This is a genomic window from Hyphomicrobium sp., assembly GCF_019753045.1.
GTDB lineage: Bacteria > Pseudomonadota > Alphaproteobacteria > Rhizobiales > Hyphomicrobiaceae > Hyphomicrobium_B.
Map to the genome: position 1 here is coordinate 172,074 of NZ_JAIELN010000012.1, position 56,162 is coordinate 228,235.

Consider the following 56,162-nt stretch of genomic DNA (forward strand, 5'->3'; position numbering starts at 1 on the left):
TATGCGCGCCGAACTCCAATTGGCGCTCCTGCAAGAGACCCCGGCCCAATGCGAATCGCGGTTTGCCAGACAAGCTCCAATCCTGGAGACAAAGCGAAAAACATCGAGACCATTCGCGCGACTGCCCGGACGGCTGCGTCATGGAAGGCCGATCTCCTGGTCCTGCCGGAATTGTTTTTGACCGGGTACAACGTCGGCTCGCGTCTACGCGATCTTGCGGAAACGGCTGACGGCCCGTCGCTCAAATCGATCGGAGAGATCGCACGCAACGAAGCATGCGCTATTGTCGTGGGCTTTCCCGAGATAAGCGGCGACGAACTTTTCAACTCGTCGGCGTTATTCGATGCGCAAGGGAATCTCGCTGCCGTCTATCGAAAAATCCATTTGTTCGGCCCTGACGAAAGGGAGCTCTTCGCTCCCGGCAAAGAACTTGTCGTGGCTCGCCTTGGAGATCGCGTTCTCGGTATGGCTATCTGCTACGATATCGAATTCCCCGAGATGGCGCGCGAACTGAAGCGACGCGGGGCAGACATCATCATCGTTCCGACGGCGAACATGGCTCCGTATTTTGAGGTTCCAACCACCTTCATTCGCGCCCGCGCACTCGAGAATGGCGTGTTTGTGGTTTACGCAAACCTCTGTGGGAGTGAAGGAGATCTCGTGTACACCGGATTAAGCGGGATCGCCGGGCCTGATGGGATCGATTTGGCGAGAGCGGGCCCCCGTGCGGAGACATTGCTGCTTGCAGAACTGCCAGACAAAAGCCCGGACGACCTGTTCTCAACGCAGATCGAGGACTTACAGCTTCCCTTCTCCCGGTAGAACCGGCTTGTCTTTTGGGACGTTCACCGTTTCCGCATCGCTCCACAACCGTAAGCCATCATTCAGAAGCGCGTCGACGCGGACGTTCTGCAATTGTTGCTGCCTCGATAGAGACTCCGAGCTCACCCTCGGTGTCTACTTTCATCAATGCGCCATCGCAATGACCTGTCGCCAACTTGCAAAGGCCGGCCTGTTCCTTGCCAATGGAGGACGGATGCGAAGCGGACACTCCGTAATCCCAAGGGAACGAGCACGGCGCATTTGCGCATTGATGCTTACGTGTGGACATTATGATGCTTCAGGCGATTTCGCATTTCGTGTGGGTTTACCAGCGAAAAGCGGGGTTGGAGGCGGCATCCTGGCCGTTGCTCCAGGCCATGCCTCCATCGCCGTTTGGTCGCCCGGCTTGGATCGACACGGCAACTCCCAACTCGGAACCCGGGCGCTCCAAGCAATCGCGGAACGTGCCGGCTGGTCTATCTTTGACTAATTCCTTTGCGGGCCGGCGGCTGCTTCCTACGCTCGGCCGATTTCGATGCGGCGCTATTTCTTGTGTGGTTGGCAGACAGCGCCGTTGGCCTTGGCAATTTTGATGAGATCGGGTGCGGCAGTGACGATCGCGCTTATCTTCCCGCGCGCCAACGCGAACGGCGCGCTTTCCGTGTCGTAATCGCGGATGCCTTCGGCGCCGAATGATTCTGCTATCGCGCATCCTGTATCGGAATAGCACGCAACGGTGCTGTCAGGTCCGGGTGGGTCATCCTTGGGGTTGATGCAGACGATTTCGTCTTGCCCGGCATGCACTGAAGGACAAGTGAAGCAAGCGAAGACGAGGAGAAGAAGGGGCAACGTCCGCATGGAAACCTCGCAGATGTGAAAGATCCATTATGCCTCTTGCGCGCCGAAAGCCCATGCAGATTCGTTGCAGATCGAAGCTTCGAGGCGGCGCGAAGGCTTATGAGCCTCATCCGCTTGACTGAGCCGATTCACGGCCTGGCGCTTGCGCCATACCGGCCATACTGCAGTCATGGACCGGGAGGAACGTGGATTTGTCCAAGTTATTGAGTTTTGCGGCGGCTGATCCCCGGTCGGCCGCCGCCATTCGTTGTCATCGCGAAGCCCCGCATTGTGCTCGATGTCTGTTTTCGAGCCGATAAAGTCGCAAATGTGTTCCCTGACTTAACGGAAGGCAATGTAATGCGTTAGGTCTACGTTCAGGCGAAAACTGCTCTGCTGGGCTGGTCGATTTCATCACCTTGGGGAGGTCCAATGATCGCCAACGAAAACAGCCTAGCCGTAGCCAAGCGCGCCTACGACGAATACTTGGAAGACCTATTCGGCAAGGCTGTTCCGCGTCCGCATTTCCGCCAGAGTCTCGCGAGCGCGTTCCTCTATATGGCCGGCGCAGAGCAACAGGAATGGGAGCGCATGGCCCAACACACTGGTTCTTCCCCGTCCAATCTTCTTCGTGAGCGAAGCGTCCTGGTGCGTCAGCATCAATCAGACGCCGCTAAGCGGTTTCAATGAGCCCGGCTTTCGACAACGAAGTTTTGCTTGAAGAAGCGGCCACGCTATTTGTGTGACTCTCGTCAATCGGGATGGATGTAAGATTGCGGTCCCAAGCTGGATAGCCGCCTTTCCCCCGGGCTCCAGTGAACAGGGCGTCTGCCTCTTCCGGCTGGCGCCCTTTCCATTTCTCCGCGCGCAGAAAAGAAAACGACATCGAGGCTGGATCACGTTTCGGCTTTCGGTTTAGGAGCCGACATCGCCTACACTTGAGTCAGGTCTCTTACTGACCCTTGACGGGGCGTGGGTGGCGTGGGCTGGGGCGGTTAGAACCGATCCCAGCGAAGCATCAAGGTGGATCGCGCAGTTAGGTTTTCTGCAACCGCACTTGGTCTGACGCTCGACTCCAAGTCGGTCTTCGTCGCCTCTATTCAGCAATATAGTTCTCAGCTTCTTCCAACGAGAACGAATAGGGGTGTGCGCGGCTGTGGGAACGAATTGGCCCGCCAAAGTCAGGATCGATAAGCAAGTATCGACCACGATCCTGGCCGAGGCTCGCTTTACGAATTGCGAGACCCTTGTGCGCCGCTCTGCGACGCAGGCGGCGCTCACGAGCTGAGAGCATATCCTTCTGAGCCATACACCTTCACTTTCTCTCTGGTCCCAGCGAAGTCTATAGGCGCGTCTTTGCCATGCGCCGCTCGACGACAAGAAGGATGTAAGCACTGTGCGTAAGGAGTTAAGTTCAGCGACGAAGGGGGAGATTGGAGACTTGCCATGTCAAAGCCGATTAAAGTTCAGATCCTGGAAAGGGCCCGAGCCCTGATTGATGACCGACGGCGTTGGTGCCGGGGCGAGCTCGCGCGGGACGCAATGGATGTTTCGGTCGGCCCAACAGACAGCAACGCTGAGCGACGTTGTGCCTTGGGCGCTCTTGTGGCAGCGGCTTGCGAATTGACGAACGATCTTCATCTGGCGCACGAGCTTGCCATGACAGCAATGAGGCCGTTAGTCGGAGCCACTGCGCTGACGCATATAAACGACACTGAAGGTCACGCTGCCGTACTGACTCTTCTCGACATCGCCATCGAGCGAAATCAGGAAGGTCGGACTAGTGCCTGAACTTTTCCAAGCTCGCAGAAGAGTTGGAGCACCCCTCCGCTGATATTTAAAATCTGAATATATGAATCCTTACACTGAAGGATTTCTTATCTATTAGGGGTTCATCCTCTCCTTAAGAGAGCGCCGGTCAAGGTGGTGCATGTCGACTGACCGTCCAACACCAACGTTGCCAAGTGATAACGGCGCTCCCGAGCAACCCGGCGCTGAAGAACTCGAGCGCGTACTCAAGACGGTGCCGAGTGGCGCATTTGCGCTTGCGGGAACAACAGTGGGTCTTCTCGTCATGGCGTACCTCGCGCTTTACTTTCTCGTTTTCATTCCGCGAGGTCCGATCGAATGATGGCGTATTATGAGCGAAGAGGACATACATCGATCTGAGCTCAGGTGGGGCGCTATCGCCGCATTTGCGGTAGGAATCATGATTGCGGTGATCGTCGTATCAAGCTTCGCGATGGCGATCCATCCGCCGAGTCACGTCGAAGCAATAGATCCGACCACGCTCAATACAAATGTCGAGTTCGCAGAATGCAATCTCGGCACCCGTGTCAATCCGGACGGCTCCGTAACCGTACGTATCATCGCGACGCAATTCGAATTCCTGCCACGATGCATTCCAGTTCCGAAGGGCCAGCAAGTGACGTTCCGCGTCACGAGTCCGGACGTGATCCATGGATTTTTCATCGCGGGCAGCAATGCCAACACCATGGTCGTGCCCGGGTATGTCGCCCAACTCCGTACCGTCTTCAGCACAGCCGGCAACTATCTCATGCCCTGTCATGAATTCTGTGGGCTGGGACACAGCGAGATGTGGGCACTGGTGAAGGTTCTGGAGGGGGCGCAGTGGAAGACGGACGCGAGCGGAAAGGCAAGCTGTGAAATACCGCGTTGAAAATCTGATCTTGGCCCATATCGGCGTCTCATTCGCGACGCTTGCCGCAGCGGCCGTACTTGGCGCCTGGCAGATGACCGTTCGGAGCGGTATTGATCCACCGTTCGCTACGCCCGAGACTTATTTCGCGTCCGTCTCCGCTCACGGAACGATTATGGGCTACGTGATGCCGACGCTCTTCACGATGGGCTTCGGATACTTTGTGGCGGTGACGGCGCTCGATCAGCCACTGCCGAGCATGCGCCTCGCATGGGCTGGCTTCTGGCTCGCGGCGGTCGGCACCGTGGCCGCGATCGTTCCCATCGTCATGGGAAAGGCGACAGTCCTCTACACCTTCTATCCGCCGCTGACGGGCAGCGTCTTCTATTATCTCGGCGTGCTTCTCATTGTTGTCGGATCATGGGCCTGGGTCGCGCTCATGATCTGGGCGATGGCGATTTGGAAGCGAGACAATCCTGGCCGCCCCGTGCCGCTTGCTATGTTCGGCACGGTTACAAATGCCTACCTTTGGCTTTGGACGACCGGCGGTGTGGCGGTCGAGATTATTTTTCAGCTCATTCCGGCGTCTCTCGGATGGACGCAGATGATCGACGTCGGCCTCGCGCGCACGCTCTTTGCGTGGACACTCCATCCGATCGTCTATTTCTGGCTGCTGCCTGCCTACATCGCGTTTTACACGATGGCGCCGCAGGCCGCGGGCGCACCGCTCTACAGTGACGTGATGGGACGCCTCAGCTTCATTCTGCTGCTTCTCTTTTCGCTTCCGGTTGGAATGCACCATTTGTTTATGGATCCCGAGCACGGCACCGCATTCAAGTTTTTGCAGGCGATGCTGACCGCGCTCGTCGTACTGCCGACGTTGCTGACGATCTTCACAATCAGTGCATCCATGGAAATCGCTGGCCGGCTGCGCGGCGGTAAGGGGCTCTTCGGCTGGATCGCCGCGCTTCCGTGGGATCGCCCTATGGTCTTGGCCACGTGCCTATCGTTCGTCCTTCTTGGATTTGGTGGCTTCGGCGGCGTTGTGAACATGGCGTACGGCATGAACGCGATGATCCATAACACGTCATGGGTGACCGCGCATTTTCATCTCATCTTCGGCGGCGCGGTCGTGATCATGTATTATGCGATCACCTATCAGATCTGGCCCATCCTGCTCGGACGAGAAGCAGCTGACGTTCGACCGCTCCGGCTTCAGCTTTGGCTTTGGTTCATCGGCATCATCATCACGACGTTCCCGTGGCACGTACTCGGACTCTTGGGCCAACCACGGCGTATCGCGACGTTCGACTACGCCAATCCCGCCATCGCACCTTGGCAGCCCTGGGTTTTTGTTTCTATGTTCGGCGGCTATCTGATGCTCGCCTCAGCGCTGCTCTTCGTCTGGAATATCGCGACGCTCTATCGAGCGCGTCCGGTTGGCGATAACCGCATGCACTATGCGGTTGCTGTGTATCCGCCGGCCCGACTGCCGAACGCGCTCAATGGTTTCGCGCTCTGGAATTGGCTGGTCCTTTTCTTAATGGTCGTCGCGTACGGTTATCCCCTTGGCCAGTTCTTCCTGATGGACGTGTACCCAGGCCTCGTCCACCGCGTTGACATTGGAAGCTAACCCATGTCCACGGATCAGGATAAAGGACCGCCTGACCGCCGAGCAGAGGATCGGCTTTGGCGTTTTTGGGTCAGCATCGCAGCCGGCACTTTCGTCGTCGCAAGTTTGTTAGTCGGGCTCGTCGTTCTCCCACTCCGGGAAGAAGCTCGGTTCGATCCGTGGGGCGCGATCTGTAGAGCAATTGGAATCCGGAAAGATGCGCCGACGGCAACGGGAAAGTCTTCAGATCCCCCCGCTTCGAGCGTGACGTGGTCCGAGGGAACGAGGCTCGGCCTCTTGGCGGCCAATCCCGCAAGCGGCGGTACCATCGTGAAGGATACCTGTGCGGCCTGTCATGGCGAAGCGGGCGTTTCGGTCGACCCTCAGCAATTCCCTAATCTCGCGGGCCAAACCCAAGAGGCCATTTTCAAGCAGCTGCGCGATTTTCAAACGGGGGCGCGGACATCTGACATCATGGCGCCGATTGCGCAGGCACTTACCGAAGCCCAGACGAAAGACGTTGCTGCTTACTTCGCGGCGCAGAAGCCTGTTGAAGCGGTCGGCAGTTCACCTTCTGTGTCGGCGAATATCGTCGAACTCGCTCACATCGGAGCCCCTGCTCGCGGCATACCCTCTTGCTATTCCTGTCACGGTCAGAGCCGCAGTGGCCCCGAAGAAGCGCCGGTACTCTTTGGACAATCTGCGAGCTATCTGGAAGATCAACTCAAGAAATTTGCGAGCGCCGAACGGCGGAACGATATGTTCGCGCGCATGCGGACGATCGCAAAGCAGCTCAGCCCCGAAGAGATGCACGGGATGGCCATGTACTACGGCAACAGCCGTCCGGCCAAACCATAACGGCACCTCGATCTCGACATCGAACCTGACATGACGGTTTGGATCGAGGCTCCGCGCTCTTCATCGACGCAACGCAACGGGCAAGGATGAGATCGAAATACCCAAAGCTCGATCGCGGAGAACGTTATGGATGCTTCATTCATCTCCGCTCTGGCAGCCTTGGCGGGAGCTGCCATCGGCGGTCTTAGGCTTGGCCGCCGCGTGCACCGCGCTGGCATTGGAAAATGATGTCGGCGTCGGCGGGGAATACGCTGATGAGGTCCGGCCCAACTGTTGCGGGGGGGAATCGAGGTCGCACAGCCGATGTGTTCGCTGGCGAATTACGAGGGTTCGCGCACATCGATCATGATGACGTTGCCTTCCTTGACGAGATCATGGGCATTTTGCGTGGTGATGGTTTGGAGGGCCGAGGTCATGGATGTTTCTTTCGTGGTTTGCAGTAGTGGTCGCTGAGTAGGACCATTATCGCCGAGGCCAGTGGATTGACGATGGCGTAGAGGAGTGTCCGGTGCTCGCGGCGAAAAACGACGATGCCTTCCTTCTTGAGCTTGGCAAGGTGTTGGGACATTGAGGTTTGCGGAATGCCGGTCGCGGCGATGAGGTCGCTGACGCATTTCTCTCCATCCGAAAGTTGGCAAAGGATTTTCATGCGGTGCGGACTCGCCAGCGCAGCGAGGAAGGCAGCAGCCTGCTCGGCGTGCCTTTCCATCTGGATGGTGGTTGCCATGCGGCACTCCTTGACAATTCATATTTTGATAATATCATAAATATATAAAATAAGGAAGACAAGACATGGATAAGGACTATAAGGCTATTACCGGCGGCATTTCGAAGTACGCGGGGGAGCTGAGGAAAGCTGCGCCTGAGGGCATGGCGGCGTTTTACGCACTGGCTAAGGCAGCGGGTGCGGAAGGCGCGCTCGACAAAAAAAGCAAGGAGTTGGTGGCGCTGGCCATCGGCGTTACGCAACGGTGCGACGGCTGCATCGGGTTTCATGTCAAGGCGCTGAAGGGACTTGGGACGACGCGTGCCGAGATCGTGGAATTGCTAATGATGTGCGTCTACATGGGCGGCGGCCCGGCTCTGATGTATGCGGCCGATGCGTTACGCGCCTACGATCAATTTGCCGAGGAGCAAAGCGCGTGAGTAATCCTGTTATGTTTGGCGGGCCGTGGATCTAGTGTTTTTTATGGCCTTCATCGTCATGCCCGAGCCGTCGATGGTGTGGACACTTGGAACGATTTGGCTACGTTTGTCCTAACAGCGTGTCCTAACGACAACCTTGTTTCCGCAGGAGCGGAACACTCGACCAAACGCAATTTATCCTGGAATTTCGCGGTGGTGCGGACGGAGGGACTCGAACCCTCACGACGTTACCGTCTCAGGATTTTAAGTCCTGTGTGTCTACCGGTTCCACCACGTCCGCGCCGGTCGGACTTATGGCGAGTCGGACGGCTAAGTGCAACATCTCGAATGCAAACATTCGTCGCGGGTATCAGATTGGTTCCTTGTTGGCCGGTGGCGCCGCCGCAGGGGCCATGTCGAAGACGCTGCGAGCCTTCTTCATCAGAGCCAGGAGCTCATCGGGCTTTTCGACGTCCAACGAATGGGGGTACTCCCGGTCCGAGCCGACAAGCTTATTGGAAACGTTGCCGTCCGGATCGATGAAGAGCGTGCGCGGCACATACGAACCGTCGGTCGCGAATTCGCTGTTGAGCTCTTTCTCGCGATCGACATCGGCCAGGATCATGACGAAATCGCGCGAGGCTTCGACGACCCTCGGGTCTTTGAAGACCCGCCGGAACTGCTTGCACACCGAGCACCACGTCGCGTGGAAGACCAGCAAAACGGGACGTCGGGTCTTCGACGCTTCGTAGATGCCCGAGCGGGCGTCGCGCCAGTTGATCTCGGCGCCATTCCAATCGCGCGCATGCTCCGGCGTTCGCGCAAGGGCTGCGAACGGCAACGCCGCCAATAAGAGCGCGACGCAGACAAGTGAACGGATCATCCTTCAATCTCCAACGCTTGTGCTCTTTTGCTGCTTTTGCCGGCGGGGCGCAAGGCAGCTCGAATTTAACGACTGGTTATCTGCCCATTCAATGACTTAGCTAGACGCTTTTCGGGATTTGGTTTTCGTAAGCTTGCAAATGAATGAAGGCCGTATCGAGAAGGGGCGTTGCGACGTTCCTCGCCCGGCCGCGGCGAACTATGTCTCCGACGATCTGATCGGCCTCGATCCGCCCGCCACGTTGGATATCGCGCAGCATCGACGCGGAAATTTTCGAATGCCGGTCGCCCATCAGGGTGCGCGCGAAATCGAGCATCGCCTGCTTCGGGGGGTATCCGTTGGCGGAGGCAACGGCTATGCATTCGTTCACCAGGCTGCTCATGAACTCGGGGCCTCCATCGGTGCAATTGATTTCACCGACGCTTGCGCGCATCAGGCATGTGGACGACGCAAGAGCTGCGATGAAAAACCACTTCTCCCACATCGAGGCGATGATGTCGGCTGAGTGACGCGCGTCGAAGCCCTGCGCGAAAACATCGTGAAGCTTCGCTGATCCATCCTTCTGTTCGGGAAGTCGCGGTCCCTGCGTGAGCGTTGCGAACGGACCGAAGTGGTGGATCGTGCCGTCGTCGTCCAGCGTGACGCTGATCTGGCACATCCCTCCGAGTACGCGTGCGGCACCGAATGCATCATCGAGAGCAGCAAGATGTTGCATGCCGTTGAGCAACGGCAAGACCAGACTGCTTTCGCCGACGGCGGGCCTGATCGTTTCGATCGCTTCAATCAGATCATATGACTTGGCACTTAGTACAACAGCATCGAATGGAGCGCCGATCTCGTCGCGCGTGATCGCCTTCACGGGCGTCACCAAATTGCCGACGGGGCTTTCGATCTTGATGCCGTCGCGCAGAAGCTGATCGCGGCGTTTCGGTCGAATGAGGAACGTCACATCGGCACCGGCCTTCGCCAGCCGGCCGCCGAAATATCCGCCGGTTGCCCCGGCGCCGAGGAAGAGAATTCGCATCGATCGCTAAGCTCGCTTTCTGTCTAGACGGTAATGTCCCGAGAAGTCCGGCGTGGCGGGATGGCTAACGCCATGATCACATCATTTCACGATTGGCAAGTTTTCAAGCACGGTGAGTTGTTTGGCGGAGAGGAGGGAAGCTCCCTATTTGAAAGATGGACGCGGAGAGAGAGTTCCGCAGCGAAACATAATGGAGTTTATATGATCCGCATAATCTCAATTGGACTGGCAACCGCCTGCTTTGCGCTTCCGGCCCTTGCGGAAGAGGCTTCCTCGATCGACGCCGGGAAATCGGCGGCATTTAGCGCCGAACTTGCAAGCGCCGCCAATTCCCAGCAGGCGCGTCTGCAGCTGGCTCACCAGGGCTATACGGCAATTTCACCGCTTCACCGTGATGCATCCGGCCGCTGGGTTGGCACAGCGATAAAGGACGGAAAGACCGTTTACGTCGCAGTCGTCGCGCCCCGTGCCGCAACCGTGACGACGGAATAATCGTCCGTCCACACTCAAAAAATCGGCGCCTTCCCATGAGTGGAATGGCGCCGATTTTTTTGTTTCGATCAGTATCGGGCTCGAGACGTCAGCTCTTCTTCTCCGGCGCGACGACGCGGATGGAGAGTTCGCGAAGCTGCTTGGGGGCTGCTTCGCTCGGTGCGCCCATCAAGAGATCGGCGGCTTGCTGGTTCATCGGGAACAGCGCGACCTCACGCACCGTTTTGCCGCCCGTCAGCAGCATGACGATGCGCTCGATGCCGGCCGCCATGCCGCCGTGCGGAGGCGCGCCGTACTGGAAGGCACGGAAGAGACCGCCGAAGCGCTGCTCGACAACCTCCGGACCGAGCCCCGCAATGCCGAACGCCTTGATCATATCGTTCGGCTTGTGATTGCGGATGCCGCCCGACGCGATCTCATAGCCGTTGCAGACGATGTCGTACTGATAGGCTTTGAGCTTCAGGCGATCTTCGGTCGTCGTCGCCGCATCGAGAGCCTCGCCGCCGCCTTGGGGCATCGAGAACGGGTTGTGCGAGAAGTCGATCTTCTTTTCTTCCTCGTTCCACTCGTAGAACGGGAAGTCGACGATCCATGCGAGTGCGAACTGGTTCTCGTCGACGAGCTTCAGCTCTTGGCCGACGCGGTCGCGTGCGAGACCTGCGAACTTGTAGAAGTTCGCCGGGTTGCCGGCGACGAAGAACGCAGCGTCTCCTTCCTTCAAGCCGAGCTGCGATTTGATCGCGGTTGCGCGTTCCGGACCGATGTTTTTCGCGATGGGGCCGGCGCCGCCTTCCTCGCCTTCACGCCAGAAGATGTAGCCGAGGCCCGGCTGGCCCTCGCTCTGCGCCCATGAGTTCATGCGATCGCAGAACGCGCGGCTGCCCCCCGTCGGCGCGGGGACGGCCCAGACGCGCACTTTCGGGTCTTTCTCGATCATGCCCGCGAAGACCTTGAAGCCCGAACCGCGGAAGTGCTCGGTGACGTCTGCCATCTCGATCGGGTTGCGCAGATCCGGCTTGTCGGAGCCGTACTTGGCGATGGCTGTGTCGTAGGGAATGCGCGGCCAGCCCTTCGTCACGGGCTTTCCTTCCGCAAATTCTTCGAAGAGGCCGGTGATGACCGGTTCCATCGTCGCGAAGACGTCTTCCTGCTCGACGAAGCTCATCTCGACGTCGAGCTGATAGAATTCGCCCGGCAGCCGGTCGGCGCGCGGGTCTTCATCGCGGAAGCACGGTGCGATCTGGAAATAGCGGTCGAAGCCCGACACCATCAAAAGTTGCTTATACTGCTGAGGAGCCTGCGGCAGTGCGTAGAATTTGCCGGCATGGATGCGGCTCGGCACCAGGAAGTCGCGTGCGCCTTCGGGGCTCGACGCCGTCAAAATCGGCGTCGGGAATTCGTTGAAGCCTTCGTCGTGCATGCGCCGGCGGATCGATCGCGTGATCTCGAGCCGCTTCATGATGATGGCGTGCAGCGTCTCGCGGCGAAGATCGAGGAAGCGATATTGCAGGCGCAGATCCTCGGGATACTCAGGCTCGCCGAAGACCGGAACCGGCAATTCCTTCGCTGCCGAGAGGACTTCGATCTCGGTTGCGTAAAGCTCGATTTCTCCCGTCGGGAGCTCCGAATTTACTGTGCCTTCGGGCCGGTCGCGCACCTTGCCGTCGATGCGCACGACCCATTCCGACCGCAACGTTTCCGCGACCTTGAAGGCGGGGCTGTCGGGGTCTGCGACGACCTGCGTCAATCCGTAATGGTCGCGGAGATCGATGAAGAGGACGCCGCCGTGGTCGCGGACGCGATGCACCCAGCCGGAAAGCCGCACGTGCGAGCCGACGTCGGTTTTCCTCAGAGCGCCGCATGTGTGCGAGCGATAACGATGCAGCTTAGCCTCGGCCATGGCCGGAAACCCTTTGATCGATGTGGGTGAAAATCGCCGCGGAAAAGCGCATGCGGCCGTTCGAAAGTCAAGGTTAGCACCCTACACGTTAACTGAGGAATGTCCCGGGGGCCTCCCTCGGGGCCCAGACCTTCGGTACAGCGGGCCGTCGCGGCGGCTACCGGAAACCCCTTGCGAAAAAACGCCCTACCTCCAGCACCGAACTAATGGCGACAACTTCCGGACCATGCGCTATAGGGCTGCCCTGATGCGAATGATCACGACCACGTCAGAGCTGGCGGCACTTTGTGAAGTGCTGGCCAAAAGCGAATATGTTGCTGTTGACACCGAATTTCTGCGTGAGCAGACGTTCTGGCCATTGCTGTGCCTCATCCAGCTCGCGGGCCCCGAGGCCGAAGCCGTCGTCGACCCGCTCAGCCCAGGTCTGGACCTGACGCCATTCTATCAGCTGATGGCTGACGCCTCGGTCGTCAAGGTGTTCCACGCCGCCCGCCAGGATATCGAAATTATCTTCCTGAAGGCGGAGATCGTGCCGACGCCGGTGTTCGACACGCAGGTCGCGGCGATGGTCTGCGGTTATGGCGACAGCATCAGCTATGTGAACCTCGTCAAGAAGACGACGTCCATCGATCTCGACAAAAGCTCGCGCTTCACCGATTGGAGCCGCCGGCCGCTTTCGGACAAGCAGCTCGACTATGCGCTCGCGGATGTGACGCATCTCAGAGACGTCTATCGGCGCCTGAAACAGACGCTCGAAAAGACCGGCCGTACGCCGTGGCTGCAGGAAGAGATGGAAGTTCTCACGAGCCCCGCCACGTACGATGCGAAGCCCGAAAATGCCTGGCAACGCCTCAAGCTTCGGGTCAAAGGGCGGAAATCGCTTGCGGTGCTTATTGAACTTGCGGCTTGGCGGGAGCGCCTGGCGCAATCGCTCGATGTGCCGCGCGGGCGCGTGCTCCGGGACGACGCGTTGTACGACATCGCCAACCAGCTTCCGGCGAGCGCGGATTCACTCGGTCAACTCCGGACGCTTTCGGACGGGTTCGCACGATCGCAGCGGGCGAAAGAAATCGTCGACGTCGTCAAGGCCGGTCTCGCGCGCGATCCCAAGACGTTGCCGCAAATCGAACGGAACGAGGCGCTGTCGGCTGAAGCCAGCGCAACACTCGAACTGCTGAAAGTGCTTCTCAAGGCCGCCGCCGCTGAACACGGCGTCGCGCCTCGCATCATCGCCGACAGCGACGATCTCGAACAGCTTGCTACGTCCGATGAGGCGAACATCCTGGCGCTTCAAGGCTGGCGACGGACGCTGTTCGGCGATGCCGCGCTGAAGCTCAAGCGTGGCGAGCTGGCGTTGACGCTGGTCGATGGCGAAGTTCGCGCGGTGCCTGCCGCAAGATAGATTTTTCGGGCGCGCGGTCTTTCGTCATTCTCGGTCGAGTACGCCGGAGGCGTACCGAAGACCGAGAATCCAGCGCAAAACTTGTTGAAGACGCTATATCGAGCCTTCGGCCCTTCTTACGCTGGATCCCCGAACAAGCTCGCGAGCTCGCATGTTCGAGGATGACGTGAGGGTGTTTCTACTTTCTACCCGGGTCATAGGCGTGCTTCTGACGCCATTCGGAAAAGAAGTATGAGAGACTGTCGTCGATGTCCTGCGGCAGGACGATCTTGACCGTCACGCGCTGATCGCCGTGTACGCCGTTTTTGCCGCGAACGCCCTTGCCTTTGAGGCGGAAGGTCTTTCCCGAGCTTGTGCCCTTCGGAACGTTGAGCTGGACCCGGCCCGTCGGGGTCGGGACTTCGACCCGGCCGCCGAGGACCGCTTCGTCAATGGTAATCGGCAGATCGAGCAGAATGTCGTCGCCGTCGCGCTTGAAGTCCGGATGCTGGCGTATCTTTATTTCGACAAGAGCATCTCCGGGCTCCGAGCCCGGCCCTCCGGGTGTGCCCTTGCCCTTCAGCCGCAGCGTTTGGCCGTCAGTCACACCTTCCGGCACGGCGAGGTCGAGCACACCGCCGTCCGGCAGCGTCACGCGCTTTTTGGCGCCGAGTACGGCTTCGAGAAAATCGACCTCCAGCGAGTAGCGCAGATCCTGCCCGCGGTGCCCATGGCTGGTCCGCCGACCGCCTCCACCCGCGCCGAAGACATCAGAAAAGATGTCGGAAAAGCTGAAATCATCAAATCCGGTGGCTCCGGGGCGGCCCTCGAACCCCCTCGCTGAGAACGGACCTCGCTGGGCGCCTCCCGCCCGGTTCCACTGTGGCCGGCGCGGGTCGCCCTTGGCATCTATCTCGCCGGCGTCGTACTGGCGGCGCTTTTCGGGGTCGCTCAAGATATCGTTGGCGGCGTTGATTTTCTTAAATCGTTCAGCGGCCCCGGCGTTGGGGTTGACGTCCGGATGATTTGCTTTGGCCGCCTTACGAAACGCGCTGCGTATTTCATCCTCTGTGGCTCCCCGCGAGACGCCGAGAATGTCGTAAAGATCTTCCGCCATGGAGGCTGTCTTCATCCTGGGAACTTTTGTTACAGACTATCAGAAAATGCTGCGTTGCAAGCGAGGCTTACTGCCTCTCAACCGGTAATACGGATTTCCGGCCTTTTGCCGACCAAAGCCGCAAGTGTCTCGAATCGGCGTCGCAGCCTTTCCCCGTCCAGTGCTGCGTAGGCCGCCGGTATCGTCAAGACAAGCGTGCCGTTTTCGTAGCTGAGCGACGTTTGGTCGATAACGCCGGCCATGCCGATTGAAAGCATATGGGCAGTCCTGATCGCTGCGCCAACGATCCGCGCCCGCCGCTGAACGCGTTTGGAGACCAGGCTGCGGAGCCGGTCGGAGAGCTGGCCGCCGCCCTCCTCCTCTGACGTCTCATGGCGGTGGAAAACGGAGAGGGCGAGAAAGATGCGGCCCGGGTGATCGACGCCGCCCAGACCCGCATGGGCGATCGTGTTGACGCTTTGCTCGCCGCGATAGTCGGGATGGGCTCGCCAGCCGACATCGGACAGAAGGCATGCGGCGTGCCGGAGGCGGCGCTCATCTGCCGTTTCTTCTTGCGCCGGGTCGGCGAAGAGCTGGTCGGTCCAGTCGCAGAGTTCAAAGGCATGGGCGACGGATCGCGACCGCAGGGCGGCGTAATCTTCGCAGAAGCTGATCAACGGATCGCGCGCTTTCTCGATGGGCGGCAGGAGACCGTAAATCAGTCCTTCGCGAATTCCGAAGACGGAGAAGACAATCTGGCGCGGCTCCATCTGGCGCAACAGCCGCTCCAAGACGAGCGCGCCGAACGGCAGGACTTCGCGACGCGCTTTGGCGACTCCGGCGATGCCTGGAATATCGAGAGGCTTTTTGGCTTTGCGAAACTGCTCGCAGAGGTCGAGCGCTTCCCGCGTCGTCAACTTGTATCCCTGCATCACCCGCAGCGGATAATCGACGCGATCCATTTGAAGCTTGGCAAGCGAACGCCACGTGCCGCCGACGGCATAGAACGTGCGGCCAGCGCCGTTTCGAACCCAGGGAAGGCTTGCGATGGCGGCATCGATGACGTCAGTCGCACGCTCGATCTTGTTGCCGGTCGTGTCGATCAGGCGCAAACCGCCGAGAGGCAGTGTTGCAGCCTCCTTCAAGCGCTCCTGCGCGAGATCGATCAGTTCGAGGCTGCCGCCTCCGAGGTCGCCGACGACGCCGTCCGGATCGACGAAGCCCATCATGATGCCTTGGGCTGCGAGGCGCGCTTCCACATCGCCGGACAGAACTTCGATCCTGGTGCCGATGGCCCGCTCGCCCTGCTCGATGAAGTCGCGGCCGTTCTGCGCATCGCGAACCGCGGCCGTGGCGATGACCTTGAGATTCTTGACGCTCAGAATCTTCGCAATGATCCTGAAACGCGAGAGCGCCGCCAGCGCCCGGTCAACGGCCTCAACGCCAAGGCTGCCGGTGGATGCGACCGAGCGGCCGAGACCGCACAGAATTTTTTCATTGAAGACAGGCGTCGGCGCACGAACCGCACCTTCATAGACGACGAGACGAACCGAGTTGGAACCGATATCGACAACGCCGATAGGTTCCATTTCCGCGGTACGCTCGTTTGCGCCCGAGAGTTCTTTCCAACGTGTCAAAATTGAACTCCCGGCTCAACCGGGCTGGCGGAAACGTTGCGGGAAGCTCTCCTTGAGAGATTGCCCGCGTCCCGAAAGCGAAGGATTGGTCATGAAGTACTTGTGCGCATTGAAGGCTTCCTCACCGGGACCCGGTTGAATCCGAGTCGAGCTACCGTCGGAATTGATCCGCCAGCTCTGTTGATTGTCTTTCAAGTTCGCAACCATGATCTGAGCGAGCACTTGTTCGTGCACAGTCGGGTTCTTGACGGGCGCCAGTGCCTCGACGCGGCGGTCGAGATTGCGTGGCATCATGTCGGCGGAGCTGATGTAGACGGCGGCCTTGGCCGAAGGCAAGGCCTCACCATTGGCGAAACAGTAAATGCGGGCATGCTCGAGGAAGCGCCCGATAATGCTTTTCACCCTAATGTTGCTCGAAAGCCCCGGAATCCCCGGGCGCAGACAGCAGATGCCGCGCACGACGAGATCGATCGGCACGCCGGCATTGCTTGCGTCATAGAGCGCCGAAATGATCTGAGCGTCGACGAGCGAGTTCATCTTCCACCAGATGCCGGACGGCTTTCCGGCCTTGGCGTTTCTGATCTCCTCGGCGATGTGCGTCATGATCCGGTTGCGGATGCCGTGCGGGCTTGCCGCCATGCACTCGAGTTCAACCGGTTCGCCGTAGCCCGTCACGAAATTCAGAATTCGGGTGATGTCGCGCGCCATCGCCGGATCGGTGGTGAAGAGCGACAGGTCCGTGTAAACGCGCGCGGTTTGCGGATGATAGTTGCCGGTGCCGATGTGACAGTACGTTGTCAGCTCGGTGCCTTCGCGGCGGACGATCAGGCCGAGCTTGGCGTGCGTCTTCAGTTCGGTGAACCCGTAGACGACGTGAACGCCCGCGCTTTCAAGGTCGCGCGCCCAGCGGATGTTTGCTGCTTCATCGAAGCGGGCTTTGAGCTCGACGACGGCGGTAACGGACTTACCCGCTTCGACCGCCTCCTTCAGCGCCTGAATGATCGGGCTATCGCGCGAAGTTCGATAGAGCGTCCATTTGATCGCCATCACGTTCGGATCAGCGACGGCCTGGCGCAAGTATTGAACGACGACGTCGAAGCTCTCGTAGGGATGGTGGACGACGATGTCTTTGTTACGGACAGCTGCGAAGCAGTCACCGCTGAATTCGCGAATGCGCTCGGGGAAGCGGATCGTGAAGGGCTTGAAGAGAAGATCCGGCCGGTCCGGCACGATCAGCTGCGAGGTATCGGCGAGGGCCAGGATGCCTTCTTTGACGAAAACGCTTTCTTCGCGCACCTCGAGTTCGTCGATGACGAACTTGCGCAAGCGTTCGTGCATCTTGGCTTCGATTTCGAGCCTGATGACATTGCCGCGACGGCGCCGCTTCAGCTGGCTTTCATAGGAGCGAACGAGGTCTTCCGCCTCTTCCTGCAATTCGATGTCGCTGTCACGGAGGACGCGGAACGTACCTTTGCTCTTGATTTCGAAGCCCGAGAACAGCTCGGTCAAAAACATGCCGATGACGTATTCGAGCTGGATGAACCGAATTTCCTTCGGTTTGTCGGGCTCCGCTTCAAGGCGAATGAACCGCTCCAGCTGAGCGGGAATGGGTATAAGCCCGTTCATCGCTTTGCCATCGATCGGGCGGACCATCTCGACGACGATCGTCATCGCCTTGTTGGGAATGAACGGAAACGGATGTGCGGGATCGGCTGCGATCGGCGTGAGGATCGGGAAGATGTGCGTCATGAACAGACGCTCGAGCCAATCGCGCTGCGCGTCCGTCAGCTCGTCGGGCTGCAACACAAAAAGACCGGCGCCTGCGAGTTCGGTTTTGATCGTACGCCAGCTCGCCTGCTTATCGGCGACAAGGCCCGTCGCGAACTTGTTGATCGCTGCGAGCTGCTGCATCGGCGTCGAGCCGTCTTGCGACAGCGTCGTGATGCCGGCACGGATCTGGCCATAAACACCGGCTGCGCGAACCATGTAGAATTCGTCGAGGTTGTCCGCCGCTATCGATAGGAAGCGCAGACGCTCAAGAAGCGGATGATGTTCGTTGCCCGCTTCCTCAAGGACGCGCCGGTTGAACTGAAGCCAAGACAGCTCGCGGTTGTAGAAACGCTCCGGCCCTTGCGGAACGAGATCGACATCGGTTTTGCTTCTGCTTTTCGCGGTGGCCATCTTAGGGGGATTGCTCCGAAATACGGTCGAGACATGTGGGTGTTAGATTACACCCAAATGACGCGTGGGTGTCTTAATCCTCAGTATAAGACGATTAGTAGCCGAGTACGTCGAGCGTTGCAGCGGCAATGGGGCGCGTTACCCGGCGCTGCAGCACGAGTGCACGGCGATCTGCCTCTGCGACGAACCGTTCGGCTGCAAGCATAGACCGCTCCATCCGCACGAGAACGTAATCCACCAATTGCGGCTCGACGCTCAACTGACGGTCGGCAAATAACTTCACCAGGACAGCGCGAAGCAGGGCGTCATCGGGCGGCTCTATGGTCGCGAGCGGCAGGGCTTTCAACCGCGAGCGCAGATCGGGAAGCGCAATCGCCAAATCCCCCGGCACGGTTTCGGTCGTCAGGAGAATTTGCAGCCGCTGCTCACGGACGAGGTTCAAAAGATGGAACAGCGCCGCCTCATCGGTGATCTTCTGGACGTCCTCGATCAGAAGGGCGCCCGCTGAAGCCATCGCCGGGACAGCCTCACGCGAGATCGCGGATGCCTCGAACGGGGTAGCCCCGGCCCGCCTCAGCCAAACGTTGGCGAGATGGGTTTTTCCGCTTCCGCGCGGGCCAGCGATCACGGCGGCGCCGATGGGCCAATCCGGCCAGCGATCAACGAGCGCAACAGCGGCGGCGTTCGATTCTGAAACAAGGAAGTCCTCGAGGCCCATCGCCGTTCTGTGCGGAAGTTCAAAGACAAGCTGCTCAGGGATCGTGGTCATGGGGCTATTCAAGGCTTATCCTTCAGGGTCAGCTCAACCTCGCCTTGATACACGGATGACTCGAGATAGGCGCGGAGCGCAAAGCGTACGAGCACGCCGATTGCGGCAGAAACCGGCACGGCGACGAGGAGGCCGAGAAATCCGAACAGATAGCTGAAGGTCAGCAGCGCGAAGATCAACCAGACGGGATGCAAGCCGATTTCGGAGCCGATGATGTAGGGGCTCAGCACCCCGGACTCGAGCGCCTGTCCGCCGAGCATGATACCCGCGATAACCAGTATCGGTGTGAGATCCGGCCAGTGCTGGATGAAGGCGATGATCATGGCTGCCAGGGCGCCGAGCGACCATCCGAAAATTGGAATGAATGAGGCGAGGCCGGTCAGCATGCCAACGAGCAAGCCGTAGTCCAGTCCGGCCAAACTGAGCGCGATCGCGTAGTAGAGTGCGAGAAGGATGCACACCACGCCCTGTCCGCGGATGAACGCGGAGATGCGGCTGTCGATTTCGATGGCGAGGGCGCGGATCTGGTCCGCCTCGTGACGCGGGAGCCAGGCGTCGATCTTGGCCAGCATTTTCGGCCAGTCCTTGACGACGTAGAAAAAGACGACCGGCGTTATGAGGACGACGGTGAAGAAGTTCACCGCGGCGGTGCTTTGATTCCACAGCCCTTGCACGAAGGTCCCAAGCAGCGATGGCACCGAGGATGTGAAGGAATCCAGAGCAGATCGAACGGCGGCTTCGGCCTGCGGATAGCGCACTCCCAGGTTCTCGCGCGCGGCCGTCTCAAGCGTAACCTTGAGCCGTCCGATTTCTCGCGGGGCCGCCTCGACGAGGCCGGCCACCTGTTGGGCGAGGACCGGCAAGAGAAACACCAGCATCAAAGTGATGAGGCAGACCAACACCGCGAGAAGCAGAACGGCAGAAACCCAGCGCGGGATGCCGGTACGGCCTAATGCATCGACGACAGGATTGAGGAAATAGGCAAGCGCCAGCCCAATCACGAATGGGACGAGCGCCGGCGCAACCAGTTGAACGATGTAGGCGATCAGCAGCGCAGCCGCCGTCCAAAACAGCGCATGCCGCTCAAAATACATATCGTTCGATCCTCAAATCGCGGGGCCAGGCCGAAGCATGCGCCGGAACGCTCAGCTTTTCGAGCCGGTGGTTTCGTAAAACGTCATGTGTTTCAGCCACACGCGCAAATAGGCAACAAGTGAGATGATCGTCGTCGCAGCCGCAAGAAGCGTCAATAGCTGCACGGGACCCTTCAGCCGCAAGCCGAAGCCCTCGTCCGCCAGCACGGTGGCGGCAAGCACGATCTGGGCAACGGTGTTCATCTTGCTGACGGCAAGGGGTTTCATCGGCGTCGGGTGATCGAGCAGCCATGACAGGACGACCGCGATAACGATCAGCACGTCACGCGACACGACCAGGATGACCAACCAGGATGGCAGACGCGCCGTTACACCGAGCGCTATGAAGATGCAGACGATAAGAAGCTTGTCGGCAATGGGATCGAGATAGGCGCCGAGCTCGGTCTCCCAATTGAAGCGCTTGGCGAGGAACCCGTCGACGGCATCGGAGATGCCCGCCACGACGAAAGCCAGGAATGCCGCCTGGAGTTCGCCCGTCAGCAGAAGCCAGAAGACCACGGGTACGAGAATGACCCGGCCGAGCGTAATAAGATTTGGAATGCTCACGCCGAAACTGTCCCCGTCTTTCTATGCCTGGGTGAAGCTGAAACCGATTAGGCGGCGCGACCCTAACCTTTGGAAGTTTGTCTCGTCGAGAACATCCTCCTTTGCACTGCGGTAATGCAGCAGCAACGAAAGAGCGCGTCAAGCGCGCCGCGCCGCAACAGCCCTCGACGCGATCGAGATATATATAAATTATTTCAATAACTTGAACGAAGAACCCAGCCTTGGTTCGTGCCGGTAAGGCTGAGACCGCGAGCGCCCAGAGCGTTTGCCAAACTTCTTGCACCACCTGGATATTTCAGGGTGATGTCAGCTCTGCTTTCCGTGACGTCGGCGATGTTGAGGCCGTCGACGCCCGGAGTGTCGAGGAGTTGTCCGCGCATCTGATCCCATTGATCGGGGCTCGAGAACTCAACCAGAAGGGTCACGTCCTCGCCGTTGCCACCCGTCGAGGCAGCCCAGACGGGCATGTCCGCTCCGGGGGAGGCGGGCGCGGGAGGGGCGGACTTGATGGCCTTCCAGCGGCCCTCGATCACGCCCAGCGCCACGACGGCTGCGAGCTGCGAGGCGTAGTCGAGATCACCGTCCGAGATGCGGTAGGTCCGTTTCAACAGCAGCGGACCGGTGGCGTCCCGTCCGGCGAGCGTCACAGTCAGCTTTTTCGAGGCCATGTCCGGCTCGGCGACGGCCATTACGACGAGGCCCGTTCCATATTCGCCGGTGAGCGCACGCAAGCCGTTGTCGTCGCCGGCGAGCATCTGATTGACCGTATCGGGGCGGATCGTCGGCTTCAGATCCTTAATCGTTATCGGGGTGATCGTGTGTTTCAGGTCGAGGCCCGTCCAGGCGCGGCGCCATAGGCCAGCATCACTGCCCGCCGTTGGCGGATTGCCCTGCTGCAGGACGGTCAAGACCGTTACAGGCGGCGCCTGCTGGTCGACATAAGGAATGCCTTGGCGCGAGAGCGCGGAGCGCACTGCGTCGGCCTGGAACGAGAAGTCGAGGCTGGCGATGTAATCGGTTGCGGAATTGCGTTCCGAGCGCACGGAAACGCCCGAGACGAGATCTCCGGCTTTGAGATCTGCGACGGTCGACAGCCGCTTATAGGCCGTCACCGGCACGAGCCGCTTCAGAAGGGAGCGGAACGCGGCTTGCTGACCGTCGGCCATCGCCTGCTCCTTCGCCGCGACGGCGTTGGCCGCGGTCGCTTCGACCGGATAATTCGCGACGGTATAGGCAGCGTCTGCGCTCGCCGAGATTGCAGGGGCCGTGTCGAGCCCAACAGCCGCCGTCCAGCTGGCTATGGCAATGGCGAAGCAGCGACCAACGGACACCTTAATCCCCCGTTTCCCGTATTCAGGCGATGTATATGGCCGGCAAGGATACGCAACCGCGGAACCCCGCCAACGATCCCTTCGTTGCTCTCAGGGCCAGTCGCTGCTACGACCCCCATCACGGGTTGGCAATGGGGCAAAAGTGAGTTTAACCGATGCCCTCCCCACTGCGCCATTCATGGACGCGGCTTCCATCCAACACAATTTCCCCCACGAGGACGAATGCCGGCGGCTGACGAGAATTCGAATAAGAGCATCACGTATGCCGACGCTGGCGTCGATATCGATGCGGGTAACGCGCTGGTCGCGGCCATCAAGCCGCTTGCGCGCGCAACGAGCCGCCCTGGCGCGGATGTGGATCTCGGCGGCTTCGGCGGCCTGTTCGACCTGAAGCGCACGGGCTTTCGCGATCCGATCCTCGTTGCGGCGAACGACGGGGTCGGCACGAAGCTCAAAATCGCAATCGAGACCGGCCGTCATTCGACGATTGGAATCGACCTGGTCGCGATGTGCGTCAACGATCTCGTCGTGCAAGGTGCGGAGCCGTTGTTCTTTCTCGACTACTTTGCCGTCGGCAAGCTCGATGTCGCCGCCGCGCGCGACGTCATCGCGGGGATCGCGGATGGATGCCGGGATGCAGGATGCGCGCTCATCGGCGGAGAAACCGCCGAAATGCCGGGCCTCTACAAGAGCGGCGACTACGATCTCGCAGGGTTCTCTGTCGGCGCTGTCGAGCGCGATGAAATCTTGCCGCGTGCCGATATCGCCGTCGGCGACATTCTGATCGGGCTGAAGTCGTCGGGGGTTCATTCGAACGGCTACAGCCTCGTACGCAAACTCGTCGAACACGCGCACCTCGATTGGAATGCACCTGCCCCGTTTGCCGCGAACACATCAGTGGCGGAAGCGTTGCTCACGCCGACGCGCATTTACGTCAAACCGCTTCTCGCCGCTATCCGGGCGACGGGCGGGTCGGGCATGAACGGCGCGATCAAGGCGCTATCGCATATCACCGGCGGCGGACTCTCGGAGAACGTGCCTCGCGTGATGCCGAAAGACATGGCCGCTCGCATCGATCTTTCATCGTTCGATGTGCCGCGTGTTTTTGGGTGGCTCGCCAAGACCGGCAACATCGAGCCCGCCGAAATGCTCAGGACGTTCAACTGCGGCATCGGCATGATCGCGGTCGTTTCGAAAGCGAAAGTCGACGACGTGATCGCAAAGCTCAAAGCTGCCGGCGAAGAGCCGATGATCATCGGCGATGTCATCCCGCCAACGGGCGAAAAGTCAGAGGCAAAGGGCAAAGGCGAAGCCTGGGCCGTCAAGTACGAAGGAAAGCTTATGTTTTAGCTTGCCGCTTTCAATGCGCGTTCCGCGGGCCGGGCTTTTTGCTTGACGCTTCCGACACGCGTTCCGGGAGCCGGGCTTTTTGATTGACGCCTCCGACACGCGTTCCGCGCGCCGGCCGGAGGCGTTGTAGAGGTTTGTTCAGGGCAACGAAAAGACGGTCAGCGAACCGCCGACGCTCGTATAGTTGGCGAGGCTTGCGAAGCCGCCGACTGCGCCTGACCCGTCGTCCGGATTGGTGAGACCGGCTGCGAGACCGATGCCTGCCCAGCCGCCGACGCCGGAGAACACGGCAACGTACTGTTTGCCGCCGTGGGTATAGGTCATGGGATTACCGACGATCCCGGACGGCGTCTTGAACTTGAATAATTCCGTGCCGTCTTTCTGGTCGACAGCTTTGAAATAGCCTTCGAGCGTTCCGTAGAAAGCTATGCCGCCGGCCGTCGTCAGCACGCCCGACCAGACTGCAAAGCGTTCGGGCTTTGACCAGACGATCTTTCCTCTCGCGCCGTCCCAAGCGATGAGACCGCCGGTTGCGCCTTGACTGTCGGGCGCCGGATACATCGTGAGCGTTGCGCCGACGTAGGGCTGGCCAACCGTGTAGGAAACCTTGAACGGCTCGTAGTCCATGCACATCCGCGTCATCGGAACGTAGAAGAGCCCCGTCGCCCGAGAGTAGGAAGCAGGCTGCTGGTTTTTGGAGCCGAGGGACGACGGGCAGATGCCTTTCGTCGTTTCGTCCGTACCCGTTTCAAACGGCGCATATTTTTTCACGACGGCCGGGCGTCCGTAGTGGGGATCGTTTTTGTCCATCACGATCGACGTCGCCCAGTTCGCGGCGGGATCGAATTTCTCAGCGACGAGAAGGTCTCCTGTTGCGCGATCCCAGGTGTAGGCAAAGCCATTCCTGTCGAAGTGCGTCACGGTCTTGCGCGGAAAGCCATTGATTTCGAGATCCGCGAGGATCGGCTCATTGATGCCGTCGTAATCCCATTGGTCGAACGGCGTCATTTGATAGGCCCATCGCGCGATGCCTGTATCGACGTCACGGGCGAACATCGTCATCGCCCATTTCTGATCGATCGGCTTGCCATCGGGGCCCGCACGTTGGACCGGATTCCAGGTCGATGGATTGCCCGTTCCGTAGTAGATGAGGTTCATCTCGGGATCGTAGGCCATGTAGCCCCACGTCGGGCCGCCGCCGATCTTCCACTGATCGCCGTTCCAGGTGCTCAGCGAAGAATCCTTTCCTGCCGGCTTACCGAGGACGAGCGTTTTTTCCGGATCGACGAGAACGTCCTCGTCGGGGCCCATCGCGTATGCGCGCCACACCTTGTAGCCAGAGTTCAAGTCGTAGGCGGTGATGTAGCAGCGAACGCCGAATTCGCCGCCGGAGACGCCGACGATCACCTTGTCCTTGACGATGAGCGGAGCGCCAGTGCCCGTTGCACCTTTCTTCGGATCATCGTCAGTCACTTTCCACAGCTCCATGCCGGTTTTGGCATCGAGCGCGATCAGCGACGTGTCGGCGGTGTGAACGAGGATCTTCCCTTCTGCATATTGCACACCGCGATTGACGCTGTCGCAGCACATGACGCCGATGACGAAAGGGTCCTGCTTCGGTTGGTATTTCCAAAGAATTTTTTGATCGTGGGCCAGATCGAGCGCCATCACGGTGTTCGGGAATGGCGTCACGAGATACATCGTATCGCCGATGACAAGCGGGCCGCCTTCATGGCCGCGGAGGACGCCCGTCGAGAACGTCCACGCGACTTTGAGGTCTTTGACGTTGTCTTTGTTGATCTCTGCGAGCTTCGAATATCGCTGTCCGCTGTAGTCGCCGGACTGCACGGCCCAGTCGGCCGGATCGTTCGAATGCGCGATCACGTCCCGGTTGGCTTGCGCGGCCGTCGCGAAGCTCGCCAGGGCGGTGATCGCGAGGGTCCGCGTGACGCCTCGAATGGCGCTTGGCCAGTTCTTCATTCCATACCTCCGAGCGAGCTCTCTTTCCGGATTTCATCGAAATCCGGACTGCGAGCACATGACCTAACAAGAGCTGTGGAATGGAAAAATTTAAAAGGCGGCAAGCTGAAGCGCGCGCGAGCGGCGCTCGACGCCCGTAGAACGGGCTCATGCTCAATACACGCATTAACCGCTTGCATCGGACCGAGCAAAAGTACGCCACGGAACTGAAAAAATTCGGGGGTAGTTTGCGCCGGAATCAACGCGCCAATCGGAGGAATTACATGTCCGGTGACGTAGCTGACCTTGTGGTCGGAGAAATTATCGAAATCAAATATCGCGTTCCCCAGCGGTCGTACGAGGACAGCGGTGAGCCGCTGCTTTCGGACCGGTGGTTCGTTGCCGAGATCATTCACCAGGACTATGACGCGCCGCCCGTGGCCCGGCTCGCGGACGGGCAATTTACGGATATTCGCCCCTACATGACTTGGCGCCGGATCTCCGGAATTAACGGCCCACGCTTCACGGGCGCCCGCGGTTAACAGGAATATGATTAAGATAAGGCGTCTGCGGTATTTTTTCTCGTCTGTCACACAAACGAAAAGTGCAAGCGTCAGAAGCGGGAGGGACCGGACCAGATTCGGAACCGGCCTCTCGTTATGTGCTCCCTCGGTCCCGGCTGTCGCGTGCAATCCGCTGCCCTAGGGGATCACGGCCCAACATCGAGGTAGCGTCATGCGAATCCTCATCGCCACGGACGCCTGGAAGCCGCAGGTCAACGGTGTCGTGCGCACCTATGAGAACCTGAAGCGCGAACTCGAAGCGACGGGTCACACCGTCACCATCCTGTCGCCTCTCGATTTCGCGACGCTTCCGTGCCCCGGTTACCGCGAAATCAGGCTGGCTCTGGCTCGTCGGTCATCGATTGCCGTGCTCCTGCGCGACGGCGGCTACGACCACGTTCACATCGCGACCGAAGGGCCGATCGGGTGGGCGACGCGCGCGGTCTGTCTGCGCAACGGCATTCGCTTCACGACGTCGTTCCATACGCGGTTTGCCGAATACATCGAGACTTATACGGGGCTACCGGCGTGGATCAGCTACGCGTTTCAGCGGCGCTTCCATCGGACAAGCATCGGCACGCTCGTCGCTACTCCCTCTCTCAAAGCTGATCTGTCGCGGCGCGGCTTTCGCCGCCTGATGCTCTGGGGACGCGGCGTCGACACAAATCAATTCAAGCCACGCATTGAACTGCGTCCTGCTTGCGATAGCGGAGCCGCCGCGGACAAGACAGAGCCGACGTTCCTCTACGTCGGACGCGTGTCTCGCGAGAAGAATGTCGAAGCGTTTTTGAAGCTCGACTTGCCGGGGCGGAAAGTCGTGGTGGGGGACGGACCCATCCTTGAATCGCTACGCCGGCAATATTCAGACGTCATCTTCAAAGGCGCGAAGACCGGCGATGAACTTGCTCGAGAATATGCCGCCGCCGACGTATTCGTTTTTCCAAGCCGGACAGACACGTTCGGACTGGTCCTGCTCGAAGCGATGGCCTCGGGCCTCGGCATTGCCGCCTATCCCGTGACTGGGCCGATCGACGTCGTGACGCCCGGCGTCACCGGATATCTCGATGAGGACCTGAAGGCTGCGGCGCTCGGGGCGCTGAAACTCGACCGCGATCAGATCCGCGTTCAGGCGATGCAGCGCGACTGGGCACGTGTCGCGAACATTTTCCTGGCCAACGTTCATCAGGCGCGGCGTGCGACCGGCCTTGGCAGACGGCTGTTCAGGGCTCGAGACGGCGTTCCGCACATCAAGCCCAGCGCGCGGCCCGCCAGTTAGCTATTGATCAGCCAACGACTTCTTTGACCGGAATGTCTGCGATTTCGGGCTCACCGCTATCGCCGTACGGATCGCCGACGATACCCCTGATGATTTCGACGGCGTGAGCCGCGCCGTTTTCGTGCTGCATCGCGCGGGCAATTTCTCCGGCACGGACGGCATATTTGGGGTTCGTTGCGATGTCTCGGATTCTCTCCGTCAGTGTCTCCAGCGTCCAGTTCTGGATTTCGAGGAGGTCAGGTCCGGCTCCCAGTTGAGAGACGGTGTGTCCCCAATATTTTTGATCCAGCATGAATGGGCAGACGAAGCTCGGGCGACCGGCGCGCAGGGCGGAAGACGTCGTTCCCACACCACCGTGATGGACGACTGCGGCGACCTCGCGGAAAAGCTGTTCGTGAGGCGCGAACTCGTCGAGGAGATGGAAGTTCTTCGAAAGCGCAATCCGGTGGAATTCGCCGCGGCCATTGCCGATGATGGCGCGCTGACCCGCTGCCTCGCAGGCCTGCAAGATCAATTCCGAACGCTCGAGGCCGAGCGCCGGCATGCTGCCGAAGCCGATATAAATCGGGCGCGGCCCGGCCGACAGGAACTCCGCGAGTTCGCGTGACGGCCGCCAGTCCTTCGCTCGTTCGCGCGACCAGTAGCCGGTGAAATAGATTTCATCGCCCTCGGTATTCGGACGCGGTTGCAGAACCGGGCTCACCGGATAGAGCACCGGCACGCGCCGGCCATCGACCTTGTGGGGATGTTTCAGTCTGTATGTCCGGCGAAGCCCGAGTGACGTGCGGATTTCATTGATGACCGAGAAGTAGGCGAGCCTTTGCAAACCCAGAACCGAGTAGCCATGCCTGTTCCAGGCCGGTATGCCCGTTCCTGGGATGCACGAAAGCAGGGCTTCCGCCGACGGCGAAACGGAGCCGAGGCCGACCATGATTGCGGGAATACGTTTGGCCTCGGCGATTTCGCCGCCGACCGAAATCGCGGGGTGGAAAAGGATCGCATCGGCGTCGGCAGAGGCTGCGACGGCGTCCCGATAGATGCCCTCGAACAGGGCGCGCATATCGCGGCCCGGCCAAAGCCATTTCCTCATCATCACGAGGGTGTGGCGGCCGGCAACTTCGGCCATTTCCCCGTCTTTCATGAACTTGGAGAAGTCGCTCCCGCAGCGGCGCGATTCCAGCCCCTGCTTCTCGACGAAATCCTGAAAGTCTTCGGGTACCGCGAGGCTAACCTCGTACCCCTCTTCCTTGAGCGCGTGGCCCAATGCGACCATCGGGCCGACATCGCCGAGCGTTCCGACGGTGAGGATAGAAATCCTGCGCGCCATTGCCATCCAACTGCATTAACCGTCAGCGATGGGAACGCCGCGGACTTTTCCCCTGCCCCATTCGGGCGACCGTGAACCCGATCGCCACCACCATGCTGTAGGTGAATCTTGGCTGCAACGTCTGAGCATAAGGTTGGCTAACAGCGCGCGGCTGCGTGGCAGGCAGGTCTCAGTTGCGGACACCCTCGCGCGGCGCGGCGGCCTCTGCTAGACCCGCGCCATGAGCACAAAAAAACGCACCGCCATTTTGATTTCGGGCCGCGGCTCGAACATGCAATCGCTTGTCGAGGCTTCACGAGCCGCCGACTATCCGGCCGAGATCGTGCTTGTCGCCTCGAACAGGCCGGACGCGCCAGGTATTGCCTGGGCGAAGGCTCAGGGACTGCGAACCGCCGTCCTCGATCACAAACACTATCCCTCGCGTGCAGCGTTCGAGGGCGCGTTACAGGCCATCCTAGACGAGTACCGTGTGGAGCTTGTCGCGCTCGCCGGCTTCATGCGGCTGATGACGCCGGCATTCGTCGAGCACTGGCGCGACCGGATGATCAATATTCACCCGTCACTCCTGCCGAGCTTCAAAGGACTTCACACGCACGAGCGCGCAATCGAAGCGGGCGTTAAGATTACGGGCTGCACTGTGCACTTCGTTCGGCCCGAGATGGACGAAGGTCCGATCATCGCCCAAGCGGCAGTCCCGGTGCTTCCAGGGGACAGTCCCGACACGCTCGCGGCGCGCGTGCTTGCGATCGAACATCGGGTTTACCCGGCGGCGTTAAGACTTGTCGCCGCAGGTCAGGTGCCCAATGATCCAGAAAAAGTAACTATAAATCAGCATTCTGGCGAAATGAACTCGCTGTTTTCCCCCGCAATCTGAGACACAGTCGATTTTGATAGTTACCTTGCACTGGCCGTCGCATGGACAGCCACCCCCCGAACCATGGTAATTCTGTGACTTCCGGAAGGGGAGATCCGGCGATCTGAAGTGCAGCGCGCAGTTCTCGAGCTGTTCGAAGTGCCCTTCGGGCGCGCACGCTCACGGCTCCGCCGGATCCCGAATGGAGAAATGCCAATGGAAACGACCCCCAGTACTGCTCTGGGACTCGGCGACGAATCTAGCATCTGGTTCAAGTTGACGCCGCTGCTGCGTGGCGATCCTGAAAACCCGATGCGCATTTTGATGCACATGATGGACCGCTACGGCCCGGTTCTGCCCGTTACCATGGCAAATCAGCGTGTCGTGCTGATTTCAGAGCCTGAGTATTTCAAGCACGTGCTTGTGACGAAGGCCGACAGCTACACCAAGTATTTCGACGGTCTGAAGCCGATCTTCGGCAAGTCGATGATCACGAACGACGGCGCGCTCTGGCAGAAGATCCGCATGCCGCAGCAGCCGGCGTTTCATCCGGACATGTTCGCCGAATACATCCCGTACTTCCTCAAGGCCATCCAGACGAAGATGGACCTTTGGAGCGAGCTCGCGAAGTCCGGCGATACGGTCGAAATGGTCGAGCAGACCTGGACGCTCGCGGCCGACATGATTTGCAAGGCACTGTTCGACCGCGACATGCCGTTCAATCCTCACGTCGTCTTCAAATGCGTGAAGACCTATACGGACGTGATGAACCATCGTGACATTCGCCTGCGCAAACAAGCCGGCGAAGTCTTCGAAATGACCGAAGTCGATCCTGCCAAGGCCATGGAAGTCTGGGCGAGCGTTCCGCCGGCCGTCATCGCAGCCGATCCGCGCGAAGACCGAGAGCGGACGCTTCTCAAGATGATCGAAGCTGCTGTGGCCGATCCTTCCGTTCCGGAGTTCGATCGCGATCAGGCGGTCGACGAACTGAAGCAATACCTCTGGGCCGGCACCGAGACGACGGCGCTGACGCTTGCCTGGGCGCTTTACGAGATCTCACGGCGGCCAGAGGCTGCCGAGCGCATTCGCCGCGAAGGCGAACAGGTTTACGGTGACCGTGAGCCGACTGCCGCCGATTACTCGGGTCTCGCCTATACGCGCGCGGTGATCCAGGAAACGATGCGGATCTATCCGCCCGTATGGGGCTTGATCCGCGTCGCTCAGGCGGAAGACGAGATCGGTGGCGTTAAGATCAATCCGGGCGACCGGGTGACGCTCTTCGCTTACGGCGCCCATCACAACGCGAAATTCTGGCCCGACCCTGAGTCCTTCCAGCCGGAACGCTGGATGGCGGGCAATGCGAAGAAGCAGGTCAAATACAGTTACATACCGTTCGGCGCTGGTAAGCGGTCGTGCATCGGCGGCGCAATGAGCCAGGTCGAAAACACGCTGGCGCTGTCGCTGCTGCTTCGCCGTTTCCGGCCGGAGTACGTGGGCAAGTACCCCGCGGGCCTCAATGCAACCGTGACATTGACGCCGAAGGGCGGGCTGCCCTTCAAAATTCGAGAGCTCAGCTGAGTCCAGCTGAACGTAAGCGATTTGGGAGAAGGCCGGGATCAGCGTTCCGGCCTTTTTCTGTTCCGGCGGCTAGACGACGCGCGCGATGGCCTCTCGTGAGCGAATCGAAATTTCGTGAAACGCGATTTGAAGTTTGTGGGTCGAAGTGGGCGACGAGGCGTTTTCCACAGGCCATCCACAGCGTATTGGCGGGCTCTTCAGCGCTCCAGTTGCTCGATGAAATGCAGAATCGGGTTGTGCAGCCCTCGCAAATGCGAACCGGCCCGGTATTCAACGACAGTTAATGCTGTCATATTGGCGGCACGTTAGCGATTTAATAGGATATTTCGTCGTCACTTCCCCCAGTGACATTCACATACGTTCCAACTCCAGGAGGCCCCCACCATGGAGTCCGTGCGAACCGTAGTGCTAGGAAAGCCCGTTTTTTTATTGACGGGTGCGAAGTCTCGCAAATCAAAAGGCCAGGCATCGGCCGCCGTCGAAGTCGAAGCACCTGAGCAGCTTCTTGAAACCGCGCGTCGCAATCCCGATGCCGTTGCATTCGGATTTGTCGCCGGGAGCTGGGTCGCAGCCGCCTGATAGCCTTCTTGATTGCGCTCGGCGACTCCCCTGTGGGGAGCCGGCCGCCGAGCGCGGAGTAGAGGTGATTGCGCTCAACAACTCCCTCTTCGTGGAGCCGGCCGCCGAGCCAAGACTTAGTGGCGCTTGGCGACACTCCTCCGGAGCGCCGGCCGCCAAGCGCAGAAGAGTTCAGCAGAGTTCAGCCGGCGTAGATGTTCTCTCCGAAGGGCATATCAGTGATGCCCGGCTTGATGCCAAATCCCGTCAGCAGAGCGTGTACCTGTCCGCGGTGGTGGGTCTGATGATTGAAGAGGTGCGTGAAGAGTAGGGCCTTGGGCCGGGTTATCTCGCGGCCCGTCGCCCCCGAGATCCAAGTCAGATCACCTTCGAGGGCCGAAGGCTCGAGTCCATCCGCCCATTTCTGGATGATGCCATCGAAACGAATGCGCTCTTCCTTAAGCGCGTCCCAGTGCTCAAAGAGCGAAAGGCCATCGGGTATGGTCGCTTTCGCAGGGGGCGGGCAAGCACTGAACCGGTGTAACCAAGTTTGGTCGGCCCACAGGATATGGTTCAGGGTGGCGTGGATCGAGCCGAAGAATCCGCCTCGATCCTCTTTGCGCTGCGCGTCGCTCAGTTCTTCGGACGCGCCGTAAACATTGGCGTTTTGCCAAGAGTTATAGCGCGCCAGCGTGCGAACATAGTTTGGCGAGATCATCGGCCGTCTTCTCCGAGCGTTATGATCCGAACGAGAGCGGCCGACTTCTTATCGTTCAGCCGACGATTTCATCGAGGCGGAAATTGAGGGTGATTTCGCGATCGGCAGCAGCGGCGCTGTCGGATCCGTGCGTCGAATTCGAGCCCTTGGATTCGGCGAAAAGCTTGCGGATCGTGCCCTCTGCCGCCTCTTTCGGGTCGGTTGCGCCCATGACTTCGCGGTATTTCGCGATGGCATTTTCGCCTTCCAGAACCTGGAGAACGACGGGGCCGGATGTCATGAAATCTACGAGTTCGCCGTAAAATGGCCGCGCCTTGTGTTCTTCATAGAATTTCTCAGCCTGCGCACGGGTCCACCGTACACGCTTCTGAGCCACGATACGCAGGCCGGCATCTTCGATCACGGCGTTGATTTTGCCGGTGAGATTGCGGCGCGTTGCGTCCGGCTTAATAATGGAAAACGTGCGTTCGATGGCCATAAGTCTGTCTCGCTTTGCGGATTTTATGTGGGGTGAGCGGGCTTATAGCGATGCGAACAGCCAGCAGCAAGCGCCCGACGTGGTCGCTTCGAAGCAATCGGTTGCACGTCGCACGTAAAAGTCTTGGTTTACCGCATAATCGCCCGATTGACGGGCGCAATTGCGTATGAACAGTGTGGGCCGGCGCAAAGCGCACGGTCGGGAGGTTAGGCATTGACGCCTACGTGTGCGAAGAAGCGATGATGACGGTACAGGCCAACGAAATTCAGTGGTATATCGCCCGCGACGGTAAGCAGCACGGGCCGCTGACTGACGTCGAAATGCGCACGTTTGTCGCGCACAATTATCTTCGTTTGAGCGATCTCATCTGGCGGCCGGGTATGCCCGAGTGGCAATCGGCTCCAACCGTTTTTCCGACCGCGTTCGAAGCACTCGGTGAGGAACCAAAGCCAGCTCCTGCCCGCTCGCAGTCGCCAAGCCCGAGCACACTCAATCAGCCGGCGCGTTATTCCAATGTTGCTCCGCCTCCTCATGACGCCCACGGGGCCGACTACGCACAGGAAGTGGCGGCGCGGCCAGAGCGCAGCATCGTAAAGCGCCTGGCGCTTGCCAGCGTTGCCGTTACGCTCATCGGGGGCGGCGCATTTGCGCTTGCGACGTATCGCGGCCCGATCTCTGAAATGGTTTCAGGTTCTTCCGCCGGTACATCGGCCGACAACGCGCCGATCGTTTCCGCCCCGCCCGACGCGCACGCCACGAACACGCTTGCAGACACGCAGACGACGGGCGCTCAGCCCGCCGAGCAAGCGGCCGTCACCGCATCGGCGGCGCCCAGCGCAAACGACGTCATAAGCGGCCCGCCATCCCCGCCGCCGGGCGAGACGACGACCGCGTCCGTATCGACGCCCTCGCCGCAACCCGATCCCGCGCCTGCCGCCGATACATCGAACGCTCCGACGCAAGTCGCGGCTATCGATACGCAACCGCCGGTCGCTGCGCCCTCAACGGGGGTCGATGGTTCGCCGCTCGATCAACGCCTGCAAAAAGTAGCTGTGTGGGCGCTGATCAAGAAAGAATACCCGAGCTGGTACACCTCTCAGATTGGAGATGCGAACAAGCTCGTTGCCGACAACAAGTCCGATAACGAAGTCGCCGCTCTGTTGGCGCAGGGTCTTGTCGATCTCCGGCGGAAGAATGCCGAGAAGGCTTTGCTCGCGAGTTCGGACAGGCTGCAGGCAATCGCGCAGGCTTTCCTCGATCACCTGAAGTCGCTCAGACAGCAGAGCGTCAGCGCCTGCTTCGGCTTCATTTCGAAAGGCGAGACGAGCCCGGCCGTCGTGCAGATGATGGAGCATCCGGAGACGGCGACCGCCCTCAACGCACAGGCCGGCGCGATCTTCGAAGCCATCTCGGAAGGCACCAAGGCTCCGGTCAAGCATGACTCGGCCGTGAAGAGCGATTACGACCTCCTGATCAAGGAGCTCAGCAAGCTCGGCTGGAAAGAGGAAGATCTGCAGGTCTTTTCGAACCCGAAACTGCTTGCGAAGCGCGAGCCGGAGCAGGTCTGCAAGATGGTGCAGGATTGGTTCGTCGCGCACCTCGCGGTGCAGGACAAAGCGGTCCGCGACCGGCTGCTCTTCGAAACGTTGAAGCCTGTGGTATCGGGCTGACGCGATGCTTTACACCGGGATCAAGGTTCTCGTGACCGCGGTTCTGGTGGTAGCGATTTCCGAAGTGGCAAAGCGCTCAACGCTTTTCGGCGGCATACTCGCGTCTCTGCCGCTCACCTCGCTTTTGGCATTCATCTGGCTTTATGGTGAAACCGGCGACGCCGCCAAGGTCGCCAGCCTTTCCTACAACATCTTTTGGTACGTGCTGCCGTCGCTCGTGCTGTTTATCGTTTTGCCCCTGTTACTGGCGCGGGGCTTCGATTTCTGGCTGAGCCTCGCGATTGCCTGCGCCGCGACGTTCGCTGCCTACACGCTCATGTCCCTGCTTCTGGCGCGCTTTGGCGTAACTCTCTGACCCAGTGACAGGACGCAGCGGACCGGCTATCCGCATCGCCTATGCTTCATATCAACGATCTCACCTATCGCATCGAAGGCAAACCGATCCTGGCATCGGCGACGGCCGCCATTCCGTCGGGCCATAAGGTCGGGCTGGTCGGGCGCAACGGCGCGGGCAAGACGACGCTGCTTAGGCTGCTGAAAGGTGAGATCGCGCCTGACGACGGGTCGATTTCCATTCCGCGAAATGCCCGCCTCGGCCATGTCGCGCAGGAGGCTCCGGGCGGCGATGCGAGCCTCATCGATTGGGTGCTTTCCGCCGATACGGAACGGGCAAGCCTGCTGGCGGAAGCCGAGCACGCCACAGATCCCGAGCGCATCGCCGAAATCCAAATGCGGCTGACCGACATCGACGCGCACTCGGCGCCGTCTCGTGCGGCGCGCATTCTCTCCGGCCTCGGCTTCGACGAGGAAGCGCAGCGGCGTCCATGCCGGGAATTCTCGGGCGGCTGGCGCATGCGCGTGGCGCTCGGCGCGATATTGTTCATGAAGCCCGACATTCTGCTGCTCGACGAGCCGACGAACTACCTCGATCTCGAAGGCACGCTCTGGCTCGAAAACCATTTGAAGGGCTATCCGCACACCGTGCTGATCGTCAGCCACGATCGCGATCTCCTTAACCGCGCCGTGTCGACGATCATGCATCTCGATCGGGGCAAGCTGACGCTTTATTCCGGCGGCTACGATGATTTCGAGGAGACGCGCCGCGAAAAGCAGCGCCTCGAAATGAAGCTGAAGAAAAAGCAGGACGAGCAGCGCCGGCATTTGCAGGCCTTCATCGATCGCTTCAAGGCGAAGGCGACCAAGGCTGCTCAGGCGCAGAGCCGCGTCAAGGCGCTCGCGAAAATGCAGCCGATCGCTGCGCAAGTCGACGACCGGGTCGTGCCGTTCCACTTTCCCGATCCTCAGAAGATCATCGCGAGCCCGATCTTGCGCATCGAAAAAGCGAGCGCCGGCTATGAGGCGGAGCGGCCTATTCTTTCCGGTATCGACCTTCGCATCGACAACGATGATCGCATCGCGCTGCTTGGGCAGAACGGCAACGGCAAGTCGACGCTCGCGAAGCTGATTGCGTCGCGCCTCAAGCCGCTGTCCGGGAATGTGTTCGGCGCGCAGAAGGTCGAGGTCGGATATTTCGCGCAGCATCAGCTCGACGATTTGCTGCCGAATGCGACGCCTTACGACTACATGCTGAAGCTGATGCCGGACGCCACCGAGGCGCAACGGCGGACCAAGCTCGGCACGTTCGGCTTCAGCGCCGATAAGGCGGATACCGCGTGTGCGAAACTTTCGGGTGGCGAGAAGGCGCGACTGCTGCTGGCGCTCACTGCGTTCCATGGCCCGCATGTGCTGATCCTCGACGAGCCGACGAACCACCTCGACGTCGACAGCCGCGAAGCGCTGATCCACGCGCTGATGGAATACAACGGCGCCGTCATTCTGATCAGCCACGACCGGCATTTGATCGAAGCGACTGCGGATCGGCTCCTGCTCGTGCGCAACGGTGCCGTGTCCTCATATGACGGAGACATGGATACTTATCGTTCGCTGCTGCTCGAGGAGCGCGGCGCGCGGACTTCAGAGCGGCGCGACGAAGGTGGTGCGGACGGCCGTTCATCTCGCACCGACCAGCGCCGCGCGGCGGCCGAGAAGCGGGCCGAGCTCGCACCTTTGAAAAAGGCAATGGTCGCCGCCGAGAAGCAGGTCGATAAGCTCACGAAAGAAATTGCCGCTCTCGATGCGGTGCTCGGAGATATGGAAATTTACAGCGCCGATCCTCCGCGTGCGCAGGCTGCCGCATTGAAGCGCGGTCAGTTGGTCCGTGAGCTGCAGGCTGCGGAAGATGCCTGGCTCGCTGCAACAGAGGACTACGAAGGCGCATCCGCCGCAGTCGAAGCTTAGACGGCAAGTTCAGCGCCCCCGCGTCATCGCGGTTTGGGCGAATTCGCCGCGACTTTCCACATCTGGCCACATCTGGACGAAACGGGATTCGGAACCCATTTGAGTTTCTAGAAGTTCAGATGTCGCGCAGGTCCAGTGCCCCCGCGTTACTGCGCTAGTAGAGAACAGCCATGCAGCAAAAATTCGTCTATCACCCGCTCAATCGCACGAACCAGCCTCGCGCGCACGCCGCGAGCGCAAAGTTGGTGGTTTCTGAATACCTTGCTTATGTCGCGATGCTCTCGATTGCGGTCGTAATCGCGATCATCACGTTTGCTTATGCGGCCAACATCACCGTTCGTTGGCTCCATGCCGTCGCCGGTCCGAACTATTTCGCGACGACGACGCAGCCGGTCGCGCGATCAGGCGGGACAATTACGGCGCCGACAAAATTTGCGATGCTTCCAGCCACCGAGACAGCGGCCGTCAAGAACTGATCGGCGTTCGCGTTTTTAGTCTGACATCGCAGATCGATTAGGTCATCCTCAGCATAAGCCGAGGATGACATTTTTTTATCCGCTGATCTTCGAGAAGTCGGCGACGGTCAGCGTCGCGGCGCGGATTTCAGACAGGAGCCGCAAACGGTTCTCGCGCAATTTCGGATCGGCGACGTTGACGAGAATTTTGTCGAAGAACTGATCGACGGGCCCCCGCAATTCAGAAAGCGCGCGCATGGCACCTGCGAAATTCTCGACCTGAATCGCACCGACCGTATCCTGCTTCACCGCCTCGATAGCGGCTGCAAGCGCGACTTCCTCTTTCTCCGTCAGGAGCGAGAGGTCGTAGGGACCGGCGTGGGATTTCTTGTCCTTCTTCTCCTCGATGGCGAGGATGTTCGCAGCACGCTTGACGCCGGCGAGCAGGTTTGCGCCGTCGTCCGATTTCAGGAATGCGTCGAGCGCTTCGACGCGGCGGACGATCAGCGCAAGATCGTCCTGGCCGCCGAGCGCGAACACCGCGTCGATGAGATCGTGGCGCTTGCCTTGTTCGCGGAGGAAGACCTTCAGACGATCGGCGAAGAAGGCGAGAAGGTCATCGGCTAATCCTGAGGCGGATTTTACAGTGATCTTCTGTAGAGCAAGGCCCTGTTTTATGTGCTTGCCGAGCGGAACGCGCAGATCATTCTCCAGCACGATGCGGATGACGCCGAGCGCGGCGCGGCGGAGCTGATAAGGGTCGCCCGATCCTGTCGGCTTTTCATCGATGGCCCAGAAGCCGACGAGGGTATCGAGCTTATCGGCGAGCGCGACGGCAACGGCGACGGCGACGGCGTCGCCCTGGTCTTCGCGCGGCACGATGTCGGTCGGGCCCTTCGGCTTGTAGTGCAGTTCGATGGCTCGGGCGATTTCCGGCTTGGTGCCGACGTGCTCCGCGTAGTAGCGGCCCATCAGACCTTGAAGCTCTGGGAATTCGCCGACCATTTCGGACACGAGATCCGCCTTGCAGAGACCAGCAGCGCGGCGTGCGTCCTGCGGATCGGCGTCGCACGCTCCTGCGAGCTCGAATGCCAACTCTTCGATGCGATCGACGCGATCCTTCTGGCTTCCGAGCTTTTCGTGGAAGGTGATGCCCGCGAGCTTGCCCGCCATTTCGCCGAGTGGGTGCTTCAGATCCTGGTCCCAGAAGAACTTGGCGTCCGAGAGACGCGCGCGGATGACCTTCTCGTTACCCGAGACAATCTGCGCGCCGCCGTCTGTCGCGACGAGGTTCGACACGAGCAGGAATTTGTTGGCGAGCTTCTTCGACTTCGGATCGCGCAGCGAGAAGCACTTCTGATGCGTCTTCATCGACGTCATCAGGACTTCGCCCGGCACTTCCAGGAAGGATTTGTCGAATGCGCCCATCAGCACGACCGGCCATTCCGTGAGACCCGCGTTCTCGGCCAGCAGCGCCTCGTCCGCGACGAGTTCGAGCTTTGCTTCTTTGGCGAGCGCATGCGCCTGATCGGAGATCGTGGCTGCGCGCTTCGCGGCATCGAGCACCACGTGATGCGCGAAGAGCTTCTCTTCGTATTCGTCGAAGTTCTTGACCTTGAACGGTCCCGGTCCGAGGAAGCGATGGCCGCGTGTTTCGTTGCCTGTGGGCAGGCCTGCGATTTCGAACGGCACGACCTTGCCGCCGAGCAAGCAGAGCACGGACTGCAAGGGGCGCACCCACTGGAAGGGCGACGACCCCCAGCGCATCGATTTCGGCCACGGGAATTTGTTTGCGACGTCCATCACCGTCTCAGCGATGATCTCGGGCGCAGGGCGGCCGGGCTTCTCAATTTTGGCGACGTAATAGTCGCCCTTCTTCGCGTCCTTGACGATCGTCGCGTCGCCGATCGACGCGAGGCCTGCGGACTTCAGGAAGCCTTGCACAGCCTGATCCGGAGCGCCGACGCGCGGACCCTTCTTTTCTTCCGAGATGGCGGGAGAGCCTTGGGGAACATTCTCGATGACGAGCGCCAACCGCCGCGGCGTTGAAAAACTACGCGCTTCGCCGACGTCGAGACCGCGCGCTTTGAGGCCGTCGATAACGAGGCGCTTCAAATCCTCCGCTGCGCGCGATTGCATGCGCGCCGGAATCTCCTCCGACAAGAGCTCAAGTAGAAGTTCAGACATGCAAGATCGATCTCGGTGAAAATGGCTCTCGTCCCGTCATACAGGAAAGAGCGGGGCGAGGGGGAGAGATGCAGGCCGCATTTAGCGGCCCCTCACCAGAGGCCTCTCCCCATTGCGTGACGCAACGGGGAGAGTAAGCCGTTAAGGATTGGTCTTCTCCGGCGCCGGAGTTTCCGGAGCTGGAGCCGGTGTGCTTTCGGGTGCCGGTGCCGCCGCCGGAGCTGCTGGCGCAGGAGCTGCCGGGGCAGGCTCAGCTGCGGGCGCGGGCGGCGGTGTTTCCGCCTTCATGGCCGCACCTTCGTCTGCAGTCGGCTTGTGTGCCGGCAGGATGCCCGCAGGAAGCGCCGCTCTGACCTTATGGCCGATGTCTCGCGTCGCGCCGGTCGTCTGGAGGTAACCGGTGCCGACGGCGACGAGAGCTACGAAAAACGCCAAGATCCAGGGCATTCGCCGCAGGATGAAGAAGCCGATAACGAGTAGCGGCACGGCAGTCGCAATTATGCCGAGGGTCGTGTCATTCATGCGCGTCCTCCTCCTTCTGTCTTTAGCCACGCGGCGCAACAGGCTTTCGCCATGTCCCGGACGCGCAGGATGTAGCTCTGACGCTCTGTGACCGAAATCACTCCCCTAGCGTCGAGCAAGTTAAAGATGTGGCTCGCTTTGATGCATTGATCGTAGGCGGGAAGCGCGAGCAAGTGCTCCTCGCCACCGTTCGCCCCGGCCTCGAGCAATGCTTTGCACTCGGCCTCAGCGTCTTTGAAATGGCGAAGCAGCACCTCGGTGTCGGCGTGCTCGAAGTTGAAACGGGAGTACTCGCGCTCGGCCTGCAGGAAGACGTCGCCGTACGTCAGGCGCTTGTCATCGTCGCGGCCGTTGAAATTGAGATCGTAGACGCGATCCACGCCCTGAACGTACATGGCGAGCCGCTCAAGACCGTAGGTGATCTCGCCAGCGACCGGATTGCAGTCGAAGCCGCCGACCTGCTGGAAGTAGGTGAATTGCGATACTTCCATGCCGTTGCACCAGACCTCCCAACCGAGACCCCAGGCGCCGAGCGTCGGGCTTTCCCAGTCGTCTTCGACGAAGCGAACATCGTTCAGCGCGGTATCGATGCCGATGGCCTCGAGACTCGCGAGATAGAGCTCCTGGATATTCGCCGGAGACGGCTTCATGATGACCTGGAACTGGTAGTAGTGCTGCAGCCGGTTCGGGTTTTCCCCGTAGCGGCCGTCTTTCGGACGGCGCGAGGGCTGCACGTAGGCGGCGGACCAGGATTTCGGGCCGAGCGCGCGTAATGTCGTTGCCGGATGAAAGGTGCCCGCCCCCACCTCCATGTCGTAGGGCTGGAGGATGACGCAGCCCTGGGCGCTCCAGAAGCTCTGCAACGTCAAAATGAGGTCCTGAAAGGCTTCTTTGGGGCGCAACGCTTGGAGCCGTGCGGCCCTGGTGGAAACCGTCGTTTGGGGCATTGTCTTTTGCTCGTTCGGGCTTAATTCGCGGGCAATATACGCGTTAACGGCACCTTGTCACGCTCGGAGAAGCGGTAATGGGGCTTTCATGCACCGCGCGCAAGCACGGCTTCAGCCCGCAGCGACTTGGCTTTGGATGATAGTAATTCTCAGTCTTTTGATTGTGCGCGCGGCCGGTAAACGCCTGCGGCTTCGTCCCATTCGAGATTTCCGAGGTCGCGCACGTGCGCTGCCGCACGCCGCATGGCCTGGTCAGCCTTCCGGGTGCCGGACTGGGCATTGCGCGCCAAGGCGGACAGGAGCCGGTAGCCGGCAAACCCTGCTAATCCTACGACCGCTAGAAACATGACTGGGGGCATTACGAGGCCCTCCGTGACGCCTTAGATGCCAAAGCGCGACCAGAGCGATCGCTCCTCCACAGCCGACACCAGATCGTCGGCAAAAGCAAGACCGTTGCCCAGGCCCGAAGCACCGGGCGCACGGCGCAGGCGCGAAAGGAGCCCCGCCCTTTCAGGCTCGACGACCTTCAGCTTCACCTTGTCGCCGAACAGCATCTGCATCTTGGTGCGAACGTCGGTAATTCCATCGATAAGGCCGAAGTCGACGGCTTTCGATGCAGACCAGAATGCGCCCGAGAAAAGCTCTGCGTCCGGCGCTTTCAGCTTGCCGAGGCGGCGTTCCTTGACGAGGCCGATGAAGACGTCGTGCACATCCTGTTGGATGGCTTTGAGGCGCGAGATGTCGTCGGCATTTTCAGGCAGAAACGGGTCGAGCTGGTTCTTTTCGGTACCCGCCGTATAGACGCGCCGCTCGATGCCGAGCCGCTGCAGTAAATCGACGAAGCCGAAGCTGCGCGAGACGACGCCGATCGAACCGATGATGGAGGACGGATCGCCGTATATTTCATCGCCTGCGATCGCGAGAAAATAGCCGCCGGATGCGGCCACGTCCTCGCAGAAGACATAGACGCGCTTCTCCTTCTCCGCCGCCAATTGACGAAGGCGATTGAAGATGAGGTTGGATTGTACAGGCGAGCCGCCCGGCGAATTGATGACGACCGCAACAGCCGGAAGCTTCGAAAGCGAAAATGCCTTTTCGATCGCCCCCGCATAGGCCGCAAGCGACAGACCCGGACGCAACGGCGTTGCCATTCCGATCGGACCGCTGAAACGTAAAACGGGAACGACGGGCTGACGGGAGAACGGCCACATGAAGCTTCACTCCTGCGAGCAACTTGCTCTGACGTTGCGTTAAGGGTGGGAGTTGCATGATCTAGTGCAACCGCAGGCGGCTTGCCAGAGGCGATCAGCCGCCGAATCTTGCCGGAAGTGCGGCGCCATGCCTGAAGACAGCCTCGATCTCCGGCAGGAAAGCCTGCTCGGGACCATGCAGAATGAGGGCGGGCTTGATCGACATCGGCGCACGGCTACCCTTAATTCCGCTGACGATCACTCGAATTGCCGGTGCACCGGCGCGCGCATAAATCGGCAGGACGTTAATGCCGCCGAAACGCCCTTCGAAAACAGATAAAATTTGGGGCAACGCCTCGGCCTTATGAATCATCGCGACGCGTCCGCCCGGAAGCGCCATGCGGTTCATAAAGCGCGCCCATGTATCGAGCGCATCGGGCGCCATCTGATGCGCAGCAGCCTTCAGCGGGCTCGGCGCGGCCGTGCTTCGGCCTTCCTCGTGATAAGGGGGATTGGCGAGCACGATCGGAAACGTCTCTGAAGCTATCCCTGAGCGAAAAAGCGCATCTGACGAGCGCGCGATATCGGCCTCGACAACCGAAACGCGCATTTCCAAACCGTTGCGCTCGACGTTATGGCGAGCAAGGACGGCGAGATCGGGTTCGCGCTCGACGAGCAGAACTCGCGCATTCGGACAGCGCGCCGCGACGCAAAGTCCGACGACCCCCACACCTGATCCGACATCGAGTACCGGTCCTTTGCCGGCGGTCTCGGGGTCAATCCATGCGGCGAGCAGCACGGCATCGGTTCCTGCCCGGTAACCATTCCGCGGCTGGCGCACCATCAAGGCGTCGCCGAGGAACAGGTCTTCGCTGGCCGTCTCAATTATGGATAGGTCAGGCTCACTTACTTTCATTTCCGACCACCCATTCGCCCAGTCCGGCCGCCTTCAGATATTCGGCTGCCTTGGCCCATACTTCATCGGGAACGACAAGACGTCGCGGGAAAGCACCGATTGACCCTTCCATAAGACTAATATTTCGATCAAATACCACCGCCTCAATGCCCTGATCTTTTAGCAGTGCTTCGGTGTAGCTAATAAGTACGGGGTCATTCGTCACAATCAACTCGCGCATGGCCAATCCTAAACTACCAATCAGATCTGGCCGGCGAGGGTTGGGTGACGGCCTAAAGGCAAATACTTATATTAGCATGGTGTAAAAATTGGGGGCCAACTTGGGTCGCGTGATTCCACTCGAAGACGTTCGTGAGACAGGTCAGAAGCTGCAACCGCTTCTCGATCTCGTATCCGATGATCTCGAGGCCATAAACCGGATCATTCTCGACAAGGCAGTGTCCGACGTCGACATGATACCCGAGCTCGCTCACCACCTCATCGATAGCGGCGGGAAACGCCTGAGGCCCATGCTGGCGCTGGCTTCAGCGAAGTTGTGCGGGTATGGCGGAAACGGCCACATCCGCACCGCATCGGCCGTGGAGTTCATGCATACGGCGACGCTGCTTCACGACGACGTCGTCGATGAGAGCGCGACGCGGCGGGGCCGTAAAACGGCGCGCATGATATGGGGCAACCAGGCGAGCGTTCTCGTCGGCGATTTTCTTCTTGGCCAAGCGTTCAAGATGTTCGTCGACGTCGGATCGCTGACCGTTCTTCGCATCATGTCCAACGCAGCCGCGACAATCGCGGAAGGCGAAGTCATGCAGCTTGCGGCCGCGAAGAACACATCGACGACCGAAGACGATTATCTCTCGATCATCAATTCCAAAACGGCAGCGCTCTTTTCAGCTGCGGCCGAGTCGGGTGCGGCGCTTGCCCAGCGGCCGACGGAGGAGCAGGCTGCCCTTCGGTCCTACGGAAAGAATCTCGGCCTTGCGTTCCAGCTGGTGGACGACGCACTCGACTATGCCGGCGACAGCAGCCGCCTTGGCAAGTCGGTCGGCGACGATTTCCGCGAAGGCAAAATCACGTTGCCGGTCATTCTTTCGTTCCGGCGCGGCTCGAACGATGAGCGCCAGTTCTGGAACCGGACCATCGCCGATGGCGAGATTGCGGACGGCGACCTCGAACACGCTGTCAGCCTCATGCGCAAGCACAAGGCCATCGAAGCGACGTTCGAGCGGGCACGTTCCTATGGCGCAATCGCGCGCGATGCGCTCGCGATTTTCCCGGCGAGCCGGGAGAAGGATGCGCTGGAGCAGGTCATCGGCTTCTGCATCAGCCGCACTCACTGAGACACGCTGAGCAGCTCGATCGAGAACGGATCAGATAAGGCGGGTCGCTGCTACCCACCACTGGGGCCAGCTGGCTTTGAGCACGCGCACGCCGTGCGACGCCGCTTGCTGGGTATCGAAGAGGGCGAAGCAGGTCGGTCCCGCGCCTGAGAGCTGGGCTAGTCGGCATCGCGGCAGCTTCGCGAGTTCCGAGAGCATCACCCCTATTTGTGGGAAAAGCTCGCGTGCGGGCGCTTCAAGCGAATTCCCGCGCGTTGCGGCGTATCGGATAAGCTCGCCGATGGACGACAGGACCGGCGGCCGTTCGCTCGTGGCATCGGCTGGCAACGGCTGAGCGCGGAGGCGACGAAAGACTTCCGCTGTTTTGTTGTCCGGCACTTCGATGAGCGGATTGGCGAGGATCGCAAAGATCTCTCCCGGCAGGCCGACGTCGACAATAGTCTCGCCGATGCCCGTCATCATCGCGCTGCGACTGCGCAGGCAGACCGGAACGTCGGCGCCGAGGGTGCGCGCGATCACGTGCAAATCGAGCGCGGCGATTTCCGGATGAGCTGCACTCTGAAGCCTAAGTGCTGCTGCCGCATCTGCCGATCCACCGCCGATGCCGGCGGCGACGGGCAGATTTTTTTCCAGCGTCAAGCCGCCGAGAATGACATTGGGAAGAATGCGCGTGAGCGTCTCGACGGTGGCGTCGACGAGATTGGCGTGGCCGAGAGCGCTTGCGAATGGCCCTTCGACTTTCGTCAAGGCGGGCGTATCGCTGGTCAGCGTCAGACGGTCGCCTGCGTCGGCCGCGAATGCGACGAGGCTTCGAAGCTCGTGGTAGCCATCGCTACGCCGGCCGAGAATTTCGAGCGTCAGGTTGATCTTGGCGGGAGCGAATTCCGGCTTCAGGGGCATGAGATCTCAGCAGCATGAAAACGGGCGCCAATGGCGCCCGTGATTTGTTGATCCAGCTTTGCGGCGATTTACTCCACGGCCCGGCCTTGCGGCGATCCGGCCTTGTTTTCGCTGCGCCGGCGCGATGCCTCGTCCCTTTGAACCTGCCGGGTCTTCTCGGCGTTCTTGGCTTCGCCCTTCGCATCGAGACCGCGCTCGATCTTCGCCTTGATCTTGTCGACGTCTTGCGGCTCGGGATCGAGCGACAGCGCTTGGTTCCACTGGAAGCGGGCCTCGCGTTCGCGACCGACTTTCCAGAAAGCGTCGCCCAAGTGATCGTTCAGCGTCGGGTCTTCGGGCTTGATCTCGACGGCACGTTCCAGGAAGCGCACCGCCTCCTTGAAGTTACCCTGCTTGTAGTGCGCCCATCCGAGACTATCGACGATGTAGCCGTCATCGGGCTTCAGCTGCACGGCCTTCTCGATCAGGCGCGTTCCTTCCTTGAGGTTCTTGCCCTGATCGACCCAGGAGTAGCCGAGATAATTCAAAACCAGCGGCTGATCGGGAGCGAGCGCAAGTGCGCGCTTCAGGTCCGCTTCGGCTGCGGGCCAGTTCTTCAGCCGCTCATAAGAGGTGCCGCGCGCATAGTAGTAACCCCAATTGCGCGGGTCGTTTTTATTCAGAACAGCAAGGGCCTTCGTGAAGTACGTGACGGCGCCTGCGTAATCCTTGCGGGCTCTCATAATGTTGCCGAGCGCCTCGAGCGGGCGGACATCCTTCGGGTCCGCTTCGATAAGCTTGGTCAGGATCGCTTTCGCTTCGTCGGGCTTATCGAGAGAATTGAGGTCGAAGGCCTTGCGAATGTCGATCGCGCTTTGCAGAGGCGTCCCCTGCGGGATCTTGTCGTACGTCGCGATGGCGTCGTCGTAGCGCTTCACGGCTTCAAGAGCGTTGGCAAGCGCTGCAAGCGCGAAGGCGTGATCGGGCTTGGCATCGAGAGCGAGCTGCAAATAGATCGTTCCGAGGCTGACGCCACCTTCTCCGGCAAGCGCCTCGCCGAGCCCATAAAATACTTCCGCCAAACCGTCCGTCGGGTTGGAGATCAAGAGCGGCGGCTTCTCTTTGCGATTGATGATGTCGAGCATCTCTTTCGCGAGCGGATGTGCGTCGCCTTGGGTTTTCGCGAGCTGCTCCTTCATCACCTGACGCGCAGTCTTGAAGTCACCGTAGTGGGCCGCAGACTGAGCGTAGGCAAGCGAGGTCCGCAGCGTGCGGCTGTCCTGCTTGAAGACTTTTTCGTAGGACGCGCGCGCATCTGCCTTGCGGCCAGCGAGATCGGTAATCAGCGCGCGGTGATAGCGCAGGTAGAACTGCGCCCAGTCAGGCTGCTTCGGAAGATCAAGAGCCTTCACCGCTCCATCGGCGTCTCCCGCTGCAAGGCGCGTCCAGCCGACCGCGATGGCGCTCGTCAGCTCGCCGATGGGATTTTCGGAGGCGGCGGTGAAATGCTTTTCGGCTTTCGCGTAATCGCCTGCCTTGTACGCGGTCACGCCCAAGAGAAACTGGGACATCCGATGCGACTGGCGGGTTGCTGCCAGCTGCTCGGCGAGAGGAATAGCTTTCGGCCAGTTGCCCGACATCGTCTCCATCTGGAAGGCCTGCTCGAGCAGCACTTCATTCGATGGATCGCGTTCGAGGGCTTTGCCGTAAAAATCGGCGGCTTCTTTCGTGTCCTGTGCGGCCCGGGCAAAGCGCCCCGCCAAATAGTTCCCGAGTACAGACGTCGATATCTCGTCTTGACCCGGGTCTTGGTCTTGAGAGCGGGCCGGAGCCTCGCTGAAAAACCCGGCGATCGTCATCGCAATCGCACCAAGGCCTACACTCAGCACACGCCCGAGGGGTCCCCGCATCGACATTTTTCCTTTGCTGCCGGAAGCCAATTCGATTCCTGCGGATCCGAACCTAGCAAAGTTATCGCGCGGTTGGCGACACGCTTCGCGTGAAAAATGGGAAAGGATCCGAAATTGCTAACTGTTATGGACATTGCAAACGCGCAACAAAGAAAATTGGCAACCTGCCGCACCCGTTATGTTGCTGAAAGCACTGGGGGGACAACGTCCCCCCAGGTGTTTGATCGTCACATTCCGGCGTAATTGGGCCCGCCGCCGCCTTCCGGGCAGGTCCAATTAATATTTTGGCTCGGATCTTTGATATCGCAGGTTTTGCAGTGTACGCAGTTTTGGGCGTTGATCTGAAATTTCGGCTGGCCCAACTCATCGTTTACGATTTCGTATACGCTCGCTGGGCAGTAACGCTGCGCCGGCTCGGCGTACTCGGGCAAATTGATCGCAATCGGGACAGACGGATCAAGCAACTTCAAATGTACCGGCTGATCCTCCTCGTGATTGGTTGCCGAGAAGGATACGTTCGTCAGACGGTCGAACGTCAGCTTTCCGTCGGGCTTCGGGTACGCGATCGGCTTGTAATCCGCCGCTAGCCCGGTCGCTGCGGCATCCGTCTTGCCGTGCTTCAGGGTGAAGCCGAGGCCGACACCGGAAATGATGGTGTTGAGCCAAAGATCGGCGCCGCCGAGCGGGACGCCGATGTACGTGCCGAAACGCGACCAGAGCGGCTTCATATTCCGCACTTTCTTCAGGTCACGTGCGATGTCACCTGTGCGTACCGCTTTTTCGTAGTCGTCGAGCTTGTCGTGCGAGCGCCCTGCGGCGAGGGCATTCAGGACCGAGTCCGCGGCCGCGATGCCGGACAGCATGGCGTTATGGCTGCCCTTGATGCGCGGCAAATTCACCATGCCTGCTGCACACCCGAGCAGTGCTCCGCCGGGGAACACGAGATCCGGCATCGACTGCCAGCCGCCTTCGGTGATGGCGCGTGCGCCGTAGCCGATGCGCTTGCCACCTTCGAAAACATCACGGATGGCTGGATGAGTTTTGAAGCGCTGGAATTCCTCGTACGGAGAGAGATAGGGGTTGGCGTAATTCAGGTGCACGACGAAGCCGACGGAAACGAGATTGTCTCCGTAGTGATAGAGGAATGAGCCGCCGCCGGTCCGACTGTCGAGCGGCCAGCCGAACGTGTGCTGCACATATCCGGGGCGATGCTTCTCGGGCGCGATCTGCCAAAGCTCTTTAAGACCGATGCCGTACTTCTGCGGCTCGTGGCCCTTCGCCAGTTCGAAACGGCTTATCAAACCCTTCGAGAGCGAACCGCGGGCGCCTTCTGCGACCAAAGTGTACTTGGCGCGCAGTTCCATGCCGCGAACGAAATTATCCGTCGGCTTGCCGTCGCGGCCAACACCCATGTCGCCCGTCGCGATGCCCACGACAGCGCCCTTCTCGTCGTACAGAACTTCGCTCGCGGCGAAGCCCGGATAGATTTCGACACCGAGTTCGGCTGCCTGCTCGCCGAGCCATTTGCAGACCGCGCCGAGGCTGACGATGTAGTTGCCGTGGTTCTTGATCATGGGCGGCATCGGCCAACTCGGCAGGCGAAGGTCGCCTTCCGGCCCGAGCACAAGAAACACGTCCTCGGTCACGGGCGTCTCGATCGGAGCGCCGCGTTCCTTCCAATCCGGGAAGAGGCGGTTGATGCCGATGGGATCGATGACGGCGCCCGAAAGGATGTGCGCGCCGACTTCGGAGCCCTTTTCGACGACGACGACAGAGATATCGGTGCCGGTCTCTGCGGCCTTCTGCTTCAAACGTATGGCTGCCGACAGACCCGCGGGCCCAGCGCCGACGATCAAAACATCGAAGTCCATTGCCTCACGCGGCGGCAGATCGGCCTCGTCAGCGGACATAGTCACCTCGATTTGCTTGCTGAAAAACCATTAACCCTCGATTAGGTCCCGACACAGAAGGCGTCAAGCCAACCGGTACCGGCTGCCCGACATGGCAGCTGCGCGGCTCAACATGCCAGCGGCGCGCCACTCCACATGCCAGCGGCGCGCCGCCGCGTGCAATTGTCTTGCCGCACCTCTATTCTCGGCAGCGATGGTGAGATCGAACGGTCAAGACGAAATGCTTTCGCTGCTCAGTTGGTTGCAGGCCATGGGGGCCGATGCCGCTGTGGGCGATACAGCGCAGGACTGGCTTCAGCGCGGAAACGACGCGCCAGGGGCGGCATTCGCTTGGCCCGACCGGGATGAGGCAGCGTCAGCTACCCGGCCAGCGCCGCATGCCGCACGGGGGGCGGATGAAGGTCAATCGCCGGTTCGCGCCAGAGCAGTCCTTGGGGCCCCGGGGGCTTCAGGGTCGCCCCAGGCCGCCCGGCCCCGTGCCGTCACGCCCCTCGGAGCGAGCGAAGCCGAGACCGGCGCGCGGCGCATCGCACGAGCGGCCAACTCGCTTCAGGAACTCGAAGCGGCACTGCAGAATTTCGACGGCTGCGGCCTGAAAGCGACCGCGACCAAACTTTGCTTTTACCGGGGCGCACCGAGCAGCGACCTGATGATCATTGGCGAAGCTCCGGGCCGCGATGAGGATCTCGCCGGAAAACCGTTCGTCGGACGCGCCGGGCAGCTGCTCGACAAGATGCTCAGTGCCATCGGGCGAACGGAAGCCGACGTTCACATCACCAACGTCGTCTATTGGCGGCCGCCCGGCAATCGCACGCCGACACCGCAGGAGGCGCTCGCGTGCCGCCCCTTCCTTGAACGGCAGATCGAGCTCGTTGCTCCGAAGATCCTCGTTGCGGTTGGCGGCTCGGCGGCCAAGGAGATGCTTGGCGCCAGCGAAGGCATCATGCGGCTCAGGGGCAAATGGCGGGAAATCGAGATCGGCGACCGGAAAATTCCGGCGATCGCGACGCTGCATCCGGCTTATCTGCTCAGGACGCCGGCGGCGAAGCAGCTCGCGTGGATGGATTTGTTGCAGATACGTTCAAAGCTCTGAGGAACCGTCATGGCCGGCATCGATGCCGAACGCACGTTCGTCCCTGTCAGGATTGCCATCCTGACCATGTCCGATTCACGGACGCTTGCCGAAGACACCTCGGGCGATTTCCTGGAGAAGTCGATCGGCGAAGCGGGGCATGTTCTTGCCGACCGGAGGCTCGTGAAAGACGACACGGGCCTTATCAGAAGCATCGTCGAAGGCTGGATCAACGATCCATCCGTCGATTGCGTGATCACCACCGGCGGCACCGGCTTTACCGGCCGCGACGTCACCCCGGAAGCGATCAAGCCGCTCTTCGAAAAGGAGATCGAAGGCTTCGCGATCCTTTTTCACATGCTGTCGTTCCAGAAGGTCGGCACTTCGACGATCCAGTCGCGGGCGTGCGGGGGCGTATCGCACGGGACGTTTATTTTCTGCTTGCCGGGATCGACGGGAGCGTGCCGCGACGCGTGGGATGGAATTCTGAAATTGCAGCTCGATGCCCGCCATCGTCCGTGCAATTTCGTCGAGATCATGCCCCGGCTCGAGGAGCACCGCAAATCCGGTTGAGCGAGAGTTCGCGTGAGGCTTTACGGAGCGGTTTCGACCGATCCGTGCAGGCGCGCGACAACGCTCAGCGGCAAACCAGCACCATAGAGCACTTGGCAGATCTGGTTGCGCAAGGAACGCGACAGGTATCCGTCACGCTTGTATCGCTCCGCTGATGTTATGGCGTGCGCGTCGAGCATCGCGAGACGTCTGCGGCCCAGACGGCGTGCCAGATCGATGTCTTCCATGATCGGCAGATTTTTGTAGCCGCCGACGGCATCGAAGAGTTGGCGCGGGATCAGCAGGCCCTGATCTCCATAAGGCACGCGCAAGATCTTGCAGCGCAGATGAACGAGACGCTCGAGCAGGCGCGGAGCAATGCCTTTGTCGTCGAGGCGGAAGGTGAAGGCGCCTGCAGCCATCGAACGCTCACCGCAATCGACCCGGCGCATGAAGGCCGTTGCGCTGCGTTCCCAGCCATCTTCGAGGACAGTATCTGCGTTGAGAAAGAGGAGCCATGGAAAGCGGGCGAGAGCTGCGCCCTGAGCCAACTGCCCGCCGCGCCCAGGAGCGCTTTCGACCACGTCGGCTCCGGCTTGATCTGCGACCTCGGCCGTACTGTCGGTCGATCCGGCGTCGACGACGATGACCTGCTTGACGATACCGTCAATCGCCGACGGAACCAGCGCGGCTAGCGTGGCGGCCAGCCTGTGCTCAGCGTTACGCGCGGGAATGATTACCGAGATCATATCCATTTCCTGGCACGCCGGAGACCCTGCGGCAAGGCGCGCCACGTCGCGGGTCTTAACCATGGCGACGGCCGGGGTCGGCTCTTTGTTCTTTGTTTGTTCTTCGAAAGCTGCTAATGAACTCCGCGGTTTGAGAGTTCGGTCGGGAAATGGCTTCGAACAGAGACTTTTCAGATTATCCGGCGATGCCAGACTGTGCCGATTCTGGCGTGGTGGATTCAGAACGCCGCCGCGGCCGGGGCGCGCGCTCCAACAGGACGGGGCGCTTCGAGGCTCAGGAGCATGAGGAATTCGACGACGGATGGGAGACGCTCGGCGAACTCGAGGCCTTCAAGACGGAAGTTTTCGAGGACACGAGCAAGTCGATCATCTCGCATAACGACAGCCCCGACGTTTCTTTCGACAGCTCGATAAATCCGTACAGGGGTTGCGAGCACGGCTGCATCTATTGCTACGCACGGCCGAGCCATTGCTATCTCGGACATTCGGCGGGCCTCGATTTCGAGACGAAGCTCTACGCGAAACCCAACGCCGCCGTTCTTTTGGAGCGCGAACTCAAGCGGCCCGGCTACAAACCGGAGACGATCGCGATCGGCGGCAATACAGATCCCTATCAGCCGATCGAGCGTGAACGCCGGATTACGCGGGCGATCCTCGAAGTCATGGCGACGGCCAATCATCCAGTCGGCATCATCACGAAATCGGCGCTCGTCGCGCGTGATATCGACATCCTGGCTCCGATGGCTGCCAAGAATTTGGCGAGAGTCGCGGTCTCGATAACGGCACTCGATCGTCATGTTGCCCGCGCGATGGAGCCTCGCGCTGCGACGCCTTCCAGGCGCCTCGATACGGTCAAGCGGCTCGCGGATGCCGGAATTCCCGTGACTGTCATGGTGGCGCCAATCATTCCGGGCCTGACGGATCATGAAATCGAGCCGATACTCGAGGCGGCGCGGGAAGCCGGCGCGCGCGATGCGGGTTACGTGCTGCTCCGGCTGCCGCTCGAGATCAAAGATCTCTTTCGCGAATGGCTGCGAGAGGAATTTCCGGACCGCGCCGACAAGGTCATATCGCTGCTTCGTTCGATGCACGGCGGACGTGACTACACGGCCGATTTCGGCGTCCGCCAACGCGGGCGAGGTCCTTATGCTTCGCAGATCGCACTCCGATTCAGGCTTACGAAGAAGCGTCTGGGCCTCGGCGATGAGCGCGTTCCACTTCGGACCGATCTTTTCATCAGGCCTGGAAACGGGGGACAACAGCTCTCACTGCTTTGACATCGTGGTAAACGCGATGATCAAAGTTGTGAATGAAGATTGCCGATTCGCGCATCAAGCCGACGTTCGAACTCGAAGCCGCGGAGCATCTTCTGGGCTCGCGGCCGATTGCAGGCGTGGACGAAGCGGGCCGAGGGCCGTGGGCGGGACCGGTTGTTGCGGCCGCCGTCATCCTCGATCCCGATAAGATCCCGGCGAATATCGACGACAGCAAAATTCTCGACGAAGATTCTCGCGCCTCTCTCTACAGACGCATCATGAAGGTCGCGATTGTCGGCGTGGGCGTCGCCGATGTCGAACGGATCGATCGCGAGAATATCCTCGGCGCCACTCTATGGGCGATGGCGCAGGCCATCAGCGAGCTTGCCGAGAAACCGAAGCTGGTGCTCGTCGACGGCAATAAGGCGCCGAGAGTTGCGATGGTGACGCGAACGATCGTCAAAGGCGATTCCAAATGCCTTTCGATTGCGGCGGCATCGATCATTGCGAAGGTTACGCGCGACCGGATGATGATGGAGATGGCGCGCGATTATCCGGGCTATGGCTTTGAACGTCACAAGGGCTACGGCACGCCGGAACATCAGGCGGCGATCGACAAGCTCGGCGTCTCGGCTGTGCACCGGCGATCGTTCAAACCCGTGCAGCTTGCACTTGGCCTCGGGCCTGGCTTGAAACCGGCGCTCGGACTCGGGCTCGCCGACGCTTAGTCCGCAAGCGTTTCAAGTTGCACATCGAATCAAAAAATATAAATCGCTTGCGTGTGTCGAACGTGTATTCACGCGCGCTTCCGATCATGTACAAAGCGTACAGGCTCGCTTCATGAGTTCGAGGCAAGCGGTTTGTAATTCGTAGCGTAGCAGGTTCTGTACATGGGTTCGCGTCGCGTCAAAGTCCGCTCGCAGAGTGGAAAGATTCTCGTTGGTGATTGCATTGCCGAGCTGAAGAAGCTCCCGACCGCGAGTGTCGATCTCGTTTTCGCCGATCCGCCGTACAATCTGCAGCTCGCCGGCGAGCTCATGCGACCGAACAATACGAAGGTCGATGGCGTCGACGACGTTTGGGATAAATTCGACGATTTCGCAGCGTATGATTCATTTTGCCGCGCATGGCTTACCGAGTGCCGCCGCGTGCTGAAACCGGATGGCGCGATCTGGGTCATCGGCTCCTATCACAACATCTTCCGCCTCGGCGTCGCGATCCAGGACTTGGGCTTCTGGATTCAAAACGACGTCATCTGGCGCAAGGTGAACCCGATGCCGAACTTCCGCGGCAAGCGTTTCACCAACGCGCATGAAACGATGATCTGGGCCGGTCGCGATCGCAAATCGCGCGTGACGTTCAATTACGAAAGCCTCAAAGCTTCGAACGACGATCTACAGATGCGTTCGGACTGGCTGTTCCCGATCTGCTCGGGTCCGGAGCGCTTGAAAGACGACGGCGGCCGCAAAGCACATCCGACGCAGAAGCCGGAAGCATTGCTCCATCGCATCCTGATCGCGTCGACGAAGCCGGGCGATACTGTCCTTGACCCATTCTTCGGAACCGGCACCACAGGCGCCGTCGCAAAGCGGCTCGGCCGCAAGTTCATCGGCATCGAACGCGATATCGATTATGCGACGGCCGCCGACGAGCGGATCGCCAAAGTACAGCCGCTCGAGACCGAGGCAATCGAAACGCTGCCGTCGAAGCGCAGCGAGCCGCGCATTCCCTTCGGTCAGATCCTGGAACTCGGCATCATCAAGCCTGGCCGCAAGCTGTTCGGTCCACGGCGCGAAGTTCGCGCGGAAGTGCGCGCGGACGGCACGCTGTTCTACGATGGTCAGCAAGCGTCTATTCATCGCCTCGGCGCTATCGTCCAGGGCAAGGCCGCGTGCAACGGCTGGACGTACTGGCACTTCGAGGCGGAGGGGAAACTCAAGCCGATCGACGACCTTCGCTCCGAAGCAAAGCGTCAGCTCGGACTTGGCAGCCGCATGTCGATTTAGGTCCGGGTGACCGGGAGCTCAGTTGTCTGCAAGGCCGTGCGCGATGACCTTCTTCATCACGCTCGGCAAGGCTTGAGCGTGGAGGTCGCGGCGATGGACCCATCGACAGCGCTCCTGTTCGGCCCATAGCGTGAAGCTCGCATCGATTGGAACGAGCGCGCGATAGACGATCAGCTCGAGCCGGAAGTGCGTGAAAACGTGAACGACTGCGCCCGGCACGGGTAGCCACGACGTCGTAACGGGTGCGGCGCGCATCGCTTCTTTTTTCGACGGTAAGGCGTCGCCCCATGGCGTCGACGGCACCTCGAGCATGCCGCCGAGAAGGCCTGCCTCGGGACGCTGGCGCAAAAGCACTGCGCCGTCTTCCCGTTGCACGAGGAAAGCAATTCCGTATCGCGAGGGGCGTTCCGCCTTGGCTCCGCGCATAGGCAAAAGCTCGGCGAGATTTTGCGCGCTTGCCGAACAGTCTTGCTGAAGCGGGCAGACAAGACATGACGGCTTTCGCGGCGTGCAGATTTCGGCGCCGAGATCCATCATGGCCTGCGCGAAATCTCCGGCCCGCCGTTGTGGCGTGAGAGTCGCGGCCAGCCGGCGGATTTCCGGTTTGGCGGCGGGAAGCGGCTGGCGGACAGCGAACAGCCTCGACACGACGCGCTCGACGTTGCCATCGACCGGCGTCGCCTTTTCACCGAACGCGATGGCCGAGATGGCCGCTGCCGTGTACGGGCCGATGCCCGGCAGCTTCAGAAGCTCGGCTTCGTTCTTCGGGAATTCGCCGCCGTAGTCGCGCGCGACGACGTCAGCGCAGGCCTTGAGATTGCGAGCGCGCGAATAATAGCCGAGGCCCGCCCACTGCTGCAGCACTTCCTCCAACTCGGCCCCGGCTAGCGCGGTCACCGTCGGCCAGCGGGCGACGAATTTCTGGAAATACGGAACGACGGCCTTCACCGTCGTCTGCTGGAGCATGATCTCGGACAGCCAGACGCGGTAGGGATCGGCTTTCTTGCGGGGACCATAACGCCAGGGCAGATCGCGGCGCTCGGCTTCATACCAGGCGAGCAGCGCCTTGACGGTCAACGGCCCGGCCGGCCGCAACGGAAGCTGCTGCTGCCGCCGGCGGAGAGCTGCATTTTCCTGGACCGCGCCCATGCGCTCTTCATCTCCGGTTGCGCGGGACCCTCGAATCGCATCGACAATGGTAGACTTCATTCACGTCACCACAAGCCTGCCGGGACGAGCGACGCCATTGAGCACGAAACAACCCACAGCTCAGATGCGGCCATTACCTCCGGACGTCCGGAGCGTAAAAGGCCAGTTTGCGCGGGCTGTCGGCTCGTTC

54 protein-coding genes, 1 tRNA gene and 1 pseudogene (1 of these 56 only partly in view) are annotated in these 56,162 nt (G+C 60.4%); 27 read left to right on the plus strand and 29 right to left on the minus strand.

Annotation, left to right across the window (positions count from 1 at the left end):
• The first annotated feature begins 48 nt into the window (after positions 1-48).
• A complete protein-coding gene (locus K2Q04_RS14890) occupies positions 49-822 on the plus strand; it encodes a carbon-nitrogen hydrolase family protein (RefSeq protein WP_291165349.1) in 774 nt (257 codons plus the stop codon).
• Positions 823-850: 28 nt separating this feature from the next.
• Positions 851-1,312, plus strand: a pseudogene (locus K2Q04_RS14895) (glutaminase); the annotation flags it as partial.
• A gap of 53 nt (positions 1,313-1,365) precedes the next feature.
• On the opposite strand, the gene K2Q04_RS14900 reads toward K2Q04_RS14895, so the two are convergent.
• Entirely contained in the window at positions 1,366-1,680 is a 315-nt protein-coding gene (locus tag K2Q04_RS14900; protein ID WP_291165351.1) for a hypothetical protein, read from the minus strand.
• 411 nt (positions 1,681-2,091) lie between these two features.
• Between K2Q04_RS14900 and K2Q04_RS14905 the strand changes: the two genes are divergently transcribed.
• The 5 genes from K2Q04_RS14905 (at position 2,092) to K2Q04_RS14925 (ending at position 6,788) form a co-directional block, all read left to right on the plus strand.
• The gene (locus tag K2Q04_RS14905; protein ID WP_291165353.1) at positions 2,092-2,349 is read left to right on the plus strand and encodes a hypothetical protein; all 258 of its coding nucleotides are present in this window, start codon (positions 2,092-2,094) and stop codon (positions 2,347-2,349) included.
• A gap of 1,240 nt (positions 2,350-3,589) precedes the next feature.
• Positions 3,590-3,790: a hypothetical protein gene (locus K2Q04_RS14910; RefSeq protein WP_291165356.1), complete on the plus strand. Its 201-nt coding sequence runs from the start codon at positions 3,590-3,592 to the stop codon at positions 3,788-3,790.
• A 9-nt stretch (positions 3,791-3,799) separates the two neighbouring features.
• On the plus strand, positions 3,800-4,339 hold the full coding sequence (locus tag K2Q04_RS14915; protein ID WP_291165358.1) for a cytochrome C oxidase subunit II: 540 nt from the start codon (positions 3,800-3,802) through the stop codon (positions 4,337-4,339).
• Complete coding sequence (locus K2Q04_RS14920; RefSeq protein ID WP_291165361.1) at positions 4,323-5,951, plus strand: cbb3-type cytochrome c oxidase subunit I; 1,629 nt, start codon at positions 4,323-4,325, stop codon at positions 5,949-5,951. The genes K2Q04_RS14915 and K2Q04_RS14920 overlap by 17 nt, the downstream gene beginning before the upstream one ends.
• Before the next feature lie 3 nt (positions 5,952-5,954).
• Entirely contained in the window at positions 5,955-6,788 is an 834-nt protein-coding gene (locus tag K2Q04_RS14925) for a c-type cytochrome (RefSeq protein WP_291165364.1), read from the plus strand.
• A gap of 412 nt (positions 6,789-7,200) precedes the next feature.
• Here K2Q04_RS14925 and K2Q04_RS14930 read toward each other — a convergent pair whose 3' ends face one another.
• Entirely contained in the window at positions 7,201-7,515 is a 315-nt protein-coding gene (locus K2Q04_RS14930) for a metalloregulator ArsR/SmtB family transcription factor (RefSeq protein ID WP_291165367.1), read from the minus strand.
• A 65-nt stretch (positions 7,516-7,580) separates the two neighbouring features.
• Between K2Q04_RS14930 and K2Q04_RS14935 the strand changes: the two genes are divergently transcribed.
• Positions 7,581-7,934 carry a carboxymuconolactone decarboxylase family protein gene (locus tag K2Q04_RS14935; protein WP_291165370.1) on the plus strand — a complete coding sequence of 118 codons (354 nt, stop codon included), beginning with the start codon at positions 7,581-7,583 and terminating at the stop codon, positions 7,932-7,934.
• Between the two features lie 193 nt (positions 7,935-8,127).
• On the opposite strand, the gene K2Q04_RS14940 is transcribed toward K2Q04_RS14935, so the two are convergent.
• The 3 genes from K2Q04_RS14940 to K2Q04_RS14950 all read right to left on the minus strand — a co-directional run bounded on the left by K2Q04_RS14940 (position 8,128) and on the right by K2Q04_RS14950 (position 9,820).
• Positions 8,128-8,214 (minus strand) — tRNA-Leu (locus K2Q04_RS14940).
• 69 nt (positions 8,215-8,283) lie between these two features.
• Entirely contained in the window at positions 8,284-8,796 is a 513-nt protein-coding gene (locus tag K2Q04_RS14945) for a thioredoxin family protein (protein ID WP_291165373.1), read from the minus strand.
• Between the two features lie 100 nt (positions 8,797-8,896).
• Positions 8,897-9,820, minus strand: coding sequence for a ketopantoate reductase family protein (locus K2Q04_RS14950; RefSeq protein ID WP_291165375.1), 924 nt, complete (start codon positions 9,818-9,820; stop codon positions 8,897-8,899).
• Positions 9,821-10,021: 201 nt separating this feature from the next.
• Here K2Q04_RS14950 and K2Q04_RS14955 point away from each other — a divergent pair, with 201 nt between their 5' ends.
• The gene (locus K2Q04_RS14955) at positions 10,022-10,312 is read left to right on the plus strand and encodes a hypothetical protein (protein WP_291165377.1); all 291 of its coding nucleotides are present in this window, start codon (positions 10,022-10,024) and stop codon (positions 10,310-10,312) included.
• 88 nt (positions 10,313-10,400) lie between these two features.
• Here the strand turns inward: K2Q04_RS14955 and aspS are convergent, their stop codons facing one another.
• Positions 10,401-12,197, minus strand: coding sequence for an aspartate--tRNA ligase (aspS, locus tag K2Q04_RS14960; RefSeq protein ID WP_291165536.1), 1,797 nt, complete (start codon positions 12,195-12,197; stop codon positions 10,401-10,403).
• Between the two features lie 262 nt (positions 12,198-12,459).
• On the opposite strand from aspS, the gene rnd reads away from it, so the two are divergent.
• Complete coding sequence (gene rnd, locus K2Q04_RS14965) at positions 12,460-13,614, plus strand: ribonuclease D (RefSeq protein WP_291165379.1); 1,155 nt, start codon at positions 12,460-12,462, stop codon at positions 13,612-13,614.
• A gap of 178 nt (positions 13,615-13,792) precedes the next feature.
• On the opposite strand, the gene K2Q04_RS14970 is transcribed toward rnd, so the two are convergent.
• From K2Q04_RS14970 to K2Q04_RS15000, 7 genes are all read right to left on the minus strand, one after another.
• On the minus strand, positions 13,793-14,710 hold the full coding sequence (locus K2Q04_RS14970) for a DnaJ C-terminal domain-containing protein (protein ID WP_291165538.1): 918 nt from the start codon (positions 14,708-14,710) through the stop codon (positions 13,793-13,795).
• 77 nt (positions 14,711-14,787) lie between these two features.
• Positions 14,788-16,326 carry a Ppx/GppA family phosphatase gene (locus K2Q04_RS14975; RefSeq protein WP_291165381.1) on the minus strand — a complete coding sequence of 513 codons (1,539 nt, stop codon included), beginning with the start codon at positions 16,324-16,326 and terminating at the stop codon, positions 14,788-14,790.
• A 15-nt stretch (positions 16,327-16,341) separates the two neighbouring features.
• Complete coding sequence (locus tag K2Q04_RS14980) at positions 16,342-18,507, minus strand: RNA degradosome polyphosphate kinase (RefSeq protein WP_291165382.1); 2,166 nt, start codon at positions 18,505-18,507, stop codon at positions 16,342-16,344.
• 94 nt (positions 18,508-18,601) lie between these two features.
• The gene (locus K2Q04_RS14985) at positions 18,602-19,276 is read right to left on the minus strand and encodes a DnaA/Hda family protein (RefSeq protein WP_291165383.1); all 675 of its coding nucleotides are present in this window, start codon (positions 19,274-19,276) and stop codon (positions 18,602-18,604) included.
• 8 nt (positions 19,277-19,284) lie between these two features.
• Positions 19,285-20,370, minus strand: coding sequence for an AI-2E family transporter (locus K2Q04_RS14990; protein ID WP_291165385.1), 1,086 nt, complete (start codon positions 20,368-20,370; stop codon positions 19,285-19,287).
• 51 nt (positions 20,371-20,421) lie between these two features.
• Positions 20,422-20,976: a CDP-alcohol phosphatidyltransferase family protein gene (locus tag K2Q04_RS14995; RefSeq protein WP_291165387.1), complete on the minus strand. Its 555-nt coding sequence runs from the start codon at positions 20,974-20,976 to the stop codon at positions 20,422-20,424.
• 194 nt (positions 20,977-21,170) lie between these two features.
• A complete protein-coding gene (locus K2Q04_RS15000; protein WP_291165389.1) occupies positions 21,171-22,307 on the minus strand; it encodes a DUF2066 domain-containing protein in 1,137 nt (378 codons plus the stop codon).
• Between the two features lie 222 nt (positions 22,308-22,529).
• On the opposite strand from K2Q04_RS15000, the gene purM reads away from it, so the two are divergent.
• Positions 22,530-23,657: a phosphoribosylformylglycinamidine cyclo-ligase gene (purM, locus tag K2Q04_RS15005; protein ID WP_291165391.1), complete on the plus strand. Its 1,128-nt coding sequence runs from the start codon at positions 22,530-22,532 to the stop codon at positions 23,655-23,657.
• Positions 23,658-23,795: 138 nt separating this feature from the next.
• On the opposite strand, the gene K2Q04_RS15010 is transcribed toward purM, so the two are convergent.
• The gene (locus tag K2Q04_RS15010; protein ID WP_291165392.1) at positions 23,796-25,637 is read right to left on the minus strand and encodes a methanol/ethanol family PQQ-dependent dehydrogenase; all 1,842 of its coding nucleotides are present in this window, start codon (positions 25,635-25,637) and stop codon (positions 23,796-23,798) included.
• 263 nt (positions 25,638-25,900) lie between these two features.
• On the opposite strand from K2Q04_RS15010, the gene K2Q04_RS15015 reads away from it, so the two are divergent.
• On the plus strand, positions 25,901-26,158 hold the full coding sequence (locus K2Q04_RS15015) for a hypothetical protein (protein ID WP_291165394.1): 258 nt from the start codon (positions 25,901-25,903) through the stop codon (positions 26,156-26,158).
• 193 nt (positions 26,159-26,351) lie between these two features.
• The gene (locus tag K2Q04_RS15020) at positions 26,352-27,455 is read left to right on the plus strand and encodes a glycosyltransferase family 1 protein (RefSeq protein ID WP_291165396.1); all 1,104 of its coding nucleotides are present in this window, start codon (positions 26,352-26,354) and stop codon (positions 27,453-27,455) included.
• A 7-nt stretch (positions 27,456-27,462) separates the two neighbouring features.
• Here the strand turns inward: K2Q04_RS15020 and K2Q04_RS15025 are convergent, their stop codons facing one another.
• Positions 27,463-28,782: a glycosyltransferase gene (locus K2Q04_RS15025; protein WP_291165398.1), complete on the minus strand. Its 1,320-nt coding sequence runs from the start codon at positions 28,780-28,782 to the stop codon at positions 27,463-27,465.
• A 220-nt stretch (positions 28,783-29,002) separates the two neighbouring features.
• On the opposite strand from K2Q04_RS15025, the gene purN reads away from it, so the two are divergent.
• The 3 genes from purN to K2Q04_RS15040 all read left to right on the plus strand — a co-directional run bounded on the left by purN (position 29,003) and on the right by K2Q04_RS15040 (position 31,792).
• Positions 29,003-29,656 (plus strand): phosphoribosylglycinamide formyltransferase, encoded by a 654-nt coding sequence (purN, locus tag K2Q04_RS15030; RefSeq protein WP_291165400.1) that lies wholly within the window; start codon positions 29,003-29,005, stop codon positions 29,654-29,656.
• A gap of 195 nt (positions 29,657-29,851) precedes the next feature.
• Positions 29,852-31,213 carry a cytochrome P450 gene (locus K2Q04_RS15035; protein ID WP_291165402.1) on the plus strand — a complete coding sequence of 454 codons (1,362 nt, stop codon included), beginning with the start codon at positions 29,852-29,854 and terminating at the stop codon, positions 31,211-31,213.
• A gap of 384 nt (positions 31,214-31,597) precedes the next feature.
• Entirely contained in the window at positions 31,598-31,792 is a 195-nt protein-coding gene (locus K2Q04_RS15040; protein ID WP_291165404.1) for a hypothetical protein, read from the plus strand.
• Positions 31,793-31,973: 181 nt separating this feature from the next.
• Here the strand turns inward: K2Q04_RS15040 and K2Q04_RS15045 are convergent, their stop codons facing one another.
• Entirely contained in the window at positions 31,974-32,489 is a 516-nt protein-coding gene (locus tag K2Q04_RS15045; protein WP_291165406.1) for a DinB family protein, read from the minus strand.
• 55 nt (positions 32,490-32,544) lie between these two features.
• Entirely contained in the window at positions 32,545-32,967 is a 423-nt protein-coding gene (gene ndk, locus K2Q04_RS15050; protein ID WP_291165408.1) for a nucleoside-diphosphate kinase, read from the minus strand.
• A 239-nt stretch (positions 32,968-33,206) separates the two neighbouring features.
• Between ndk and K2Q04_RS15055 the strand changes: the two genes are divergently transcribed.
• The 4 genes from K2Q04_RS15055 (at position 33,207) to K2Q04_RS15070 (ending at position 37,411) form a co-directional block, all read left to right on the plus strand.
• Entirely contained in the window at positions 33,207-34,637 is a 1,431-nt protein-coding gene (locus K2Q04_RS15055) for a GYF domain-containing protein (RefSeq protein ID WP_291165410.1), read from the plus strand.
• A 4-nt stretch (positions 34,638-34,641) separates the two neighbouring features.
• On the plus strand, positions 34,642-34,992 hold the full coding sequence (locus tag K2Q04_RS15060) for a DUF3147 family protein (protein WP_291165412.1): 351 nt from the start codon (positions 34,642-34,644) through the stop codon (positions 34,990-34,992).
• 41 nt (positions 34,993-35,033) lie between these two features.
• Positions 35,034-36,935, plus strand: coding sequence for an ABC-F family ATP-binding cassette domain-containing protein (locus tag K2Q04_RS15065; RefSeq protein WP_291165414.1), 1,902 nt, complete (start codon positions 35,034-35,036; stop codon positions 36,933-36,935).
• A gap of 170 nt (positions 36,936-37,105) precedes the next feature.
• Positions 37,106-37,411, plus strand: coding sequence for a hypothetical protein (locus K2Q04_RS15070; RefSeq protein WP_291165416.1), 306 nt, complete (start codon positions 37,106-37,108; stop codon positions 37,409-37,411).
• A gap of 75 nt (positions 37,412-37,486) precedes the next feature.
• Here K2Q04_RS15070 and glyS read toward each other — a convergent pair whose 3' ends face one another.
• The 7 genes from glyS to K2Q04_RS15105 all read right to left on the minus strand — a co-directional run bounded on the left by glyS (position 37,487) and on the right by K2Q04_RS15105 (position 43,372).
• Positions 37,487-39,577, minus strand: a complete 2,091-nt coding sequence (glyS, locus tag K2Q04_RS15075; protein ID WP_291165417.1) for a glycine--tRNA ligase subunit beta — start codon at positions 39,575-39,577, stop codon at positions 37,487-37,489.
• 141 nt (positions 39,578-39,718) lie between these two features.
• Complete coding sequence (locus tag K2Q04_RS15080) at positions 39,719-40,099, minus strand: hypothetical protein (protein ID WP_291165418.1); 381 nt, start codon at positions 40,097-40,099, stop codon at positions 39,719-39,721.
• Complete coding sequence (locus tag K2Q04_RS15085) at positions 40,096-41,046, minus strand: glycine--tRNA ligase subunit alpha (RefSeq protein ID WP_291165420.1); 951 nt, start codon at positions 41,044-41,046, stop codon at positions 40,096-40,098. Before K2Q04_RS15085 ends, K2Q04_RS15080 begins: the two co-directional genes overlap by 4 nt.
• A gap of 149 nt (positions 41,047-41,195) precedes the next feature.
• Positions 41,196-41,405: a hypothetical protein gene (locus K2Q04_RS15090; RefSeq protein ID WP_092868399.1), complete on the minus strand. Its 210-nt coding sequence runs from the start codon at positions 41,403-41,405 to the stop codon at positions 41,196-41,198.
• 21 nt (positions 41,406-41,426) lie between these two features.
• Positions 41,427-42,257, minus strand: coding sequence for a S49 family peptidase (locus K2Q04_RS15095; protein ID WP_291165422.1), 831 nt, complete (start codon positions 42,255-42,257; stop codon positions 41,427-41,429).
• Between the two features lie 94 nt (positions 42,258-42,351).
• Positions 42,352-43,152, minus strand: coding sequence for a methyltransferase (locus tag K2Q04_RS15100; RefSeq protein ID WP_291165423.1), 801 nt, complete (start codon positions 43,150-43,152; stop codon positions 42,352-42,354).
• Positions 43,139-43,372, minus strand: a complete 234-nt coding sequence (locus K2Q04_RS15105) for a DUF2007 domain-containing protein (protein ID WP_291165425.1) — start codon at positions 43,370-43,372, stop codon at positions 43,139-43,141. Before K2Q04_RS15105 ends, K2Q04_RS15100 begins: the two co-directional genes overlap by 14 nt.
• Positions 43,373-43,472: 100 nt before the next feature.
• Between K2Q04_RS15105 and K2Q04_RS15110 the strand changes: the two genes are divergently transcribed.
• Positions 43,473-44,489, plus strand: a complete 1,017-nt coding sequence (locus K2Q04_RS15110; RefSeq protein ID WP_291165426.1) for a polyprenyl synthetase family protein — start codon at positions 43,473-43,475, stop codon at positions 44,487-44,489.
• A 30-nt stretch (positions 44,490-44,519) separates the two neighbouring features.
• Here K2Q04_RS15110 and K2Q04_RS15115 read toward each other — a convergent pair whose 3' ends face one another.
• The 3 genes from K2Q04_RS15115 to K2Q04_RS15125 form a co-directional block, all read right to left on the minus strand.
• Entirely contained in the window at positions 44,520-45,389 is an 870-nt protein-coding gene (locus K2Q04_RS15115; protein WP_291165428.1) for a 4-(cytidine 5'-diphospho)-2-C-methyl-D-erythritol kinase, read from the minus strand.
• Positions 45,390-45,457: 68 nt separating this feature from the next.
• Complete coding sequence (locus tag K2Q04_RS15120; protein ID WP_291165430.1) at positions 45,458-47,278, minus strand: tetratricopeptide repeat protein; 1,821 nt, start codon at positions 47,276-47,278, stop codon at positions 45,458-45,460.
• Positions 47,279-47,505: 227 nt separating this feature from the next.
• Positions 47,506-49,188, minus strand: coding sequence for an electron transfer flavoprotein-ubiquinone oxidoreductase (locus K2Q04_RS15125; RefSeq protein WP_291165432.1), 1,683 nt, complete (start codon positions 49,186-49,188; stop codon positions 47,506-47,508).
• A gap of 220 nt (positions 49,189-49,408) precedes the next feature.
• On the opposite strand from K2Q04_RS15125, the gene K2Q04_RS15130 reads away from it, so the two are divergent.
• Complete coding sequence (locus K2Q04_RS15130) at positions 49,409-50,281, plus strand: uracil-DNA glycosylase (protein ID WP_291165540.1); 873 nt, start codon at positions 49,409-49,411, stop codon at positions 50,279-50,281.
• 9 nt (positions 50,282-50,290) lie between these two features.
• On the plus strand, positions 50,291-50,833 hold the full coding sequence (moaB, locus tag K2Q04_RS15135; RefSeq protein ID WP_291165434.1) for a molybdenum cofactor biosynthesis protein B: 543 nt from the start codon (positions 50,291-50,293) through the stop codon (positions 50,831-50,833).
• 20 nt (positions 50,834-50,853) lie between these two features.
• Here moaB and K2Q04_RS15140 read toward each other — a convergent pair whose 3' ends face one another.
• Positions 50,854-51,561, minus strand: coding sequence for a TIGR04283 family arsenosugar biosynthesis glycosyltransferase (locus K2Q04_RS15140; protein WP_291165542.1), 708 nt, complete (start codon positions 51,559-51,561; stop codon positions 50,854-50,856).
• Positions 51,562-51,710: 149 nt separating this feature from the next.
• On the opposite strand from K2Q04_RS15140, the gene K2Q04_RS15145 reads away from it, so the two are divergent.
• The 3 genes from K2Q04_RS15145 (at position 51,711) to K2Q04_RS15155 (ending at position 54,823) form a co-directional block, all read left to right on the plus strand.
• Positions 51,711-52,838, plus strand: a complete 1,128-nt coding sequence (locus K2Q04_RS15145; protein ID WP_291165436.1) for a PA0069 family radical SAM protein — start codon at positions 51,711-51,713, stop codon at positions 52,836-52,838.
• Positions 52,839-52,870: 32 nt separating this feature from the next.
• Positions 52,871-53,545: a ribonuclease HII gene (locus K2Q04_RS15150; RefSeq protein ID WP_291165438.1), complete on the plus strand. Its 675-nt coding sequence runs from the start codon at positions 52,871-52,873 to the stop codon at positions 53,543-53,545.
• A gap of 162 nt (positions 53,546-53,707) precedes the next feature.
• Entirely contained in the window at positions 53,708-54,823 is a 1,116-nt protein-coding gene (locus K2Q04_RS15155) for a site-specific DNA-methyltransferase (protein ID WP_291165440.1), read from the plus strand.
• 18 nt (positions 54,824-54,841) lie between these two features.
• On the opposite strand, the gene mutY is transcribed toward K2Q04_RS15155, so the two are convergent.
• A complete protein-coding gene (mutY, locus tag K2Q04_RS15160; protein WP_291165544.1) occupies positions 54,842-55,972 on the minus strand; it encodes an A/G-specific adenine glycosylase in 1,131 nt (376 codons plus the stop codon).
• Positions 55,973-56,069: 97 nt separating this feature from the next.
• Between mutY and K2Q04_RS15165 the strand changes: the two genes are divergently transcribed.
• Positions 56,070-56,162 carry the beginning of a DciA family protein gene (locus K2Q04_RS15165; protein ID WP_291165441.1) on the plus strand. Its footprint extends 450 nt past the window's final position, so 93 of the gene's 543 nt are visible here — the first part of the coding sequence; its start codon is at positions 56,070-56,072; its stop codon lies beyond the right edge, outside the window.

Bases quoted from the DNA above. Each gene is read 5' to 3' on its own strand.
- K2Q04_RS14890 (WP_291165349.1), top strand. From the start codon at position 49: ATGCGAATCGCGGTTTGCCAGACAAGCTCCAATCCTGGAGACAAAGCG.
- K2Q04_RS14900 (WP_291165351.1), bottom strand. From the start codon at position 1,680: ATGCGGACGTTGCCCCTTCTTCTCCTCGTCTTCGCTTGCTTCACTTGT.
- K2Q04_RS14905 (WP_291165353.1), top strand. From the start codon at position 2,092: ATGATCGCCAACGAAAACAGCCTAGCCGTAGCCAAGCGCGCCTACGAC.
- K2Q04_RS14910 (WP_291165356.1), top strand. From the start codon at position 3,590: ATGTCGACTGACCGTCCAACACCAACGTTGCCAAGTGATAACGGCGCT.
- K2Q04_RS14915 (WP_291165358.1), top strand. From the start codon at position 3,800: ATGAGCGAAGAGGACATACATCGATCTGAGCTCAGGTGGGGCGCTATC.
- K2Q04_RS14925 (WP_291165364.1), top strand. From the start codon at position 5,955: ATGTCCACGGATCAGGATAAAGGACCGCCTGACCGCCGAGCAGAGGAT.
- K2Q04_RS14930 (WP_291165367.1), bottom strand. From the start codon at position 7,515: ATGGCAACCACCATCCAGATGGAAAGGCACGCCGAGCAGGCTGCTGCC.
- K2Q04_RS14935 (WP_291165370.1), top strand. From the start codon at position 7,581: ATGGATAAGGACTATAAGGCTATTACCGGCGGCATTTCGAAGTACGCG.
- K2Q04_RS14945 (WP_291165373.1), bottom strand. From the start codon at position 8,796: ATGATCCGTTCACTTGTCTGCGTCGCGCTCTTATTGGCGGCGTTGCCG.
- K2Q04_RS14950 (WP_291165375.1), bottom strand. From the start codon at position 9,820: ATGCGAATTCTCTTCCTCGGCGCCGGGGCAACCGGCGGATATTTCGGC.
- K2Q04_RS14955 (WP_291165377.1), top strand. From the start codon at position 10,022: ATGATCCGCATAATCTCAATTGGACTGGCAACCGCCTGCTTTGCGCTT.
- rnd (WP_291165379.1), top strand. From the start codon at position 12,460: ATGCGAATGATCACGACCACGTCAGAGCTGGCGGCACTTTGTGAAGTG.
- K2Q04_RS14970 (WP_291165538.1), bottom strand. From the start codon at position 14,710: ATGGCGGAAGATCTTTACGACATTCTCGGCGTCTCGCGGGGAGCCACA.
- K2Q04_RS14980 (WP_291165382.1), bottom strand. From the start codon at position 18,507: ATGGCCACCGCGAAAAGCAGAAGCAAAACCGATGTCGATCTCGTTCCG.
- K2Q04_RS14985 (WP_291165383.1), bottom strand. From the start codon at position 19,276: ATGACCACGATCCCTGAGCAGCTTGTCTTTGAACTTCCGCACAGAACG.
- K2Q04_RS14990 (WP_291165385.1), bottom strand. From the start codon at position 20,370: ATGTATTTTGAGCGGCATGCGCTGTTTTGGACGGCGGCTGCGCTGCTG.
- purM (WP_291165391.1), top strand. From the start codon at position 22,530: ATGCCGGCGGCTGACGAGAATTCGAATAAGAGCATCACGTATGCCGAC.
- K2Q04_RS15010 (WP_291165392.1), bottom strand. From the start codon at position 25,637: ATGAAGAACTGGCCAAGCGCCATTCGAGGCGTCACGCGGACCCTCGCG.
- K2Q04_RS15015 (WP_291165394.1), top strand. From the start codon at position 25,901: ATGTCCGGTGACGTAGCTGACCTTGTGGTCGGAGAAATTATCGAAATC.
- K2Q04_RS15020 (WP_291165396.1), top strand. From the start codon at position 26,352: ATGCGAATCCTCATCGCCACGGACGCCTGGAAGCCGCAGGTCAACGGT.
- K2Q04_RS15025 (WP_291165398.1), bottom strand. From the start codon at position 28,782: ATGGCGCGCAGGATTTCTATCCTCACCGTCGGAACGCTCGGCGATGTC.
- purN (WP_291165400.1), top strand. From the start codon at position 29,003: ATGAGCACAAAAAAACGCACCGCCATTTTGATTTCGGGCCGCGGCTCG.
- K2Q04_RS15035 (WP_291165402.1), top strand. From the start codon at position 29,852: ATGGAAACGACCCCCAGTACTGCTCTGGGACTCGGCGACGAATCTAGC.
- K2Q04_RS15040 (WP_291165404.1), top strand. From the start codon at position 31,598: ATGGAGTCCGTGCGAACCGTAGTGCTAGGAAAGCCCGTTTTTTTATTG.
- K2Q04_RS15045 (WP_291165406.1), bottom strand. From the start codon at position 32,489: ATGATCTCGCCAAACTATGTTCGCACGCTGGCGCGCTATAACTCTTGG.
- ndk (WP_291165408.1), bottom strand. From the start codon at position 32,967: ATGGCCATCGAACGCACGTTTTCCATTATTAAGCCGGACGCAACGCGC.
- K2Q04_RS15055 (WP_291165410.1), top strand. From the start codon at position 33,207: ATGATGACGGTACAGGCCAACGAAATTCAGTGGTATATCGCCCGCGAC.
- K2Q04_RS15060 (WP_291165412.1), top strand. From the start codon at position 34,642: ATGCTTTACACCGGGATCAAGGTTCTCGTGACCGCGGTTCTGGTGGTA.
- K2Q04_RS15065 (WP_291165414.1), top strand. From the start codon at position 35,034: ATGCTTCATATCAACGATCTCACCTATCGCATCGAAGGCAAACCGATC.
- K2Q04_RS15070 (WP_291165416.1), top strand. From the start codon at position 37,106: ATGCAGCAAAAATTCGTCTATCACCCGCTCAATCGCACGAACCAGCCT.
- glyS (WP_291165417.1), bottom strand. From the start codon at position 39,577: ATGTCTGAACTTCTACTTGAGCTCTTGTCGGAGGAGATTCCGGCGCGC.
- K2Q04_RS15080 (WP_291165418.1), bottom strand. From the start codon at position 40,099: ATGAATGACACGACCCTCGGCATAATTGCGACTGCCGTGCCGCTACTC.
- K2Q04_RS15085 (WP_291165420.1), bottom strand. From the start codon at position 41,046: ATGCCCCAAACGACGGTTTCCACCAGGGCCGCACGGCTCCAAGCGTTG.
- K2Q04_RS15090 (WP_092868399.1), bottom strand. From the start codon at position 41,405: ATGCCCCCAGTCATGTTTCTAGCGGTCGTAGGATTAGCAGGGTTTGCC.
- K2Q04_RS15095 (WP_291165422.1), bottom strand. From the start codon at position 42,257: ATGTGGCCGTTCTCCCGTCAGCCCGTCGTTCCCGTTTTACGTTTCAGC.
- K2Q04_RS15100 (WP_291165423.1), bottom strand. From the start codon at position 43,152: ATGAAAGTAAGTGAGCCTGACCTATCCATAATTGAGACGGCCAGCGAA.
- K2Q04_RS15105 (WP_291165425.1), bottom strand. From the start codon at position 43,372: ATGCGCGAGTTGATTGTGACGAATGACCCCGTACTTATTAGCTACACC.
- K2Q04_RS15115 (WP_291165428.1), bottom strand. From the start codon at position 45,389: ATGCCCCTGAAGCCGGAATTCGCTCCCGCCAAGATCAACCTGACGCTC.
- K2Q04_RS15120 (WP_291165430.1), bottom strand. From the start codon at position 47,278: ATGCGGGGACCCCTCGGGCGTGTGCTGAGTGTAGGCCTTGGTGCGATT.
- K2Q04_RS15125 (WP_291165432.1), bottom strand. From the start codon at position 49,188: ATGTCCGCTGACGAGGCCGATCTGCCGCCGCGTGAGGCAATGGACTTC.
- K2Q04_RS15130 (WP_291165540.1), top strand. From the start codon at position 49,409: ATGCTTTCGCTGCTCAGTTGGTTGCAGGCCATGGGGGCCGATGCCGCT.
- moaB (WP_291165434.1), top strand. From the start codon at position 50,291: ATGGCCGGCATCGATGCCGAACGCACGTTCGTCCCTGTCAGGATTGCC.
- K2Q04_RS15140 (WP_291165542.1), bottom strand. From the start codon at position 51,561: ATGATCTCGGTAATCATTCCCGCGCGTAACGCTGAGCACAGGCTGGCC.
- K2Q04_RS15145 (WP_291165436.1), top strand. From the start codon at position 51,711: ATGGCTTCGAACAGAGACTTTTCAGATTATCCGGCGATGCCAGACTGT.
- K2Q04_RS15150 (WP_291165438.1), top strand. From the start codon at position 52,871: ATGAAGATTGCCGATTCGCGCATCAAGCCGACGTTCGAACTCGAAGCC.
- K2Q04_RS15155 (WP_291165440.1), top strand. From the start codon at position 53,708: ATGGGTTCGCGTCGCGTCAAAGTCCGCTCGCAGAGTGGAAAGATTCTC.
- mutY (WP_291165544.1), bottom strand. From the start codon at position 55,972: ATGGGCGCGGTCCAGGAAAATGCAGCTCTCCGCCGGCGGCAGCAGCAG.